Annotated in this window: 48 protein-coding genes (2 of these 48 cut by a window edge); 27 read left to right on the top strand and 21 right to left on the bottom strand. The window is 44.4% G+C overall.

Annotation, left to right across the window (positions count from 1 at the left end; translation table 11 throughout):
- A protein-coding gene (dgt, locus tag B0E43_RS19040) for a dGTP triphosphohydrolase (RefSeq protein ID WP_077352710.1) crosses the window boundary here: on the top strand, window positions 1-482 show its end. It extends 862 nt beyond the left edge of the window; only the last 482 of its 1344 coding nucleotides appear in the window; its start codon lies off the left edge, out of view; the stop codon is at window positions 480-482.
- A 63-nt stretch (window positions 483-545) separates the two neighbouring features.
- On the opposite strand, the gene B0E43_RS19045 is transcribed toward dgt, so the two are convergent.
- Together B0E43_RS19045 and hflX are read right to left on the bottom strand one after the other, a co-directional pair.
- On the bottom strand, window positions 546-749 hold the full coding sequence (locus B0E43_RS19045; protein WP_077352712.1) for a hypothetical protein: 204 nt from the start codon (window positions 747-749) through the stop codon (window positions 546-548).
- A gap of 166 nt (window positions 750-915) precedes the next feature.
- On the bottom strand, window positions 916-2181 hold the full coding sequence (hflX, locus tag B0E43_RS19050; protein WP_077352714.1) for a GTPase HflX: 1266 nt from the start codon (window positions 2179-2181) through the stop codon (window positions 916-918).
- Window positions 2182-2385: 204 nt separating this feature from the next.
- Between hflX and rfbC the strand changes: the two genes are divergently transcribed.
- The 8 genes from rfbC to B0E43_RS19090 all read left to right on the top strand — a co-directional run bounded on the left by rfbC (window position 2386) and on the right by B0E43_RS19090 (window position 9456).
- Window positions 2386-2940, top strand: coding sequence for a dTDP-4-dehydrorhamnose 3,5-epimerase (gene rfbC / locus B0E43_RS19055; RefSeq protein WP_077352716.1), 555 nt, complete (start codon window positions 2386-2388; stop codon window positions 2938-2940).
- Window positions 2940-3689 (top strand): tyrosine-protein phosphatase, encoded by a 750-nt coding sequence (locus B0E43_RS19060; protein ID WP_077352718.1) that lies wholly within the window; start codon window positions 2940-2942, stop codon window positions 3687-3689. Before rfbC ends, B0E43_RS19060 begins: the two co-directional genes overlap by 1 nt.
- 10 nt (window positions 3690-3699) lie before the next feature.
- Window positions 3700-4659: an NAD-dependent epimerase/dehydratase family protein gene (locus B0E43_RS19065; protein ID WP_077352720.1), complete on the top strand. Its 960-nt coding sequence runs from the start codon at window positions 3700-3702 to the stop codon at window positions 4657-4659.
- A gap of 160 nt (window positions 4660-4819) precedes the next feature.
- On the top strand, window positions 4820-6241 hold the full coding sequence (locus B0E43_RS19070; RefSeq protein WP_077352722.1) for a tetratricopeptide repeat protein: 1422 nt from the start codon (window positions 4820-4822) through the stop codon (window positions 6239-6241).
- Window positions 6242-6251: 10 nt separating this feature from the next.
- Complete coding sequence (locus B0E43_RS19075) at window positions 6252-7022, top strand: phosphosulfolactate synthase (protein ID WP_077352724.1); 771 nt, start codon at window positions 6252-6254, stop codon at window positions 7020-7022.
- 52 nt (window positions 7023-7074) lie between these two features.
- Entirely contained in the window at window positions 7075-8007 is a 933-nt protein-coding gene (locus B0E43_RS19080; protein WP_077352726.1) for a DUF368 domain-containing protein, read from the top strand.
- A complete protein-coding gene (locus tag B0E43_RS19085) occupies window positions 8007-8744 on the top strand; it encodes a shikimate dehydrogenase (RefSeq protein ID WP_077352728.1) in 738 nt (245 codons plus the stop codon). Before B0E43_RS19080 ends, B0E43_RS19085 begins: the two co-directional genes overlap by 1 nt.
- A 130-nt stretch (window positions 8745-8874) precedes the next feature.
- A complete protein-coding gene (locus tag B0E43_RS19090) occupies window positions 8875-9456 on the top strand; it encodes a DNA-3-methyladenine glycosylase I (RefSeq protein WP_077352730.1) in 582 nt (193 codons plus the stop codon).
- Here the strand turns inward: B0E43_RS19090 and B0E43_RS19095 are convergent.
- The 3 genes from B0E43_RS19095 to B0E43_RS19105 all read right to left on the bottom strand — a co-directional run bounded on the left by B0E43_RS19095 (window position 9453) and on the right by B0E43_RS19105 (window position 13527).
- The gene (locus B0E43_RS19095; protein WP_077352732.1) at window positions 9453-10973 is read right to left on the bottom strand and encodes a sodium:proton antiporter; all 1521 of its coding nucleotides are present in this window, start codon (window positions 10971-10973) and stop codon (window positions 9453-9455) included. The two genes, B0E43_RS19090 and B0E43_RS19095, sit on opposite strands and share 4 nt — an antisense overlap.
- Window positions 10974-11152: 179 nt before the next feature.
- The gene (locus tag B0E43_RS19100) at window positions 11153-12379 is read right to left on the bottom strand and encodes a Glu/Leu/Phe/Val dehydrogenase dimerization domain-containing protein (protein WP_077352734.1); all 1227 of its coding nucleotides are present in this window, start codon (window positions 12377-12379) and stop codon (window positions 11153-11155) included.
- Window positions 12380-12453: 74 nt separating this feature from the next.
- Window positions 12454-13527, bottom strand: a complete 1074-nt coding sequence (locus B0E43_RS19105) for an anhydro-N-acetylmuramic acid kinase (RefSeq protein WP_077352736.1) — start codon at window positions 13525-13527, stop codon at window positions 12454-12456.
- A gap of 92 nt (window positions 13528-13619) precedes the next feature.
- Between B0E43_RS19105 and B0E43_RS19110 the strand changes: the two genes are divergently transcribed.
- From B0E43_RS19110 to B0E43_RS19160, 11 genes are all read left to right on the top strand, one after another.
- A complete protein-coding gene (locus B0E43_RS19110; RefSeq protein WP_077352738.1) occupies window positions 13620-14336 on the top strand; it encodes a type III pantothenate kinase in 717 nt (238 codons plus the stop codon).
- The gene (locus tag B0E43_RS19115) at window positions 14326-15609 is read left to right on the top strand and encodes a hypothetical protein (protein ID WP_077352740.1); all 1284 of its coding nucleotides are present in this window, start codon (window positions 14326-14328) and stop codon (window positions 15607-15609) included. Before B0E43_RS19110 ends, B0E43_RS19115 begins: the two co-directional genes overlap by 11 nt.
- 92 nt (window positions 15610-15701) lie before the next feature.
- Window positions 15702-17003 (top strand): lipopolysaccharide assembly protein LapB, encoded by a 1302-nt coding sequence (locus B0E43_RS19120; RefSeq protein WP_077352742.1) that lies wholly within the window; start codon window positions 15702-15704, stop codon window positions 17001-17003.
- 89 nt (window positions 17004-17092) lie between these two features.
- On the top strand, window positions 17093-17635 hold the full coding sequence (lptC, locus tag B0E43_RS19125; RefSeq protein ID WP_077352744.1) for an LPS export ABC transporter periplasmic protein LptC: 543 nt from the start codon (window positions 17093-17095) through the stop codon (window positions 17633-17635).
- A 17-nt stretch (window positions 17636-17652) separates the two neighbouring features.
- Window positions 17653-17865 (top strand): hypothetical protein, encoded by a 213-nt coding sequence (locus tag B0E43_RS19130; RefSeq protein WP_077352746.1) that lies wholly within the window; start codon window positions 17653-17655, stop codon window positions 17863-17865.
- 2 nt (window positions 17866-17867) lie between these two features.
- A complete protein-coding gene (locus tag B0E43_RS19135) occupies window positions 17868-19151 on the top strand; it encodes a hemolysin family protein (protein WP_077352748.1) in 1284 nt (427 codons plus the stop codon).
- A gap of 84 nt (window positions 19152-19235) precedes the next feature.
- Entirely contained in the window at window positions 19236-21344 is a 2109-nt protein-coding gene (locus tag B0E43_RS19140; protein WP_077352750.1) for a SurA N-terminal domain-containing protein, read from the top strand.
- An 87-nt stretch (window positions 21345-21431) separates the two neighbouring features.
- Window positions 21432-21698: a DUF493 domain-containing protein gene (locus B0E43_RS19145; RefSeq protein WP_077352752.1), complete on the top strand. Its 267-nt coding sequence runs from the start codon at window positions 21432-21434 to the stop codon at window positions 21696-21698.
- Window positions 21699-21711: 13 nt separating this feature from the next.
- A complete protein-coding gene (locus B0E43_RS19150) occupies window positions 21712-21945 on the top strand; it encodes a 4a-hydroxytetrahydrobiopterin dehydratase (protein WP_077352754.1) in 234 nt (77 codons plus the stop codon).
- Window positions 21942-22688 (top strand): 16S rRNA (cytidine(1402)-2'-O)-methyltransferase, encoded by a 747-nt coding sequence (rsmI, locus tag B0E43_RS19155; protein WP_077352756.1) that lies wholly within the window; start codon window positions 21942-21944, stop codon window positions 22686-22688. Before B0E43_RS19150 ends, rsmI begins: the two co-directional genes overlap by 4 nt.
- Window positions 22689-22818: 130 nt before the next feature.
- The gene (locus B0E43_RS19160) at window positions 22819-23622 is read left to right on the top strand and encodes an inositol monophosphatase family protein (protein ID WP_077352758.1); all 804 of its coding nucleotides are present in this window, start codon (window positions 22819-22821) and stop codon (window positions 23620-23622) included.
- On the opposite strand, the gene B0E43_RS19165 is transcribed toward B0E43_RS19160, so the two are convergent.
- Window positions 23623-24531 (bottom strand): AEC family transporter, encoded by a 909-nt coding sequence (locus B0E43_RS19165; RefSeq protein ID WP_077352760.1) that lies wholly within the window; start codon window positions 24529-24531, stop codon window positions 23623-23625. It lies immediately after the preceding gene.
- Window positions 24532-24636: 105 nt separating this feature from the next.
- Between B0E43_RS19165 and B0E43_RS19170 the strand changes: the two genes are divergently transcribed.
- Entirely contained in the window at window positions 24637-24864 is a 228-nt protein-coding gene (locus B0E43_RS19170; RefSeq protein ID WP_077352762.1) for a hypothetical protein, read from the top strand.
- Here the strand turns inward: B0E43_RS19170 and B0E43_RS19175 are convergent.
- A complete protein-coding gene (locus tag B0E43_RS19175; RefSeq protein ID WP_077352764.1) occupies window positions 24861-25235 on the bottom strand; it encodes a UDP-glucuronosyltransferase in 375 nt (124 codons plus the stop codon). The genes B0E43_RS19170 and B0E43_RS19175 overlap by 4 nt on opposite strands.
- Before the next feature lie 309 nt (window positions 25236-25544).
- On the opposite strand from B0E43_RS19175, the gene glyA reads away from it, so the two are divergent.
- The 5 genes from glyA to B0E43_RS19200 all read left to right on the top strand — a co-directional run bounded on the left by glyA (window position 25545) and on the right by B0E43_RS19200 (window position 30465).
- The gene (gene glyA, locus B0E43_RS19180; RefSeq protein ID WP_077352907.1) at window positions 25545-26813 is read left to right on the top strand and encodes a serine hydroxymethyltransferase; all 1269 of its coding nucleotides are present in this window, start codon (window positions 25545-25547) and stop codon (window positions 26811-26813) included.
- A 16-nt stretch (window positions 26814-26829) separates the two neighbouring features.
- Window positions 26830-27684 (top strand): twin-arginine translocase subunit TatC, encoded by an 855-nt coding sequence (gene tatC / locus B0E43_RS19185; RefSeq protein WP_077352766.1) that lies wholly within the window; start codon window positions 26830-26832, stop codon window positions 27682-27684.
- A gap of 5 nt (window positions 27685-27689) precedes the next feature.
- Window positions 27690-28127, top strand: a complete 438-nt coding sequence (gene rpiB, locus B0E43_RS19190) for a ribose 5-phosphate isomerase B (protein WP_077352768.1) — start codon at window positions 27690-27692, stop codon at window positions 28125-28127.
- A gap of 199 nt (window positions 28128-28326) precedes the next feature.
- Window positions 28327-29730, top strand: a complete 1404-nt coding sequence (locus B0E43_RS19195) for an alkaline phosphatase PhoX (protein WP_077352770.1) — start codon at window positions 28327-28329, stop codon at window positions 29728-29730.
- A 276-nt stretch (window positions 29731-30006) separates the two neighbouring features.
- The gene (locus B0E43_RS19200; RefSeq protein ID WP_077352772.1) at window positions 30007-30465 is read left to right on the top strand and encodes a hypothetical protein; all 459 of its coding nucleotides are present in this window, start codon (window positions 30007-30009) and stop codon (window positions 30463-30465) included.
- A 206-nt stretch (window positions 30466-30671) separates the two neighbouring features.
- Here the strand turns inward: B0E43_RS19200 and B0E43_RS19205 are convergent, their stop codons facing one another.
- From B0E43_RS19205 to B0E43_RS19220, 4 genes are all read right to left on the bottom strand, one after another.
- The gene (locus tag B0E43_RS19205) at window positions 30672-32144 is read right to left on the bottom strand and encodes a hypothetical protein (RefSeq protein ID WP_077352774.1); all 1473 of its coding nucleotides are present in this window, start codon (window positions 32142-32144) and stop codon (window positions 30672-30674) included.
- 406 nt (window positions 32145-32550) lie between these two features.
- The gene (locus B0E43_RS19210; protein ID WP_077352776.1) at window positions 32551-34353 is read right to left on the bottom strand and encodes a HAMP domain-containing histidine kinase; all 1803 of its coding nucleotides are present in this window, start codon (window positions 34351-34353) and stop codon (window positions 32551-32553) included.
- Window positions 34354-34360: 7 nt separating this feature from the next.
- Window positions 34361-35479 carry a histidine kinase gene (locus B0E43_RS19215; protein ID WP_077352778.1) on the bottom strand — a complete coding sequence of 373 codons (1119 nt, stop codon included), beginning with the start codon at window positions 35477-35479 and terminating at the stop codon, window positions 34361-34363.
- A 355-nt stretch (window positions 35480-35834) separates the two neighbouring features.
- Entirely contained in the window at window positions 35835-37202 is a 1368-nt protein-coding gene (locus B0E43_RS19220; protein WP_077352780.1) for a sigma-54 dependent transcriptional regulator, read from the bottom strand.
- A gap of 285 nt (window positions 37203-37487) precedes the next feature.
- Here B0E43_RS19220 and B0E43_RS19225 point away from each other — a divergent pair, with 285 nt between their 5' ends.
- The gene (locus tag B0E43_RS19225; RefSeq protein ID WP_077352782.1) at window positions 37488-38570 is read left to right on the top strand and encodes an AI-2E family transporter; all 1083 of its coding nucleotides are present in this window, start codon (window positions 37488-37490) and stop codon (window positions 38568-38570) included.
- On the opposite strand, the gene B0E43_RS19230 is transcribed toward B0E43_RS19225, so the two are convergent.
- From B0E43_RS19230 to B0E43_RS19275, 10 genes are all read right to left on the bottom strand, one after another.
- Entirely contained in the window at window positions 38567-39796 is a 1230-nt protein-coding gene (locus B0E43_RS19230; protein ID WP_077352784.1) for an MFS transporter, read from the bottom strand. The genes B0E43_RS19225 and B0E43_RS19230 overlap by 4 nt on opposite strands.
- 24 nt (window positions 39797-39820) lie before the next feature.
- Window positions 39821-41461 carry an L-serine ammonia-lyase gene (locus B0E43_RS19235; protein WP_077352786.1) on the bottom strand — a complete coding sequence of 547 codons (1641 nt, stop codon included), beginning with the start codon at window positions 41459-41461 and terminating at the stop codon, window positions 39821-39823.
- Window positions 41462-41643: 182 nt separating this feature from the next.
- Window positions 41644-41976: a hypothetical protein gene (locus B0E43_RS19240; protein ID WP_077352788.1), complete on the bottom strand. Its 333-nt coding sequence runs from the start codon at window positions 41974-41976 to the stop codon at window positions 41644-41646.
- A 42-nt stretch (window positions 41977-42018) separates the two neighbouring features.
- Window positions 42019-43653: a S8 family peptidase gene (locus B0E43_RS19245; RefSeq protein WP_077352790.1), complete on the bottom strand. Its 1635-nt coding sequence runs from the start codon at window positions 43651-43653 to the stop codon at window positions 42019-42021.
- A 63-nt stretch (window positions 43654-43716) separates the two neighbouring features.
- Window positions 43717-47697, bottom strand: coding sequence for a DUF4157 domain-containing protein (locus B0E43_RS19250; protein ID WP_077352792.1), 3981 nt, complete (start codon window positions 47695-47697; stop codon window positions 43717-43719).
- 9 nt (window positions 47698-47706) lie between these two features.
- The gene (locus tag B0E43_RS19255) at window positions 47707-47892 is read right to left on the bottom strand and encodes a hypothetical protein (RefSeq protein ID WP_077352794.1); all 186 of its coding nucleotides are present in this window, start codon (window positions 47890-47892) and stop codon (window positions 47707-47709) included.
- Between the two features lie 11 nt (window positions 47893-47903).
- Window positions 47904-49253 carry an ATP-binding protein gene (locus B0E43_RS19260; protein WP_077352796.1) on the bottom strand — a complete coding sequence of 450 codons (1350 nt, stop codon included), beginning with the start codon at window positions 49251-49253 and terminating at the stop codon, window positions 47904-47906.
- Window positions 49247-50794, bottom strand: a complete 1548-nt coding sequence (locus B0E43_RS19265) for a contractile injection system tape measure protein (RefSeq protein WP_077352798.1) — start codon at window positions 50792-50794, stop codon at window positions 49247-49249. The genes B0E43_RS19260 and B0E43_RS19265 overlap by 7 nt, the downstream gene beginning before the upstream one ends.
- Window positions 50794-54159: a carboxypeptidase-like regulatory domain-containing protein gene (locus tag B0E43_RS19270; RefSeq protein WP_077352800.1), complete on the bottom strand. Its 3366-nt coding sequence runs from the start codon at window positions 54157-54159 to the stop codon at window positions 50794-50796. Before B0E43_RS19270 ends, B0E43_RS19265 begins: the two co-directional genes overlap by 1 nt.
- Window positions 54160-54171: 12 nt before the next feature.
- On the bottom strand, window positions 54172-57671 hold the 3' portion of the coding sequence (locus tag B0E43_RS19275; protein ID WP_139352827.1) for a hypothetical protein. The gene runs 652 nt beyond the window's last position; only the last 3500 of its 4152 coding nucleotides appear in the window; the start codon falls outside the window, past its right edge — the gene reads right to left on this strand; it ends in the stop codon at window positions 54172-54174.

The raw sequence follows: 57671 nt of genomic DNA on the forward strand, positions 1-57671 counted from the left end.
CCCACACCCAAAATCTGGGTATTTTGAGAGCTATGGCGATCGGACAGTTGGTCGGAGAAACAGTAGAGGTATTTGCCCAATATGAGGAAAGCATGCGAAAGGGGAATTTTGACAAAGCCTTGACTGACATTATTCCTTCAGCAAAGACTTTGGCAGCGATTTCTTCCGCTTCTGTTAGAAAAATTTACCGATCCAAAGTCGTTTTGGAGAAGGAGGCTGCAGGGTTCCAGGTTTTAGAAGGATTGCTTTCAGTGTTTTCCCAAGCACTTTATCACCAGTTTTATTATCCTGAATTATTTTCCGGTCAGGACAAAAGCATTTTGAGATTATTGCCGGAGGACTTTCCTCTCAAAGGTTGGGGAGCCGAAGTCAATCCCTATCCTTTGCTCAGAAGTCTGGTGGATTTTATTTCCGGAATGACGGATAAGTATGCGCTAAATCTCTACAGAAGAGTTAAGGGAATTTCTTTCCCGGGCGGGTGATCAAAAAAGGCATAAAAAAGCCGGTGAGGATTATCCTTCACCGGCGATTTTTTGAAATTTCAATTACTTTGCTGCGGTGGTATCCGTAGCTGTGGTGTCTACTGCTGTGGTGTCAGCAGGAATTTCTTCAATTACAGGGGCAACTTCTTCTACAGGAGTTTCTTCCACTACCTCTTCTTTTTTAGCTCCACAAGAAGCCAAAGTAGCGACTGCAAATCCTACGGCGATTGCCATCACGGTAACTGATTTGAAAGTTTTTGAGATCATAATTATGATTGGTTAGGTTGATAGCTTTTTCCACCAAAATGAGTGAAAGGCTGAATAAAATTAAATAATTTGATTCAAAAACAAACTTGTTTTGAATTTTTATTCAGGTTTATTGAAAATATTGAATTCAATTAAATCCCTTTTTGTCTATGAAAGGATTTGGAATTCAGTCGAAGCTTTCTTTTTCACTCCAATCAATCACTTCATTTTCGAGGTAGTGCGGGTAGATTTTCCGATGCTGTTTTTTGACTTCTGTGAGAAGTGCATCCCGGAATTCTTCTACATTTTCAGCAGATGCCGCAGCCATAAACACAGGTTTGATTCCGGTTTTCTTTTCATAAGCATCACTGAGGGCTTTGAAGTCTACATAGCGGGTCTCCTGAAGCTCGTGTTCGCTGATGTGCAGGGATTCTTCTTCGGAAGGCATCTGATCTACCAGATCAATTTTGTTGAAAACCAGCAAAACAGGCTTGTCTCCTGCCTTGATTTCATTCAAAGTCTGCGTGACTACCCCAATGTGGTCTTCAAATGCGTGGTGGGAAATATCCACCACATGGACCAACAGGTCCGCCTCGCGGATTTCATCCAGAGTGGATTTGAATGACTCGATCAAGTGAGTGGGTAGTTTGCGGATGAATCCAACCGTGTCCGAAAGCAGAAACGGAATTGTATCCAAAACGACTTTTCTGACCGTGGAATCGACGGTGGCGAAAAGCTTGTTTTCTGCCAAAATATCTGTTTTGGTGACCAGGTTCATCAAGGTACTTTTGCCCACATTGGTGTATCCGACCAGAGCTACCCGGACGATTCCTTTTCGGCTTTTCCTTTGGGTAATTCCTTGTTTTTCGATGTCCAGAAGTTTCTCCTTCAATAAGGTGATTTTAGCACGAATGTCCCGTTTATCAGTTTCGATTTCTTTTTCACCGGCACCACCCCTGGTACCTGTGCCACCACGCTGGCGTTCCAAGTGGGTCCACATATTGGTCAAGCGAGGCAATAAATATTGAAATCTGGCCAACTCTACCTGGGTTTTGGCTTGGGCAGTCTGAGCTCTTTGGAGGAAAATATCCAAAATCAGCAGCGATCTGTCGTAGATTTTTACTTTGATCTCATTTTCCAGATTTCGCATTTGTGAAGGACTCAGGTCGTCATCAAATATGACCATGTCCACTTCGAAATGCTCCACATAGGATTTAATGTCCTCGAGCTTTCCGGATCCCACAAAAGTACGGATGTCCGGTTTTTCCATGCGTTGGGTGAACCTGTAAACTGTTTTTGCACCCAGCGTTTCCGCCAAAAAGGCAAGTTCATCCAGATGTTCTTCCACCTCTTGTTCACTTTGCTGCTGGCGGATCAGTGTGACCAAAATGGCAGTTTCCATTTTGGGTGCGGTATCGTGAAGTTTTTGGAGTTTCCTTGAAAATTTACTCATAACGGGTTCTATTCGCTTAAATAAAGGTCTATTTCGGGTAAATGGTTCATCCAAAGGGATTGGAGAAAAACCAAGTCTATTAGCTTAGGATTTGAATTTCAGCTTCCAGTAAGCAAATTTGGGCATAATTCCTTAGAATAGATTAGGATAGTCTCTGCGGGTGTGGTTATTTTACCGCTTAAAGCCGTAGAATTTATCCCCAAAATGGCAGAATTGCGTCGCACTCCGATTTCAGGTCTTCTTGAGATTTTTCCCAAAATATTTCCAGACAGTAGAGGTTATTTCTTCGAATCCTTCCGGCAAGATTGGTTGGAAAAGGAAGGCATTGAAGTGGACTGGATTCAGGATAATCAATCTTTTTCCCAAAGAGGCACGGTCCGCGGACTACATTTTCAGAAATCCCCTTTCGCCCAGGCCAAACTTGTGCGAGTGATCACAGGAAAAGTATTGGACGTGGCTGTCGACCTTAGAAAGGGCTCCCCGACCTATGGAAAGCATTTTTCCACAGTCTTGGATGGTGAAAGAAACAATTTGCTTTATGTTCCTACTGGTTTTGCCCATGGTTTTTCGGTTTTGGAAGATGCTGTTTTCGTGTATAAGTGTTCTAATTATTACAACAAGCCTGCCGAGGGCGGGATCCTTTGGAATGACCCAAAACTAGGGATCGACTGGCTGGTTGAGGAACCGATTATTTCGGATAAGGATAAACAATGGGTAACCCTGGATGAATTTACTACTCAAAGCGGAGGAGGTTTGTGATGGGATGGTTTGACGTTTTCAAAAAAAAGCCATCTGAACCTGTCCCACTTGACTTGTCATGGCTGAAGGTGGACATGCATTCCCATTTGATTCCTGGAATAGACGATGGCTCCAAATCCATGGAAGAATCACTGGAATTGGTGAAAAGGTTGGCTGACTTTGGTCTGAAAAAAATCATCACCACTCCTCACATCATGTCTGAATATTACCGCAATACGCCGGAAATTATCGGGATGGGACTTGAAGATCTACGTAAAGCGGTCAAAAACGAAGGAATAACCTTAGAAATTGAAGCGGCGGCAGAATATTACATGGATGAGATATTTCTCGAAAAAGTGAAATCCGGCGAAAGGATGCTCACTTTTGGAGAGGATTATATTCTTGTGGAAACGGGTTTTATCAATAAACCCCAAATGCTCCTTGATATTATTTTTCACCTGGAAATGGCGGGATACAAGCCAATTCTCGCCCATCCGGAGCGATACCAATATCTGATCGGGGACAAAAAACTTCAGGAAGAACTGATTGACAGAAAGCTTCTTTTCCAAGTGAATTTGCTGTCCTTTACGGGATTCTATTCCAGACAGGTCAAGGATTTTGGGGAAATGCTGGTTGAGCGAGGAGTTGTCGCACTGCTTGGTACAGATTGCCACAACGCCAGATATCTGGATATGCTGGAGACCCTGCCCAAGTACCAAAAAATCTACGAGAAAATTCAAAACCTCGATCTAATCAACACCCGACTGTAATATCCGGCCTATGAATATTCTGATTACAGGAATAACCGGTCTGTTCGGAAGTCAATTGGCGAAGGAATTTAGTCAGTTGGGGAAAATCCATGGTCTGAAAAAAGAGCATTCAAAGTTGGATCTTCTCAGGGATGCCAATTATGAGATTCAATGGCATAAGGGAGAACTTTCTGATGTGGAATCTCTGCTGGAGGCTCTCCAGGGCATTGACCTCGTAGTTCATTCAGCAGGGCTCGTATCTTTTTCTTCCAGAGACAAAGAAAAACTCCACCAGACAAATACAGTTGGTACAGCCAACTTGGTCAATGCTATGCTAAGTGCCGGAGTGACCAAACTTGTCCACGTAAGCTCGGTGGCTGCCATTGGCAGAAGTCCCGAGCTGAGTGTGATCAATGAGGAATTTAAATGGGTCGAATCGCCTCTGAATACGGATTATGCAATTTCAAAGTATTGGGCCGAGCTCGAAGCTTGGCGGGGAGAGCAGGAGGGCCTCGACCTGATAGTGGTGAATCCATCTGTGCTTTTGGGCAAGGCAACATATGGTAAAAGCAGCACGGCGATTTATTCCTATGTCTTGGAAGGAAACAAATACTTCCCGAAAGGGGATCTGAATTTCATAGATGTCCGTGATGCGGCAATTATTACCAGAGCTTTGGTGGAAAATCAAGCCTGGGGTGATCGGTATATTTTGAACAGCTGCAGCCTTTCTTATCGTGAATTTTTCACGGAAATGGCTTCAGTTTTTGAAAAAAAGCCTCCAAAAATTCCGGTAAGCAACTGGCAGATATCCCTGGGCTCAATAATATTTTCTCTCCTTAGGACATTGGGACTAAGCAAAAGTCCGCTCACAAAAAAGACCGCGATGCTGGCACAACAGGCTATTCGGTTCGACAATTCCAAAATCCAAGAACTTCTCGATTACCGGTATACCTCCCTTAGAGAAAGTCTGGAATGGGCCAAAATTCCCTGAATCAAACTTATTATTCTAAGCCAGCGTTTAGTCAAAAGGTAAACCCAGAATTTTTCACCATTTCCTGGCAAAAAAAATTTCCAGAAATGGAAAAATTAATAAAAGCAAATATTGAGTTACCTGTAATATTGGTATCTTAAATAAACCATAACACCATCGAATGACCGGAGATCACGATCACGACTGGGAAGAGGATAAAAAGCTCGTGGAGCGATTTGAAAATTCCCTGAAATCAAACCTCGACCTCTATTTCGAAGAAGAAGAACTGGAAGATATTATCCGGTTTTACTTCGATCAGCAAAAGTTCCTCAAAGCACTAAGAGCTTCAGAATTTGCCTTGGAAAAGTTTCCTTTTTCAGTGGAGATCCGCTTGCTCAAAGCTCAATGTCTTATCTTCAATGATGAGCTGGATGAGGGTTTGGGTATTTTGGAAAATCTGAACAACCTCTCGCCAAACAATGAGGATATCGTATTGGCCCTGGCCAACGCCCAGATTCTGGCAGGGAACCATCAGGAAGGAATTGAACTGCTGGAAAATTATTTGCCGATGGCGGAAGACAAAGCAGAAGTTTTTTATTCCCTGGGAAATCTCTACCGCGCCAAGGGTGACAATGCCAAAGCCAGTGACTATTTCAAAGAGGCGGTAAAAAACCGGATCAACCACGAAGATGCATTGTTTCAACTGGCAATGATCACGGAGGAAGAAGGCTCCTTTGACGAAATCCTGGAGTTTTATCAGGAATTCATTGATCAAGATCCTTATTCAGCCGGTGCATGGTACAATCTAGGAGTGGTCTATAATCGACTCGGGCGATTTGAAGATGCGATTTCAGCCTATGAATATGCCTTGATCATTGATGATGCTTTTGCCTCGGCATATTTCAACATGGGAAACTCCCTGATGAATACCCACCAATATGAAGCGGCATTGGAGGCTTACCAAAACACGATCAACTGTGAAGGTGTAAATGCCGAAAACTGCTGCTATATGGGTGCGGCCTATGAGAAATTGGGCAAGATAGACGAGGCTTTCAAATATTTTAAGAAATCAGCAAAGCTGGATGAAGAATACGATGATGCCTGGTTTGGACTGGGAATGTGTATGCTGAAAAAGGAAAAGTTTTTCGAAGCGATCCACTATTTCAAAAAAGCGCTCAATCTCAATAAGGACAATGCAAATTACTGGGTGGGACTTGCAGATGCTGAATTCAATCTGGGAAATATGCAGGCAGCCTCGGAAGCTTATGAGGAAGCAATCAATCTTGAACCCGGCATTATGGAGACTTATGTCAATCTCTCTGTGATTTACTTTGAGCAAAACCGATTTGAAGAAGCCATTGATGTCGTACGGGAAGGGATAGAAGAAGCCCCTGAAGAACCTGAGCTATATTATCGCATGGTTGTTTACCTCGTGAAGATGGGCAAATACAAGGAGGCGTTTTCTTATTTGGAAAATGCATTAACTTTGGACTTTGATAGGCATACCATCTTGTACGAATTGATGCCGGAGCTGAAACAACAAAAGGCCATCTACAAGATCATCGCCCAATACCGGGATGACCATCCCAGCTCTAAACTTTAAAACCTGGCAAATGAATTATGTGCTGAAGAATATTCCTGTACGGACTGAGAAGCCACGTACCACGGGATTTACTATGGCTATGGACAAAGGTCTTAGCCTTCGGGAAACCGAAGATTTTGTAGATAGCTGCTCAGATTATGTTGACATCGTCAAGCTGGGTTGGGCTACTTCTTATGTTACCAAACATCTCAATGAAAAGTTAGCTGTTTACAAGGCAGCCGGAATCCCGGTTTATTTGGGAGGGACACTTTTTGAAGCCTTTATTGTCAGGGGACAATTTGAAGACTACCGAAGAGTACTTGACAAGTATGAATTGGAATTTGCCGAGGTTTCCGATGGATCGATTTCATTGAATCACGACAAAAAGTGTGAATACATCTCCACCCTTGCCCAGCAGGTGACGGTTCTTTCCGAAGTGGGTTCTAAAGATGCCGCCAAAATCATCCCTCCTTATAAGTGGATCGAGCAAATGCAAACAGAACTCGCTGCAGGGGCTTGGAAAGTAATCGGAGAAGCACGCGAAGGAGGAAATGTCGGCTTGTTTCGAGATTCAGGTGAGGTACGTCAAGGACTGGTTGAAGAAATTTTAACTCAGGTACCTGAGGAAAGAATCATCTGGGAAGCACCTCAGAAATCCCAGCAAGTTTGGTTTATCAAACTGCTCGGTGCCAATGTCAATCTCGGAAATATCAGCCCTTCAGAGGTTATTCCTTTGGAAACAATCCGCTTGGGACTCAGAGGGGATACCTTCGATCATTTCCTGGGAGAAATCAAGCTTTAATAAAATCCTAACTTTAGCAGGCTGATCGATTCATCGGTCAGCCTTTTTCTTTATGAATTCAATCAAAAAATACGCCCTGACCTACCTCAAAGGAATGGCAATGGGAGCCGCAGATATAGTTCCGGGTGTATCGGGAGGATCAATTGCCCTGATAGCCGGTATTTACCAGGAGCTGCTCAACAGTATTAATTCATTTTCACTGGAGAATCTCAAGCTTTTGGGAAAATTCGAAGTGAAATCATTTTACAAAGCAGTCAATGGATCTTTTTTGCTCAGTCTGCTTTTGGGAATTCTGACCAGTATTTTTGCGCTATCAAACCTGATCACTTACCTGATGAGTGACCACCCTATTCCCTTATGGTCCTTTTTTACTGGGCTGATATTGATCAGTGCATTTTTGATTTTGAAAGAAATCAAAAGGTGGCATCTGGGGGTGATTTTGGCTGTTTTGATAGGTACTGGAATTGCCTATTGGGTGACCAATTTGCCACCCACGACCACACCCAATGCGATTTGGTTCACTTTTGTGTCAGGGGCTATTGCCATCTGTGCGATGATTCTTCCGGGAATCAGCGGAAGCTTTATTCTCCTGATCATGGGCCAATATGAACCGATCCTGCAGGCTGTAAATGAGCGCAATTTCCTGAAGCTGTTTGTTTTTGCTGCCGGGTGTGCAGTGGGTATTCTTTCGTTCAGCAGAGTTGTTTCTTGGCTTTTAAGGAAATACCACTCTGCTACTATTGGGTTACTTTCAGGCTTTATGCTGGGTTCGGTCAATGAGCTTTGGCCTTGGAAAATAGTCACAGCTTGGAGAACTTCTTCAGATGGAGAACAAAAACCCTTTTTGGATGAAAATATTTTACCGGGAGATTATTTGGAACTGGTTGGCAAGGAGCCGCTGATTCTTTCGGCATTTTTGGCATTTGCCTTCGGCATCTTCTTGGTTCTCTTTATCGAATGGTTGGCTGCTAAGCTTTTGAAATGATGAGAAAATTCGGCTTGATCGGGTATCCCCTGACCCATTCTTTCTCCAAGAAATACTTTTCAGCAAAGTTTGAAAAAGAGTCTATCTGGGATTGTCAGTTTGACCTTTATGAAATTCCCCAAATCGGAGACTTTGAAAAGGTTTTGGCTGAAAATCCCGATCTGGAAGGAATGTCTGTGACGATCCCCTATAAGCAGGAAGTAATTCCATTTCTGGACGAACTTGATCTAGCCTGTGCTGAAATCGGCGCTGTAAATTGCATCCAAATCCGTGACGGAAAGCGAAGGGGGTTTAATACAGATTACATCGGGTTTAAAAATTCTCTGACAAGTTGGCTCGGAGATATCCTTCCCAATGCGTTGGTGTTGGGAACTGGTGGGGCATCCAAGGCTGTAAAAGTTGCGTTGCGTGATTTGGGAGTGGAATTTCTCGCTGTGTCGAGGAGTAAAGGCGAAAATCAGATTTCTTATTCTGAATTGGCAAATGAGCCGGATTTTCTAAAAAAATACCGTCTGATCATCAACACTACTCCACTTGGAACTTTCCCGAAAACCGAGGAAATGCCTGAGATTCCGGTAGAAATGCTCAATGAATCCCATCGCGTTTATGACCTGGTTTACAATCCGGCAGAGACAATGCTGATGAAAGCCTGCTTGGAAAAAGGAGGAAAAGCAAAAAACGGCATGGACATGCTGGTACTCCAAGCCGAAGCAGCTTGGACGATCTGGAATTCTTAAATTAATTCTATGAAATCGAGGAGGACTAATCATCTGGACCGAAAAGTCCTTGCCTTCAGAAATATGACAATTATCTTCTATTGATCTATTGCTCATTGCTTCCTGATGGAATATTTGTGATTTTTCAGCTATGGAAAAATCTCCCGAAATCGTCCGTTGCCCCTGGTGTCTGGGCTTTCCCGAATATGTCGCCTACCACGACACCGAATGGGGAGTGCCCGTCTATGACGACCGGATTCACTTCGAATTTTTAATCTTGGAAAGCGCTCAGGCAGGTTTGAGCTGGGCTACTATTTTGAAGAAAAGAGAAGGATACCGGAAAGCATTTGCTGATTTTGACTACAAGATCGTTGCGGAATTTCCGGAAAGCTATGTCCAGGAATTACTTCAAGATCCTGGAATCATCCGAAATACACTAAAAATTAAAGCCGCCATCAACAATGCCCGCTGCTTTATGGAAGTGCAGCAGGAATTTGGGTCTTTCTCAAATTACATCTGGGGATTTGTTGGGGGAAAACCCATCCAGAAATCGCTGCGAACATTGGGTGAAGCTAAGGCAACAACTCCCGAATCCGATCTTTTAGCCAAGGATCTCAAGAAGCGTGGCTTCAAATTTCTAGGCAGCACGACCATCTATGCCCACATGCAGGCCACGGGTTTGGTCAACGACCACTTGGTGGAGTGCTTCAGACATGAGCAGGTAAAACTTTAGACAAAAGCAAAGAACACCAGCCAAACCAGAAACAAAATCGGAAGGAGGATGGGTAGTGTAAACCGGATGATGTAGCCAAAGAAGGAAGGCATTTTTACGCCACTTTGCTCAGCGATGGATTTTACCATGAAGTTTGGACCGTTTCCGATATAAGTCATTGCACCAAAGAAAACCGAGGCTATGGCTATGGCTGCCAGCTGGAAAGTAGTGTCCGTATCGTTCATCGAGTTGTCGGCAAACTCTCTCACCTCCGCAATACTGTTGATATTGGCTCCCTCAGAAGCCATGGCAGCAGCCAGGAAGTTGAGGTAGGTCGGAGCATTGTCCAAAACCGCCGATAGTGTCCCGGTTCCCCAGTAAAGGGTATTTACGGTGATCATTTCGGCACCTTCCGGAGATTTTGCAAAATTGCCGACCAGTTCCAATGCCGGCATCATGGTGCCAAAAATCCCAACGAAAATAAAGGCTACCTCACGGATGGGTTCAAAATTGAATTCATTTCCCTTGATGGCTCTTTTGTCGGCAAATTTGTATGAAAAGAAGGCCACCGAAAGCATAATGATTTCTCTCAGAAAGGAAAATTTTTGACCGTCATAAACGATGGCAGGCACGCCTTCAATCACATTTGGATCCAGAAACACCGCAGCAATAATGATCGCTAACCAACCAAAGTTTTTTACACCGATAAGGGTAAACTTATTCGTATAGATGATTTCTTCCGTGTATTCATCTTCATTAGCCTTTCCGAATTTCCTGTCCAGGAAGTAAAATACCAAGGCTAGAAGTGCCAAGGCTAATGCCCAAGCAGGCCAGTTGTGTTCAATAGTCCAGAAGAAAGGCACTCCTTTCAAGAATCCCAAAAACAGTGGCGGGTCTCCGATTGGAGTCAAAGAACCTCCGACATTGCTGACCATCAGAATAAAGAAAACCACATGGTAAGCCTGGATGTTTCCTTTGTTCAATCGGATAAATGGCCGGATCAAAAGCATGGAAGCGCCGGTAGTACCAATTAGGTTGGAGACAACTGCCCCAATCAAAAGCAAGGATACATTTGCCAATGGGGTCGCTTTCTTATCTATTTCGATCAAAATACCCCCTGACGCAACAAATAAGCAGGTCAATAAGGAGATAAACTGGATATACTCTGCAAGGGCATGCACCGGTGCATGGACATTGTCCAATACAAACAGGTAATAAAGTACGACTAATAGAGAAAAACCGATGGCTACTTTTGGATAATTGTGATGCCAGAAGTGCTCATAAAACAGCGGTCCTGTTGCAATCATCAAAAGCAATGTGACAAAAGGAATAACCAACCATGCCGGAGCGGAATGATGGACTTCTTCATCGGCATGGATTTCTGCAATTGCTGGATCTACCTGACCTTGGTCAGAGTCAGCTTGAGCAATTAATTCTACCGAAGTATCTGCAGAAAATGCATAGGAATCAGTCGGTCCAATTAAGCCAAAAAATAATATTCCGAAAAATATGGATAGACTTATAAGATATTTCTTCATTTGGTCGATTTGAAATCTTGGGTTTGCTTTCCGGAAATTTAGGCAAATTATAATCTGGTCAATGGGATGAAAGCAGTTCACTAAACTACTGATTTTGATGGATACTGTCCAACTACTACAAGTACTAGAACCGGAATTCATGAAAAATTAACTCAGGACTTGAATCTTCTGGTATCCTTTTACACGAGTTGTGTCAAAGCTATTTTAAAGGAGATTTGAGCCAGTTTGGTTTTTTCAGGATTTTCTGAAAAGGTCCTTTTCATCGCTTTTTTGATAGTTTTAGAAACATCCGAGAAAATCGCCTGATCTGTAACTTCTGCTCCGTCACTCATCAGGTAAGCAAATACCCGAGCCATGCCACAGTTGGCAATAAAATCGGGAATCACAGCGATTTTTTCGTCTGCCCAGACACCGGTCGGTCCGAAGAAAATTTCGGAATCAGCAAAGGGCACGTTTGCCCCACAGGAGATTACCTCCAAACCGGACGCAACCATTCTGGATACCTGATCCTGGGTAATCAGTCGGGAGGCCGCTGCCGGTATGAAGATTTCACTTTTAAGATTCCAAATCCTACTGTTGATTTCATCATAGGGAATCAGATTTTCTGCCACAAGTTTGTTGCCCTCTCTTTTCAAGAACAGCTCCCGGATTTCATCCAGATCAAACCCATCTTCCTTGATCAATCCTCCGTCCCGGTCGATAATTCCGACGATTTTCACTCCTTCCACTGCCAAAAAACAGGCCGCAGCGGCACCGACATTTCCCCAGCCTTGGATGATAGCCCGCTTTTCCCGGATGTCACCGCCCCAGATCGAATAGAAATGACATACCGCCTCGGCGACGCCATAGCCTGTAATCATATCTGCCACAGTGTATTTTTTTGATCCGTTGGGGGTGAATTTGGGATCTTCCAGCACTTTGGAAACCCCTTGTCTAAGTTGACCGATCTTTCGGATTTTTTGGGGCTCATTGGCATGAAAATGCCCGTTGACGATGCCTTCTTGGGGATGCCAAAGGCCATAGGCTTCTGTGATCGGGATTACCTCATGAATTTCGTCCACATTCAGGTCTCCGCCGGTTCCGTAATAATTTTTGAGAAGGGGCATTACTGCCTTGTACCATCGCTCCAGGACTCCGGCTTTTCTAGGATCTGCCGGGTCAAAATTGATCCCGGATTTGGCTCCTCCAATTGCAGGGCCGGACACAGTGAATTTGACTTCCATTGTTTTGGCTAGGGACTCCACTTCTCTTTTGTCCAGGCCTTTTCGCATGCGGGTTCCGCCTCCGGCAGCTCCACCCCGAAGGGAATTGATCACTACCCAGCCTTCGGCTTCGGTTTCTGAATCACTCCACTCGAATACGATTTCCGGTTTTTTGTTTTCAAATTTCTCTAGAAGGTCCTGCATTTTATTTTGGGTTTATATTGGGCCCAAAAATAGAAAAATTACGATTCAGTACTCAGCTAGCTTGAGATGACCTGTCAGCCAAAGACTGTTCCTCCGCAATTGTCCCGTGAGGCTCCTGTCACTGATGCCAGGCAATTATTTTCCCCCCGGAGCCGCAAAACGCCCAAAAATGCAAAAATCAGGGCTTCCTTGAATTCAATCAATTCAGAATTGGCTTCAAAATGCCGCCATTTTCTTTCCAGATAATGATCCAGCCGCTCAACAAAATAGGCGTTATAAGCTCCTCCGCCTGTTATCAGGACCAGGGGAGATTCCTTTTGGGAAAAAGATCTGATCACATTGCCCATCTGAAAGGCATAATGCTCCACCAAGGTACTCAGGTTGTCTGCCGGACTTAGACGGAACTTATCGATCAATGGCAGAAAATCATTTTCCATGTCCTCTCTTCCCAGAGATTTTGCAGATTTCTCAGAATAAAAAGGCAATTCGTTCAGGGCTTCAAACATCGTAAGATTAATCTCCCCCGTGCGTGCGATTTCTCCTCCCTCATCATAAGATTTGCCCAATTTATTGGCTTCTCGGTTGAGTAGGAGATTAAAAGGACTACAGTCGAAAGCTATCCGGTTGCCGTCTTTTTCCATGGAAATGTTGGCTATACCACCCAAATTGATGCAAAAGTCAATATTTGGAAAAAGCAACTTATCCCCGATGGGAACCAATGGCGCCCCCTGTCCCCCAAGTTGAACATCCAACATCCGGAAATCATTGATGACACGCTCACCCGAAGCTGCATAAAGTGCCCAACCGTTTCCGATTTGCAGACTTAGACCTTTTTTGGGCTGGTGAAAAATGGTGTGTCCATGGGAAGCCACTGCCATCGGTTTAATTTCAAATTCCTTGCAAAAATCCCTGACTTGCTCACCCATCCATTTTCCAAAATCCACATCCAGTTGGGATAGTTCAAGCCCGGATTTCAGATGAGCCTCCGAGAGTTTTTTCCCCAAATCCTGAGGAAATGGGAAAGTTTTTGCCAGGACAATTTCAAAACTCCATTCCATCTGATGTTCAAAATGGACATAGGCCAAATCAAGTCCATCGCCTGAAGTTCCGGACATCAATCCGATCAAACTGTATTTTTCCTGACTCATGGGTTAAAGATTGTTAAGTGGAGAAGCTGATCAAAGATAAAATTAATGCCAGGAAAAGTCCCTTTTTTAATAATGTCTAATTTGCACGACTTATGAGGAATCTGGTCATAGACATTGGTAATACCAGGATTAAGTCGGCAATTTTTGAAAAGAATGAACTGATCGGTGATCATTCCTTTGAGGAAATGGATTCGGCCCTTTCTTTCTGGAAAACCATGGAATTTGAATCCTGTCTGGTCAGTTCGGTCAGATATTCCCAAGAGGAATTGGCTGTAGCCATTCCATTCCGGTTCCACTTTCTCACCCATAGCATGCAATTGCCTCTGGTGAACGGCTATGCCACTCCAAAAACCCTGGGCTTGGATCGCATCGCTGCGGCGATAGGAGCTTGGCATTTGGCGGGAAAAAAACCGGTCCTTGCCATAGATCTGGGAAGTTGTATTACTTTCGAGTTCGTGGATGAGCTAGCGGTCTATAGAGGCGGGGCTATCAGTCCAGGGTTGAAAATGCGCTCCCAGGCGATGAATTCCTTTACAGCACGGCTTCCCATAGTAGAAATAACCCAAAAACCCTCCAATCCTACCGGTGATTCAACAGTTTCCTGTATGCAGGCCGGAATCTGGTATGGAGTCGAATATGAAATGGTAGGCCAAATCGAAGCCTATCGTCTTAAAATTCCTGAAATTAAGGTTTATATCTGCGGGGGTGATTCTCAATCTTTTGAATCATTGGCAAAAGACCACATATTTGTAGTCCCAAATTTAGTCCTGCATGGATTGAATTGTATACTAAACCACAATGTCGAGTAAAAACTGGTTGAAATCGGTGGGTGCGCTTTGCGCCCTTTTATTAATTACAGAGGTAAGTGCACAGACCAGCTCCTCTACTTATAGTGCTTTGGGCATCGGAGAGTTCAATTACTCCGGCCTCACTCAAAACCAAGGAATGGCCGGATCAGGGATCAGTTACGCTACTGGATGGCATGCGAATAATGTCAACCCGGCCCTTACCACCCGCAATACCATTTTTAACTTTCAGGCAGCCTTGAATTACAAAAAGATCAATGTGGACAATGGTACCGAAACCTCCAAAGTGGATGGTGGCGGCCTTTCTTACATTGCACTTTCTTTCCCAGTCAAATCTGGCAAATTCACTTCCGGAATGGGTTTGGGACAAATTACCAGCGTCAACTATAGGCTAAGGATCGAAAGTGAAGTAACCAATTCGGATCTGAAGGCAAACAATTTCCTACGGGGTGACGGCGGGATTTCTGAAGCCTACCTCAACTTTGGGTATCTTCTTGCTAAAAACCTCAGTATCGGCTTTCACGGATCTTATCTATTCGGATCCACCATCCGGTCAAACCAATTGCTCATTTCGGACGAGGAAGGGGTTACCATCGGTAGCCCATCGGAATATTATGAAAGATTGACTGTCTCCGATGTCGGTTTTAAGACCGGTATTCATTACATGGTCAAGGCTTCTGACAAAGGAAATATTCACTTTGGTGCCATTTATCAGAAATTAGGCAACGTTAATGGAACCGGATTTGCAAAACTGGCGGGGATTGGCCAAGCTAGCGACCCGGAATCAGACGGAGACCTTATAGCCAATGACGTGAAGGGAAGTATCTACATCCCAGATCGGTTTGGATTTGGTTTGACATATGAGAAAATGAATAAATTTGCTCTTGGGCTTGAGGGACAGTTTCAGGATTTTACCCAATACGAGAACTTTTTTGGCGAGCAGCTTGATCTTCAGGCTTCCAGAAAAGTGGGATTGGGATTCCAGATTGTACCAGACTATCTCAACTTTGACAACTTGCTCCTAAGAGGTACCTATCGATTTGGAATAGAATGGATGCAAACTCCCTATTACCTGAATCAAACCAATATCGATGATATTGGTTTTACATTGGGAGCTTCAATTCCGGTAAATCAGTTGTCACTGATCAATATGGCCTTTAAAGCAGGAAGAAGAGGAACCTTGGACAATGGGCTGATCAAAGAAAACTATGTAAATTTCACTCTTGGTTTCTCACTCAACGACAACAGCTGGTTCTACAAGAGAGTATTTGAATAACAAATTTTAAGATTAAGAAACAAAACAAGGCGCAATACTTGCATTAACTAATCGGAATCAAACCAAAGCAATCGAAATAAACCTTACTGAATATGAAAATTAAATCAACACTTCTTGGATTGGGAGCCTTGCTGCTCTCAGGGTTGGTTCAGGCACAGGATGGCTGGAACTGGCCAGCTGACGCTGCACAGGAAGCAAAGGCAAGAGAATTGAATGCGGCCTATGTGGACTACATGAAGTCCGAGCAGTTTGTGGAGGCTACCAAACCTTTGAACTGGCTATTGGTAAACACGCCTGAACTGAACGAGTCACTTTATATCAATGGGGTATCCGTTTACAAAGGCGCTGCAGACAAGACAGCCGATGCGACTCAAAAATTAGTCTACCAAGACAGTGTCATGGCGATCTATGAGAAAAGAGGTGCGCTTTTCAACAATGCCCCAAAGTGGATCGAAAACAAAGCGTATTTCGGTTATCAGTTTTTCAAAGGCGACAAAACCAGAATTCCCGGCGTAATCGCTGACTTTGAAAAAGCAATCGAACTCAACGGAACGATCAACCACCAGTTGGTCGCGGCATATTTCGATTTGGTATACCGCAACAATGCCTACAACAAAGCCTACACCCCTGAGCAAGTTCTCGCAATCTATGACAAGGCCAACTCACTTCTCGACAAAGCAGCGGCTGAAGGCAAGGACGTGACTTCCTCTAAATCGACTTTGGAGACTATTTTGGTAAACATGGAGTTGATTGATTGTGACTTTATCGAAAATACCATGGGTCCCAAACTGGCAGCTGATCCAACAAATGAGGAGCTTGCTAGCCAGATCTTCAAGTATTCTGTACAGTATAAGTGTTATTCTTCCAATTCTTTCCTTGCTGCTTTGGAGCTTATTGACTCTAAGAACCCAACTTTTGCCACTTCTCAGGTGAGAGCCATGAGGTATATGTCTGCAGGTGATTTCGAAAAGGCTCAGCCGGTATTGGAGAAAGCCTTGACTTTGGCCGAAAACAATACTCAAAAAGCAGAAATTCACATGGAATTGGCCAAAGTTCACACTCAGGCAGGAAGAAAAGCTCAGGCTAGAACTTTCGCTAAAGAAGCAGCAGGTTTGGATCCGGCATTGACTGCATCGGCCTATGGACTGATCGGTGACTTGTATATGTCCTCCTTCAACGATTGCCGAGGCGGTGATAGCCGTGCAAAAGATTACTCCGTATTCATTGCGGCATACAATGCTTACCAGAGAGCTGGAGATTCCAAAGGAATGGGAAGCGCAAGATCCAGATTTCCTTCTAAAGAAGAGCTGTTTACTGAAGGTCTTCAGGTGGGATCCTCTATCAGCACTGGCTGTTGGGTAGGTGAGAGTGTTACCTTGGCGACAAGGGATTAATTTTCTTAAGACTTATTAAAAAGGCAGTCCATCGGGCTGCCTTTTTTCGTTTGCTCGGTTTAATTCCTATCAACTATCTTTGAACCAAAATGAAGAATCCATTTTACATACTCTTGATTCTTTTAGGATCATTTTTCTTTTCCTGCAGGGAAAGTGTCGATCCTGAAGCCCTCAAAGTCTACGATGGACCCATCAATTCCGCGACAAAAATCTTCATCATTCACAGCGATTCTGCCATCGTGCGTTCCGAAATTACTGCTGCACGCCAACTTGAATTTCAGAATGGCAATCTTGAATTTCCTGAGGGGATTGAAATCAAGTTCTTCACCGAAGATGGAATCCTGGAAACTACCATGGTTGCTGATCGCGGTTATTTTTTGAAAAATGACAATCTCTACCGTGGTGAAGGAAATGTCCAAATTAAAAACCTCTTAAAAGACCAAAGACTTCAAACTGAGGAAATCTTTTGGAACCAAGCCCAAAAGAAGATTTATACAGAAAAGTTTGTGACTATTCAGGAAAAACAGACGCTTTTCAACGGTACTGGAATGGAAGCAGATGACAGTTTTTCCAATTATAAACTAAAGAAGGTAAGAGATAGTCGGACCCTATTGCCTGGCGAAGGCATTTAAAATCTAAGAATAATCACATGAAATTAGGAGATGTTTTGATCCTTTCCTTGGCTTTAGCCCTGGGCGTAATCGGGATCCATCAGAGTCTTACTGCAGGGATCGAAAATTCCTACTTCTTGTTTATGTTAGCCGTGGGTTTGTTATTTTGGTTTCAACTTAGGCGAAACAAAGCCATTGACGAAGCTGAAAAATCACCTCCAACCAAACCCAAAAAGAAGAAAAAACCCTAAAGATGGATTCCAATTATTTGTTTTATGTCATTGTAACCCTGGTTTTTTCAGCGCTGTTTTCAGGGATGGAGATCGCCTATATCTCTTCCAATAAGCTTCAAATCGAGCTTCAGAACAAACAGGGATTATTGACCGGCAAGATTCTCAGTAAATTTGTCCAAAAACCGGGTCAATTTATTGGCACGACCCTGATCGGAAATACCATCATGCTGGTGCTATATGGTACGTTCATGGCCTTTCTGTTGGATCAGCCCTTGAGAGACCTTCTGCCGGAGCCTATGAATAATGAGGCCGTAATTTTGGTTTCACAGACTGTCATATCTACTTTTTTAGTATTGATTACAGGAGAGTTTCTTCCCAAAAGCTTTTTCATGTTGAATCCCAACAACATGCTGACCATTTTTGCGCTTCCGTTTTTTGGGATATACTACCTGATGTATCCAATCGTATGGCTGATTGTCAGTCTTTCCAGGTTATTTATCACCAAAATCCTCCGATTGGATTATAATGAGGAAAAACCAGCATTTACAATAACAGATCTCAACTCCTTCATCAAAGAGCATTTTCGGCAGGCAAATGTCAACCAGAAAAAAATGGAAATTGATTCCAAGATTTTTGACAATGCCATCGAGTTCAAAACCGTAAGAATCCGGGAATGTATGATTCCCAGAACAGACATTGTGGCTGTTGAGGTGGAGGACAGCATTGCTGACCTGAAGGCCGTGTTTCAGGAAAGCGGCCACTCCAAAGTTATTGTCTATCGGGAGACCATCGATGAGGTGATTGGGTATTGCCACCAACTGGAGCTTTTCCGAAAGCCCAAAACGATTGAGGAAATTCTGACACCCATCATCATCGCCCCTGAATCAGCCTTGGCAAATGAAGTTTTGATTCAGTTCATCCAAGAGAGAAAAAGTCTCGCCTTGGTGGTGGATGAGTTTGGAGGGACGAGTGGGATTGTTTCTATGGAAGATATTATTGAGGAAATATTCGGAGAAATCGATGATGAATATGACAATGACGATTTGGTCGAGCAAAAAATTTCCGAAGATGAATATCTGCTGAGTGCCCGCCACGAAATCGATTACCTCAACGACAAATACGGATGGGATTTGCCCTATGGGGACTTTGAGACCCTATCAGGACTGATTTTGTCCCTGACCGAAAACCTCCCCAACAAGGGTGAACACGTGAGTTTTGGGAAATATACCTTCACCATAATGTCCAAAGAAGCACACCGGATTGAGACTGTTCGACTGAAAATCAACGAATCAGAGAATTTCTAGGTCTGACTTTGTTCTGGGGGAAATTTTGAATTTCGCCCCCAATGCTATTATTTTGCGACACTTCTAAAAAGCGTAGTATCAATAATGGCGTTAATTAAGCAAATAAGACAGCGGACAGGTCTCGCAATCGGTGTAATTGCCGGCGGGTTGATTTTATTCCTCCTAGGTGGGGACCTCTTGAGTCCAAACTCCTCCCTTCTCAATTCCAATCAAAATATCGTTGGGGAAATTGCAGGTGAGGAAATCACGCTTGAAGAATATTCCCTGAAAGTGGAAGAATTCAAAGCAATGTTTCAACAAAGAAGCGGTCGTGTTGCCTCCGAACCAGAAATGGTATCAGTAAGAGAGCAAGCCTGGCAGGCCTTGATCGTGGAGAGAGTATTTGATGAGGAATATGAAAAGCTCGGCTTGACCGTCTCCAATGAAGAATTGGTCGATATGGTTCAGGGAAAAAATATCGTTCCTGAGCTGAGAGCGCAGTTGGTAAATCCACAGACAGGTCAGTTTGACAAGAATCAGCTGATTTCTTTCCTTCAGACCTTGGAGACTGCAGATCCTGCACAGCAGGCAGCTTGGGCTCAGCAAGAGCAATTGTTTGCACAATCCAGATTGAGAATCAAATACGACAATCTTCTGGCTACTTCTGAGTATGCCACTACTGCTGAGGCAAAACTGGAGCACAAAGCTGCAAACACTATCGCAGATGCCTCAATTCTTTACATTCCTTATTATGTAATTCCTGATGGGGATGTTAAAATTGAAGACAGTGAGCTTTCAGCTTATCTGAGCAAAAACCAGGAAAAATTCAAAGTTGGAAATACTGCAAACCTGGAATATGTTTCTTTCAGCATTTTGCCTAGCGGACAGGATTCTGCGGAAGTGATCTCCAGAATCAATGAATTGACAGAGGGACTTAGAACTTCTGTTAGCGATTCTGTTTTCGTCAGTCAGAATTCTGAGGTTCAGTCTCCGTTTTTCACCTTTGGTCCAGGCGACCAGTTGCCGACTAGCCTAACCACAAATGTGGGTGAAGTAGTAGAAGGTCAGACTTATGGCCCATTCGTTACCGCAAATTCCAGCTATGTTACTTACAAAGTCTCTGACCAATACGAAGGCACTCCAAAAATGAGAGCTTCTCATATCCTCTTCAGTACTGAAGGAATGGATGATGCGGGAAAAGCTGCAGTAAAAACTCAAGCAGAAACTGTATTGGCTGACATCAAAGCCAACGGAAACTTTGCAGCTGCTGCAGCCCAGTACGGACAGGACGGCACCGCTCAAAATGGCGGAGACTTGGGCTGGTTTGCCAAAGCAGATTTCGTAGAGCCATTTGCCAATGCTACCTACGCTGCAAATTCAACCGGACTTTTGCCTAATGTGGTTGAAACGGAATATGGTTACCACATCATCGAGGTAACAGAACTTCCAAATTCAACTTATACCAAGCTTTCCGTTTTGGAACTTGAATTGGTGGCATCAGACGCAACCAGAAATGACGCCTTCAGAAATGCAGATGCTTTTGCTGCAGAAAGTGGAAACAGAAATGAGTTTACTGAGAATGCAACCGAAAAGGGCTTTAGAATTCTTCAGGCAAATAATGTAGATGCAACTTCCAGAAACCTTAACAACCTTCAGAATGCCCGGGAAGTAATCATTTGGGCTTTTGGTGAAGGTTCTGTTGGGGAAGTTTCAGAAGTGTATGAGCTGAACAATTCCTATGTGGTGGCTACTTTGGTCAGCAGAAAAGAGGAAGGCGAGGCAAAACTGGAAGACGTAAGAGAGCAAGTTGAGCAGCAGGTTCGCAATGATAAAAAAGCAGCCATGATCTCTGAGAAATTGGCAGGTAAGACCACCTTGGAAGAAATGAAGGCAGTCTTTGCAGATGCAGCTATCAACGAAATCCCTGATTTGAGATTAAACGCTTCTGTGATCCCTGGAATTGGATTTGCTCCTAAGGCAATCGGATCGATCTTCGGACTTCAGGCTTCAGGACAAATCACCAAGCCGGTGCAGGAAGATATCGGAGTAGTCGTAGCAAGATTGAACAACCTGACTCCGGGCACTGAAATCGGAGATTATACCTCTTACCAAGCTCAGTTGAGCATGTCCGGCTCTCAGAGAATGACCTACCAGATCATGATGGCTCTTCAGGATTTGGCTGATGTCAAAGACTACAGATACAAATACTATTAAAAAATACTTTCTCAAAAAGGAACCCATGTCGAAAGACGTGGGTTTTTTTTTGATTTAAACTCTGAATAGAAAGAAGTAAGTTTACTTATGGAAAAGAAGTTTGATAAAGCTGCATTCAAAGAAAAGCTGGAGTCGGCAGGCCAGTTTCCTATGCTTTATATGTTCAAATTCATTGTGCCTATGGGAAGGGAAAATGAAATCAGTATCTTATTTCCAAAAAATGAAATTGTTCTCAAGCCGAGTTCGGGTGGAAAATATATCAGCACGACTATTCAGGTAATGATGGACAGTGCGGATCAGATTATCGAAATTTACGAGCAGGCTTCTGAAATAGAAGGTGTGATCTCATTTTAATTCCTCAAATGACATGTGGGTAGAAGAAAACAACAGACTCAAAAAGACCTTCAAATTTTCAGATTTTCAGGAGGCATTTGCATTTATGACTCGGGTGGCCTTTTTGGCTGAAAAGCACAACCACCATCCGAATTGGTCTAATGTGTACAATACAGTAGAAATCGAATTGACGACCCATGACGCGGGAAATACAGTCACCGAAAGGGATCATAAAATGGCCAGAGCAATTGATAAAATAGTGGCATGAGTGAATCACCAATCAGTCTTTTTCTGGTTCCTACGCCTATCGGTAATCTCAAAGACATTACGCTCCGGGCAATTGAAATTCTGAAGACGGTCGATGTCATCCTTGCCGAAGATACACGGACCAGCGGGATTTTGCTGAAGCACCTGGAGATTACCAGACCGCTACAGAGTTACCATATTTTCAATGAGCACAAAGCTGTGGAAAAGTTGGTCGACCGGATGAAAATGGGGGAAGTTTTTGCGCTGATCAGTGATGCCGGAACACCCGCAATCTCCGATCCGGGTTTTTTGCTCGTGAGAGAGGTCTTGGCTTCAGGATTGGAGGTTCAATGCCTTCCTGGCCCAACTGCATTTGTCCCTGCTTTGGTAAATAGTGGATTGCCAAATGACCGATTTGTTTTCGAAGGCTTTTTGCCTCACAAAAAGGGAAGAAAGACCCGGATTGATTCCCTTGTGGAAGAAGTCAGGACGCTCATTTTCTACGAATCTCCACACCGACTGATCAAGACGTTGGATCAATTGTCAGAAGCATTCGGCTCCGACCGCCAGGCTTGTGTCTCACGGGAATTGTCAAAGTTGCATGAGGAAAATGTCAGGGGTACACTTGCCGAGCTGATCTCTTACTACGAGACTAATCTCCTAAAGGGAGAAATCGTCCTGGTGGTGGCTGGAAAGCCCGAAAAGAAAGAGACCCGGGAGGAAAGGCAGGCATCGAGGAAGGAAAAATGGAACACCTCAGACTAGAGGTTCTTTTGCCTCGTACTTCTAATTTCGTAATTCGTACTTTTTTAACCATTAACCATTAACCATTAACCATTAACCATTAACCATTAACCATTAACCATTAACCATTAACCATTAACATTACCTATCCATGCTTACCCCAGACCAACTGAGTGCGCTTTTAGAAGAAACCCAAGAAGTAGCAAAACAAGTGGGCTCCTTTATTCGAAAAGAAAGACAACATTTTGATGTAGAAAAAGTCGAACACAAAGGATTCAATGACTTAGTCTCCTACGTGGACAAAGAGGCCGAACGGCTGATCGTCGAAAAGCTGGAGAAGATTCTTCCCGAGGCCGGATTTATCACCGAGGAAGGAACCAATTCCACACAGGCTGAGATCTTCAACTGGGTAATTGATCCATTGGATGGGACCACTAATTTTATCCATGGAATTCCGGTTTATGCAGTAAGCATTGCTTTGATGGAAAGGGATGAGGTCATATTGGGTGTGGTGTATGAGGTCAATCGCCACGAATGTTTTTACGCAATGAAAGGTGGAGGGGCTTTTTGCAACGATACCAGAATTAAAGTAAGTGCCGCACCGGACCTTTCTGCTTCTTTGATAGCTACCGGATTTCCCTACTATAATTTTGAGTTGATCGACCGGTATCTCAATTCGATGAAGTCCCTGATGCAAAAAACGCACGGCCTAAGGAGATTGGGTTCTGCTGCTGTGGATCTTTGTTATGTCGCTTCGGGAAGGACAGAAGGGTTTTTTGAATACAACCTCAATTCCTATGATGTCGCTGCAGGAACTTTGATTGTGCAGGAAGCAGGGGGAATGGTCACTGACTTTGCCGGAGGAAAAGATTTTATTTTCGGAAGAAAAATCGTCGCCAGCAATGGGAATATCCATGGAGAATTTCTTGCCGTTCTGGATGAATTTTGGGGCTGATTATCCCAGCAGATAATACCAAATCACCAGACTGCCTGCTGATAATGGCATTCCTAAGCCAGAAAGTAGGGTAGCCAACTTGGGCTGCAGGCCAAATTGCATGGCAACGATCGATCCAGTGATCATGGGCGCCATGCCACTTTCCAAAACCGTGACTTTTAGATTCAAAGAATCTTGGGGAAGGAAGTTCCTGTAAATCAACCAAACTAACGCTGGTGCCAAAATGAGTCTATATCCCAGACCATACCAAAAAAACCGCGAAGCAAGCGAATCCATATCGACGGAAAATTTTAATCCGATGGCTAAAAGGGCCATTGGAGGCATGGTTTTTCCGATCAACTGAAGTATTGGAATAAGGAGTTCGGGAGTTTTTAAATCGAGAATACTCATGAACAAGGTTCCCACTAGAAAGCCAAAAGGAGGGAATTTGAGGATTTTCAATGGGACTTTTGCCAGGCTTTCACTGTGATTTCCATAAAGTGAACCCACCAGGATTGAAAGCGAGGAAACAATCAGAAATGAACCGCCCTGATCAATCAAGAGGGCTGTGGGTAATCCTTCCTTGCCATAAAGCCCTTCGATGACCGGGAATCCTAGGAAAGAAGTGTTAGCGAGTCCAGAAACAATAATCAGGCAACCGGTCGTGTTTTTGCCCCAGTTGAATTTTTTCCCCAGAAAACCAAACAAGATCCAGGATAGCAAAAAGGTAAACCAAGCAGATGAAATCGGTAGCAATAAACCCCAGGAAGGCTTGATCTCCGGAATATACAGGAGCGCCAATGCTGGAAGTACAATATTGATCAAGTAGGCCTGAACCCAACCAGTGGCAGTATTAATTTGAAATCCGGGGATTTTTTGAAGGATAAGTCCCAAAAAAAGACAGCCTGCGGCGATGATTACTCCTGTCATTCCCGAATATGTTGAAACTTATTTTTAATTAACATAAAAATAATTCTGCCCTATTGTATGGTCCTGAATATCAGCATACTTTTGTGTCGAAGCAAGACGATTCTTATGACTAAACTTATACCGATTTTTATTGAGGGTGAAAAATGGATCCAACTTTCACAGCTTACCGCCGACCAGGCCCGTACCCTCAAATCCTTCCTTCCGGTAAATTGCCTTAAGAAAATCCTTTTTCAGGGAATTGAGCTGAGTGATTGCCTTGATTTTGATACCTACGAATATTGGTTCAAAAGCCAGCAAATTTCGGGAAAGCGGCATGCCTTGTTGGATTTTTAATCCAAGCCGAAACTTTTTCTTTTTTCACTGAAAAACTTTTTTAGCTGGGGATAAAATTCACTTTCAGCCTCAGGAATTCCATCCAGCACCAGTTCGATATTTCCTTCCAACCCATCCTGATTGACTTGCATTCCCTCGATCAGGAAAATCATATCCTCAAAAGAGAGTGGCTCCCAGGTGGAGGAAGGATAAAGCAAATATTCATTCCCATAAAAATCCACCGCTTCAAACTGGATTTTCCCTTCCAGATGATGGGCATAAATGCTGATTTGTTCTCCCCAGGTACTTTCGGGATAGTGTAGCCGTACCAAGAGTCCAGAAGTGGATTCTTCACTGAAATAAGTCTTGGGTTGGAATTTGAAATCAAACATGTAGTAAAATTACGAAGTGCGGTCTGCCTATTTCCCAATAATTTGCAATAATAGGCGGAATTTTTCCGATTACCCCTCCATGACCCTATTTCAGGGTAAGTGGATTTGTACTCAATATTGTGGGCTTAAATATCAGGAAATCAATCTTTTTACCAGTCTCTTTTTATTTCCTCTACATCTTTAACATCTTACCACTTTCCATCTTCTTTTCCACATTGGATTATAAGGACTTTAGGGTTATTTTTGGGCTCGTTTTCCAAACGGCCGGATTGCTTCCGGTACTATTTCTTTGCTTTCAAACCCCTGATTATGAAAAGAGATTCGCTTGTTTTCGACCTCATTGCAAGAGAAGAAGACAGACAAAAAAGAGGCATCGAGCTGATCGCCTCCGAAAACTTCACAAGTAAACAAGTGATGGAAGCTGCCGGCAGCGTCCTGACAAACAAATATGCAGAAGGTCTACCAGGCAAGCGCTATTATGGCGGCTGCGAAGTGGTGGATGAAATCGAGCAAATCGCAATCGATCGGGCAAAAAGACTTTTTGGAGCCACTTGGGCCAATGTCCAGCCCCACTCCGGTGCTCAGGCAAATGCAGCTGTAATGCTCGCTTGCCTCAAGCCTGGCGATCCAATTTTGGGATTTGACCTTTCTCACGGTGGTCACCTTACTCACGGTTCTCCGGTGAATTTCTCAGGGAAACTTTACCAGGCAAATTTCTATGGAGTGGAGGAAGCCACGGGTATGATCGATTATGACAAAGTCGAAGAAAAGGCTTTGGCTGTAATGCCTAAAATGATCATCTGCGGAGCTTCTGCTTATTCCAGAGATTGGGATTACGAAAGACTGAGAGAGATCGCCGACGAAGTAGGAGCGATTTTGCTTGCAGACATTTCACACCCGTCGGGATTGATCGCACGAGGACTGTTGAATGATCCGCTGGAGCATTGCCATATTGTGACAACTACTACCCACAAGACCCTCAGAGGTCCAAGAGGTGGTTTGATTATGATGAGAGAGGATTTCGACAATCCTTGGGGCTTGACCACTCCAAAAGGAGAATTGAGAAAAATGTCTTCTCTATTGGATATGGGCGTTTTCCCAGGTACTCAAGGGGGACCTTTGGAGCATATCATTGCTGCAAAAGCGATTGCTTTTGAAGAAGCTCTTTCTGATGATTACATGCATTATGTGGTTCAGGTGAAAAAGAATGCATCCATTATGGCAGATGAGTTCGTAAGTCTTGGCTACCAGATTATTTCTGGAGGAACAGACAACCACCTGATGCTGATCGACCTTCGAAACAAAGACCTGACTGGAAAACTTGCCGAGGAAACGCTCGGAAAGGTGGACATCACGATCAATAAAAACATGGTTCCTTTCGACACCAAGTCACCTTTTGTGACCTCAGGTATGCGAATTGGGACTGCTGCAGTGACTACCCGCGGATTGAAAGAAGACGATATGCGAAAAATCGTTTCTTTGATCGACCGTGCTCTGCTCAACCATTCCGATGAGGCAGAACTTGCCAAAATCAAGGCTGAAGTCAATGCCTGGATGGTTCAATTTCCCTTGTACTAATTATTGAATTCCCACCGTGGCCCTAGATCAAATTCAAGAGGAAGAGGAAGGAATGTCGTTTTTGGACCATTTGGAAGCCTTGCGCTTTCATTTGCTCCGATCCATTGCGGCGATTCTAATTCTGACCATTATTGCCTTTTTGGCAAAAGATATCGTATTCGGAGTGATCATTCTTGGTCCTTCCAAGGTTGACTTCATTACCTACAGAGTGCTTTGTGATCTCGGGAATTACCTGGGAATATCAGCCCTTTGCATAGATGAGCTTCCGTTTACGATTCAAAGCAGACAAATGACTGGTCAGTTTTCTATGCACATGACCTCCAGTATAGTCGTTGGATTCGTAGTTGCTTTTCCTTATGTATTCTGGGAAATCTGGAGATTCATCAGTCCTGGATTGTATATCAAGGAGAAAAACGCAGCCCGAGGAGCAGTTTTCTTTGTTAGTTTCCTCTTTTTGTCGGGAGCGGCTTTTGGCTATTATGTTCTTTCTCCGCTATCGATAAACTTCCTCGCGAATTACCAGCTGGATCCAACCATCCTAAATGAATTTGACATTACCTCTTATGTGACGACATTGACGATGCTTGTACTGGCATCTGCGATCATGTTTCAGCTTCCGGTGGTGGTTTATTTCCTTGCCATGTCAGGCTTGGTAACTTCCAAAATGCTCAAGTCCTACAGAAGACATTCCATTGTGGTGATTTTGATTGTTTCGGCCATTATTACTCCGCCGGATGTCGTCTCACAACTTCTGATTGCAATGCCGATCTTGGTTTTGTATGAGGTAGGGATTATTATCGCCAAGCAATTGGAAAAGAAAAGAGCACTGGCTGAAGCCGAGTATAAAAAGAATCATCCTGAAGAAGATTAAAAGCCATGGGAAAGAAAATCGCAATCGGCGGTGATCATGCCGGATTTGAATACAAAGGGAAACTGATCGAGAAGCTTACTTCACTGGGCTTTGAGGTGAAAGATTTCGGTCCTTTTTCCACAGCTTCAGTTGACTATCCCGACTATGTGCATCCTTTGTGCACTTCCATTGAAAAAGGGGAATTTGAGTTGGGAATTGTGATTTGCGGCAGCGGCAACGGAGTGGCTATCACAGCCAACAAACATCAGGGAATCCGGGCAGCACTTTGTTGGAATGAAGACCTGGCAGCCTTGGCCCGGCAGCACAACAATGCCAATGTCATTGCTCTCCCTGCGCGCTTCATCTCTTACGAATATGCAGAACGGCTCTCGGAGATCTTCCTGACCACAGATTTTGAAGGAGGAAGACATCAAAATAGGGTCAATAAAATAGCCTGCAGCTAACAATACATTTCATTGGCCTCGGAGATTTCCGGGGCTTTTTTTGTTTGGTCAGATTGAAAAGACCCGAAATGCCTAGCCCTTTTGCCTCTATTTGGTGTATAAAGAAGTGGATACTGTGCAATACTTAATGCAATGACAAAACTGGTCTAACTGCCAAGTTTGGATTTGTATGTAGATTGGCTGGAAAATTTTTCAAAAAATGAATTCAAATAATTCGAGAAGAACATTCTTAAAACAAGGTGGACTGGTGGCTTTTGGTTTTATGGGTCTGTATCACTTTGTACAGCCTAAGGCCATGGCCGGAATATTGAAAAAGGGCAAAGGCTACGGGGATTTGCTCCCCGATCCCGATGGAATCCTTAACCTTCCAAAAGGCTTTTCCTACAAGATCATTTCCAAATCCGGGCAAATGATGAATGACGGATTCCTGGTGCCCGGCAATCCAGATGGTATGGGAACTTTTCCGGGGAAAAACGGGAGAATTATAATTGTCCGAAATCACGAGCTCAGTGCGGATAATTTCGACAAAGGACCATTCGGAGTAGGAAACAAGCTGTATGATAAAGTTGCCAAGCAGTCACTGTTTGATCAGGGCAAAGGAACCTTGCCTGGATTAGGAGGGACGACCACTTTGGTTTATAACCCTGCTACTGGAGAAGTAGAAAATGAATTTCTAAGCTTGGGAGGTACTTTACGAAACTGCGCCGGAGGGGTAACTCCCTGGGGTAGCTGGCTTACCTGTGAAGAAACTACCCTGAACGTAGGAGATCTGGAAGGTCAGCTGGAGCAGGATCACGGATACGTTTTTGAGGTTCCGGCTTCAGACAAGATTCATCTGGTCAATGCCAAGCCAATTAAAGAAATGGGAAGATTCAACCACGAAGCAGTGGCAGTGGATCCCAAGACGAGCATCGTTTATTTGACGGAGGACAGAGGCGATGGACTGTTTTACAGATTCATTCCGACGGTTCCGGGAAAATTACATAAGGGAGGTAAACTTCAAGCACTTGCCATAAAGGGAGAAAAGAGCCGGGATACCAGAAATTGGAAAGATCTTGCTGGGCCAAAATTTCCTAAAAATAAGGGCATAGCTGTCGAATGGATTGATCTGGAAGATATTGACGCTCCCAAAGACGACCTGAGACACCGTGGATTTGAAGCGGGGGCGGCGGTTTTTGCCAGAGGTGAAGGAATCTGGTTTGGAGAAGGGGAACTATACTTTGCCTGCACCAATGGAGGGGAAATCTCTTCGGGACAGGTATTTAAGTACACTCCCGGAGCCAAAGAAGGACAAAAGAATGAGGCTGTTTCATCCGGGAAACTTGAGCTTTTTGCCGAGCCTAACGATGTCGAGATTCTGAAGAGTTGCGACAACCTTGCGATCGCCCCTTGGGGTGATTTGATCTTGTGTGAAGATGATAAGCATCCCTTTGTAGTGGGAATTACCCCTACAGGAGAATATTATAAACTTGCCGAAAATGTGGGCTTTGCCTCAGAGTTTGCCGGAGGGGTATTTTCTCCGGATGGAAGCATCTTCTTTGTCAACATTCAGGGGGCCGGCCTGACCTTGGCGATCACCGGTCCTTGGGCTAAAAAGGGGTAAACAATTTTAAAGCTTCTCTTGCCTTGGTCTGTGTCCTCACAAACCACTAGCCTCGAGGTGCAGATGAACCATTTGCAATCCGTTTTTCATTGCGCGGGCATGAAATTCCTTTTCCAAAACGATGTTCCTCCGCCAGTGCAGAGATCTTCTTGGCTATTCTGAATCCCAGTTTTGAAAAGCTGGGCTATTAAAGTTTGACCCTTTCAGGGGTGATTTCGACTGAATTCTACGTTCAATTTTTCTTATTTTTAGGTATCCTATTTTTCCCAGTTAGCTATGAAAAAATTAAGTCTGGTGATTCTTGTCTGGATTGTTTTTATAACAAACAGCTCGTCTCAAAGCCAAGAAAAGCTTCTCTATGTCCTCGGCACCTCCGGAGCAGGGATCGTCTACAACACTTTCCAGTATCTGGATTTGTTGCACGAGGGACTTGTGGTAGAGTGTAACTCAGCTGAAATGGTTGCAAATGCCGCTGCAGCCCAAGTAGGCTTTCTGGAAGTAGTCGAAAAGAGCTACTTGGAGCTTAAAGACAGTGAAGATTTATCCGATCCTTCTGATCAATTGTATATTCAAAGGTTAGCCGAACTCATCACCTTGCTCAAAGAGCAAGCTATCCATCTCAATTCGATTTCGACTAATGGAGATGAAGAAAGCAAAGATGCCTATGCAAAAACAAAGGAGGCAGCTTGGGTCAGAATCAGTGATTTACTTCAACTGGATAGTCAAAAACCTTAGAAAGTCATTCAAAGGATTGGAAATATTCCAGCAAGTTTTTCCTCACTCTACTACTCCCAGCTAGGGTTCAATAACCTATTCAATTTTAGCCGACAATTCAAAAACAAATACCAGATCAATCCTAAGGATTATACAAAGCAGTATCATAATTGAAAACGTGGAATATGCCGACTTTTCATTCAAGGCAATACTTTATTTATTTTTTATCAAGGTTTTTGGATTAAAATCAAGCTTTTGTCCGCGATCAGTATTGGCCCGTCATATACCGGAATATCCAGGAAAGAATATTTGGTGCCTTCTTTCTTCCACTTGTCTGCGGGGATTTCAAATACCTCTCCTGAAATGATATCTACCACAACTGGTTCATTGAAATTGGCATTTGTAAAAGTGAAATTGCAGTTTTGCTTTTCAGTGGAGTTATTGGGAATGCTCTCATTTTTCCATATGGAATAGACATTCAGATTGCTTTCCTTGTGTCGGTATCCATAGACTGCAAAACCCAAATCTGTACTTTTGGTCATGGCAATGTCATCCGGGTTTGCAGGCACAAAGTTCCCATTGTGGGTTTGCTGGATATTTTGGATTCGTTCTAAGGAATGGTCAAAAATTGAAGCCACATTTTGGACACTGTGGTAGGCCAATTTTGGTCTGATCACACGTTTTGTCGAATCCGACATCAGCAATCCTTTTACGTTCAATAACCTGATCGGGCCACTTGTATAACCCATATCAATGATGGAAAATACACTTGATTCAATGTCATGTCCAAGGTCTCCCAACATCCTCCTTGTGTTCCATTTTGCCTGTGATAGTTCTGTCCAATCATAATTCCCAATTGCTCCCCTTCCAAAGCCATTCATTGAAGGTGCGCCATTTTCACCTTGCCTAAGAGGGATATCAGGGGCATATTTGGCTAAAACAGCTTTCAGTTGCCTCACCTTATCATAATGAAAATCAGGATTATAGACATAATCATGATACGTGAAATTAGCAAACAGTTGGATGGTACCTGCATCGTGTAAAGCTTTAAAAAATTCATCTGCATACGCAAGGTCTATATGGCCTAAAGCCAATCCTGAAACCTTTGAATCAGGCTGGATTTCTTTGATAATTTTGATTGTTCTGTTATGCAGTGCTGCAGCTTTTATGGGTGTATTGAATAGGTTGTCTCCGAAATTCGGTTCATTCCATATTTCATATTCCTTCACTTTTCCCATGTAGCGGTTGACCAAAGCGGCTACCCATTTATCCCAAGCTGCCAAAGCAACCTCTGATTCAGGAACTCCGGCTGCAAGATTGATACCTCCTCCACCTTCATAAATACTATTGCCATAAGAGAATTGAACCCACGGTTCCAAACCTCTCCCTACTGCATCATTGACAATATGGTCTAGCCAATCCCAATCGTATTGACCTTTAACTTTTTCTGTTTTTGCCCAACCTGCCTGAAGTCGAAGCCGCTTGATTCCCAAAGGATTGAGGTATTCCTTGTATTGATCATAATCAGTAAAATCCCTATCCAAAGTCTCACATCCTAGCAGCCAGTTTGAAGCACTGATTTCATTTGCGTTTCGGGGTTTTACATTTCCCAGCAAATTCAATTTGCTTTCGTCTTTTGTTTGCCCGAGTAGAACAAAAGATGAGATCAAGAATAGGGCGAGTGTTAAATAGCTTTTCATTTTTTTATCAGTGTCCTAATTTTTAGTTTACCTCCTTCACTTCCCCCCATACTCTTATGGTTTCTTCTCAGCCCCTCTGAAGTTCAATTGGACGCTGGGTGAAGTTTGCCTTCCCTGCTCCCCATAAATATCGGGACTGGCCCAAGGCTAAAATCATTCATGGAATGATTTCTTCACGCCTTGTCCAACCTTACTATCCCGATAGTTATCTGGATGCAATTGGCTTATATCCTTACAATCTGCTATCATACAGCAAAGCAAATTACAAATTTGTATTTATTAAGGGGTGTAGTTAGTACCTACTCCTAGTCCAAGGTTAAAGCTAATCAACCAAAAAAGAGAGCTCGATTTAGGGCTCTCTTTTTTGGTCGATGGGTCAAACAAATTATCCGACAGGAGGAGTTCGTTAAGCTATTTTGAAACTTAGCCAAAAAGTAGCCCCCTTTCCGAGGACAGAATTCACTCCGATGTTTCCTCCCATGGCTTCCATAAATTCTTTGGAAATCGCGAGTCCCAGGCCTGTTCCGTTTTCGGAGGATTGGTCAAGTTTGACAAAGTGCTCGAAAATCCGTTCCTGATTTTGGAAAGAAATTCCGGGCCCTTGGTCTGTAATCTCCACTTTCACCCGCCTGGATTCTTGTTTTGCAGTAATTGTAATTTGTGAATTGGCCGGGCTATATCTGATGGCATTGCTGATCAGATTATTGAAGATCCAGACGGATTTATGGTAGTCGCCGGTGATTGGAGGGAGGTTTTCCGGAATTTGCCTGTTAAGTTGAATATTTTTTTCCTTTAGAAACAGATCCAAACCCAGAATTGAATCTGAGAGTGAATCGGCTATAAAAAAGGGCTCAGTATTGATATTGATGTATCCTTGGTTGATTTGAGAAATGTCCAGGACCTCATTGACCATGCGTTTGATTCTTTCCTCGTTGGATTTAATGGTTTGGATGAGTTCCGATTGGTCATCAGTCAAGGTTCCAAATTTTGGGTTTTCCAACAGATTGGTACTTAGTTGGATCGCGGCAAGCGGGGTCTTGAGCTCATGGGAAAGAGTGGACATAAACTTCAGTTTGGCCTGGTCCTTTTCAGAAAACTCAGTGATATCGGTCAGGATCACCAGATGGCCCATCAGTGTTTTGGGGCCGTTTGGCTCATCTGATCCCGAGAGTTTGAGGATTTCTTTTTTGAAGATCCGCTCTTTTCCCCCTTTGACAATCCGAACTGGAGAAATTTGGGCTTCTTCGCCCTCCAAGTAGGGTACAAACAAATCCTCAGTGATATTATCTACCAGGTTGTTGATCCGCGCGATTTCCTGTATATGTTTTCCTTCCACTTGCTGACGATCCAGGTGAATAAGATCCAGCAAAAGCTCATTGCAGAGGATGATGTTCTTTTTTTCATCTGTAACGAGGATGGCTTCGTTCATCTCATTGACGATCATGGCCAGCCTTTTTTGTTCTCTGATCAGCTTGGAAAAGTTGGATTTCTCATACTCCTTCAACTTCACCACCATCTTCCGAATAGATTTGGCAAGATTTCCCAGCTCATCTTCCCCTTCAAAAGGGATTTGGACAGCATAGTTTCCCACGGATATTTCCTTGATGGATTTCGTGAAAAGCTTGATTGGATTTACAATGTAATTTGGCAAACCAAGGAAGAAAATCAGACCAAAGGTGATCCCCGATGCGCCGATGATAATCATGTACACGATCACCTGTTCGGACTTTTTCTTCGCATTTTCACTTTTGGTCAAAATAGTTTCCTCATTGAGCAGGAAAATCGTCTCAGTGAGGGTCTTGATCTTGTTGACAGAAACCCAGAGTTCATTCGAATCCCGGATCGGACCAGAAAATCCCCCGGAGATCAAACTCAAATAGTCTGCAACTTCGTCACCGAGGGTTTCTGTCAGGGTTTTTTCTCCGGTTTCGGTGATGTTGGCTTTTTGGGAATTGACCAGTGTAAGGAGTTCCTCCGATCTGCTCTCAAACTCCGCAACAGTCAATACCCCGCGCTCAAACTTGCCCTGGAGCTCGTCCACTTGCTTGTTGACTTTTCGCATGTAGTCAATGGAGCGGTAGTTGTCTTTGAGGATAATGGCCGTATAGTCTGCGACCAGATTGAGATAATATACTCCGATACCGGCTACCACAGCAATGATCCCTAGAAGGAAAAACTGGGAGATGTAGAGTTTGGCTTTGATTTTCATGGATTTGTCAGAAAACTATAATGAGGTCAATTTCTTTTCCCTGGATTTTTTTCAACAGGCTTTGGAGGTGGTTTTTTCTTAATACCATTCTCACAAGTCCAAAGGAGGGCTTTCCAATTACAATATTTGTGGCTTTAATTTGATCAGCCACTTTGCAGATTTGCTCAGGAATGTCATCCCCCTGTTTTCGGTAGATTTCCGCACCCAACTCAGCTGCCCATTTGAGGTTTTGAAGCAATTTTCGCTGTTGGGCCAAATTAATTCGGTTGGGATTTTCCCTGCTGCTTTGTACATAGACTACCGCCCACTTGGCATGATATCGCCCTGCAAGTCTGGAGGTCTTTCGGATAATTTTCTTCCCACCTTCATAGTTACTGCTGAGACAGGCCAAAAAAATCTCACGAGGCATTGTCGAAGTAGTGAAGGCGTTCAGGTCGATTTTTTTCTCTACCTGCAAAGCCACCTGCCTCAGAGCCAAATCTCTCAACTGAAGGATAGTCTCGGGTTTGAAGAAATTCTCCAAAGCTCTGACAATTTTATCCCCAGCGTAAATCTTGCCTTCTTTCAGGCGCTTGATTAGGTCATCCGATGGCAAATCGATGTTGACTACCTCATCTGCAAAGGACAGGATTTTGTCAGGAATACATTCATTGATTTTGACTTTAGTGAGTTTTTCTACGATGTCATTGATGCTTTCCAGATGTTGGACATTGAAGGCGGTGACCACATTGATTCCTGCATCCATCAATTCTACCACATCCTGCCAGCGCTTTTGATTTTTTGAACCGGGAATATTCGTATGGGCCAGTTCATCTACGATTACGACCTCAGGCCGAATTGTGAGAATTGTTTCTAGGTCCATTTCCTCCAGGTTTTTCCCTTTGTAAAAAATCTGTTTTCTGGGAATCAGCGGTAATCCCAACACCAGAGCTTCTGTTTCGGGGCGTTCATGGGTTTCGATCAGGCCGATTTTCACTTCCACTCCGGCCTGGAGCAATTCATGTGCTTCCTGAAGCATTCGGAAGCTTTTACCGACTCCGGCAATCATTCCGATATAGACTTTAAGACGGCCTTTTTTCCGTTTGAAGATCTGAGAAAGAAAGAAGTTTTCTACTTGTTCACTCATTGGTAGAGAAAGTAAGCTGGATCAGTTATATCAGAAAGCAACAGCAAGCGTACTGACCAATTTATAACTGAAGTGGATCGCTTAGTTAGTTGAAGTTAATTGATCTAAGGCAAGGTTGAGGGCTGAGTCAATGGCATGAAAAACAAAGCTGGTGATGTGAGAAGGGTGGTTGAAAGAATCTGAAGGATTTCCTTAATCGTTATGTTTTCATACTTCCAATACTACCAATGTGCCAATTGGAAGAAATTGATTAAAAGTAATTGGAAAAGGCTTAAAAACAGTGATTTAAATACTGTTTGAAAAAACGGGATGAAAAGGATTTTTCCAAAACCAATTCAAAATGGTAGGGACATTTTCATTTTGGAAAGGTGCTTGAATTTTTATCTGTAGCAGAAATATGGTATTCCTCCATCTTTCGGTAAAGTGTGGTTAATCCTATTCCGAGGAGCTCGGAGGTCTTGGTTTTGTTTCCACCGGTATGGGTCAGTGCTTTTTCGATATGGGTTTTTTCCAGGTCTTTCAGCGACCAGGATGGGGGATTAAGGCTTGATTTTTCATTCAAAAACTGCACAGGCAGCAGGTCAACTGTCAAGTTGTTTCCCTCCAATAAGATGACCGAGCGCTCTATGACATTTCGCAGTTCCCGGATATTTCCCTTCCAACGGTGTGCTTTCAGGGCTTCGGAATAGGCATTGGAAAGGCGTATTTCCCGTAATCCTTCTTTTTGAGCAAAAGTCATTGCAAAGTGATGGGCCAAAAGTGGGATGTCCGTTTTCCGCGAATCCAGGGATGGCAAGGTGATCTGAAACACCGCCAGGCGATAAAATAAGTCCTCCCTAAATTTCCCTTGGGCAACCTCTCCATCCAGATTTCGGTTCGTCGCTGCAATGATCCGAATGTCAACTTGGGATTCCTTTGTGTCTCCCTGTTTGATAAATCGCCCAGTTTCGATTACCCGAAGCAGTTTTGCCTGGAGGTCTCCCTGCAATTCCCCGATCTCATCCAAAAACACGGTTCCTTTGTGGGCTTCTTCCAGTATTCCCTTCTTGTCTTTGGTAGCGCCGGTAAAAGCCCCGGCTTTGTAGCCAAACAGCTCACTTTCCAGCAGATCCTTGCTAAAAGCACTGCAGTTGATGGCGATGAGAGGTTGGTTTTTACGGTTGCTCGAATCGTGGATGGCATTGGCAAAAACTTCTTTTCCCGTCCCCGATTCTCCGGTCAGGAGGACGGTGGTGTCTGTTCCGGCCACTTTTTTGGCCAAAGAAATTGCTTTCTTAATTTCCTCTGAATCTCCCAAAATAGTACCGAAACCTACTTGCTGCTGCAAGCGCTGCTCCAGGTGGCTGATCCGCCGTACCAATTCTGATTTTTCGAGGGCTTTGGCGATAGAGGGAATGAGTTTTTCGTTGTCATCTCCTTTAATCAGGTAGTCAAAGGCCCCGTTTTTCATGGCCTGAATCCCGTCCTGGATATTGCCAAAGGCGGTCATGCAGATGACTTCCAAATGAGGGAATTGCAGCTTTACCTTTCGGCAAAGCTCCACCCCTGATCCATCCGGTAGCCGGACATCCGACAGGATCAAATGGAACTCTTCTGAAGTTATTTTTTTCCATCCTTCGGCAATCCTTTCAGCGGTTTTCACCTGGTATCCTTCCAGTTCCAGCGTTTTTGCCAGAAGATTCCGGATGTCTTTCTCGTCGTCGATGATGAGGATCTTTGCCATGGTTGGAATAGATGGATTTCAAAATTAGAATAATCCTGTCCTTAATTAAATAAGGTTACCTCCTCTTGAGCTAGGAATCCTGTGCTTTTGGCATAGAGAAAGCGGGTCTTTTGCGGAAAATTGCAAAAATAGGTCTTGGTGGTTCCCCCTGATTTCCAGATTCTTTTTCACAATTCCATCCATGAAGAGGGCTTTTTGCTGCCTTTTGTGATAAATATCAGGTTTTCACCAATTAAATAGTATGGAATTATTGCCGTAAATTTTATCCATTCTATCCAAAAAAACATGAGCTCCAGCCCATCCCCCTCCTCTGCCTCGTCAGGAACCAACCAAGTTATCCACTATGCCATGCAGTTGCTGGCTTTGGCGATTTTGCTGGTTTGGTGTTTTAATATCCTGGAGCCTTTTATCATCCCGATGATTTGGGGAGCTGTTTTTGCCTCATCTTTTTTCCCTATTCATGAAAAGCTTACCCAGAAATATCGCTGGAAAAACGGGCTTTCTGCAACTTTCATTTCACTGGTTGCAATTCTGATTTTGATTGTACCGGCCGTTTTCTTTATGCTTGCCGGAGCGAGTGAAATAAAAGAGCTCGCCCAAAATATCCGCGACCATAACCTGGAAATTCCTGCTCCGAATGAAAATGTAAAAGCATGGCCAGTGATTGGGGAAAGACTTTTTGTTTTTTGGACAGAAGCTTCTACAAACTTGACTTTGACCCTCCAGGAACACCAAGATCAGCTGAAGCCGATATTGTTAAAGTTGATAGCCTTGCTCAAAAACACAGCTAGTGGGATTTTGTTGCTTTTGATTTCCATCATCATTAGCGGGGTCATGTTGGCCTTTGAAAAAGAGGAAAGTGATTTTGCCAAGAAATTATTTGTAAAACTGGCCGGAAAAAACGGTGAAAGTATGGCTGGAGTGGCCAAAAAAACCATTCAAAATGTAGTTAAAGGAATTCTTGGGGTTGCGGCTATTCAGACCACATTGGTGGGGATCGGGTTGTTGGTTGCAGGAATTCCCTTTGCTCCACTCTGGATCATCCTTTCTCTGATATTGGCAATAGTCCAGATTGGAATTCTTCCCATTTCTATTGGTGTGATTATCTATATCTGGAGTACAGCCGGTGGTCTAACAGCGATTCTCCTGACTATTTGGATGCTTGTGGTGGGATTGCTAGACAATGTGCTTAAACCGATTTTCCTGGGCAAAGGTGCCTCAGTACCGATGTTAGTTGTGTTTTTAGGCGCAATCGGCGGGTTTATCTATTCCGGATTTATCGGATTGTTTACCGGCGCGATCATCATGACTTTGGGATACCAGTTGGGAATAAGCTGGCTCAATTCAAAAAATGCGACCGAAGATTAAACTTTCCGAACAGCCGGTCCGGTTTCTTTGAGTATAAAGAAGGACAGTGCTACAGCTATGGCTACTCCATAAAGCAAGGGCTGGAAAGTAGTTTGATAGTCCGAAAGTGTAAAATCGGCACCTTCAGACACTTTGATTAAAAGCCAACCGAACATCGGACCCAACAAAGCGCTAAAGGTGAAATTCAGAAAATTGATCACACCCGTGGCGGTTCCGCTGTATTGCGCAGGATTCGCCTCTTTTATTACTGTATAGGGCAGCATCGCAGCACCTGAACCGATTCCCGCCACGAGTCCAAGCAAGTAAGGAGGGAAGAAATCCCTTGGACCAAAAAGAATCAATGCCAGACATCCCAAAAGGACCAGCCCACCTCCGATAATAACCGGTTTTCTTCTACCGATTTTGTCAGATATCCAACCCAAAAGTGGACAACCAATGATCCATCCGACAGGCACGCTTGCCGAACGCATGACTGCAGTTCCATATTCCAGTTCAAAGGAATCCTGTAAAAACCGGACCCCCCAAATCATGTCAAAAATGGTGGTTGGGATGAAAAGCAAGCCCGCAATGATCCCACAATAAATAGATTGGGGATTTTTGAAGACGGTTTTGAAAGCCGAAAGCGTGTTTTTGACAAAATTTCCCTCCTCGGCTTTCTTTTCCTCTTTTGGTAAAAGCAAAAAAAGTAGGACGCCAATTGCGATTCCAACAAAGCCCATAATTGTCCAGAAAGTGTTCCAGGCCAATCCATCACTGATGATTGGTCCCACTACAAATTGTCCCGCTGATCCACCAGCCATTCCAAACATCTGAGTGGCACCTATCAGTGTGGCGGCTTTTGTAGGAGAAAAATACCTGCTGGCAATATAGACTGCCCCAACCAAAGCGAATACTCCTCCGGCACCTTGCAAAAAGCGGCCGATATTGGCCATAGCTTCACTTCCGGATCCAAATAGCAAGGCCCCAATGCCCACGAGGAAGGCCCCGATCGGTACCATGATTTTTGGCCCAAAGCGATCCATGCTTGCTCCGGCCACTAAGCTGAAAGGGGAATATCCGTAATAAAACATCCCGACTATAGAAGCCACTCCTAATGCACTTAAACCAAATGCCTCCGAAAGTTGGGGGATCATCACCCCGGGAGCGGAGCGGAGTGAGTATTGATAAAAATAATAGACCGCCGTCAACAGCCACGCTGCGACAGCGATCTTTTGGTTTTTACTCATGAGTAGAAATAGTTAGGAAAAAATTTAACACAAGACGACCGAAACAGCCAATCCACCTTCTGAAGTCTCCTTGTATTTAGTATTCATTTCCTTGGCAGTCAGGGCCATTGCCGAGATGGTAGTGTCCAAATCTACCCGTCTTTCTTCAGGTACTTCTTCACTTGCAATGGTATAGGCTGTCCAAGCCTTTACCGCTCCATAAGCACAGCGTTCAATACATGGAATTTGAACATATCCGGCTACTGGATCACAGGTCATCCCCAGGTGATGCTCCAAGGCTGATTCGGCAGCATTGGATACCACTTTTGGACTTTCACCCATAGCTTGGGAAATCAAAGCAGCGCCCATAGAAGAGCCCACACCGACTTCTGCCTGGCAGCCTCCTTCCGCACCTGAAAGTGTCGCGTTGTGCTTGCAGAGATAGCCGATGACTGCAGCTGCCAGCAGGCCTTCGCGCACATTCTGCGTGGGTGTATTTACATCCCGCAGGGATTTGACAATGGCAGGAATGATCCCCGCAGAGCCCCCGGTAGGAGCTGTGACGATGATATGGCCTCTAGCGTTTTCTTCCGCCATCGCAAATCCGTAAGCCGCAATGGTTGCCACCGCTCTGCCTGCTGGACCTTTGTTTCCCTTTTGGATATTGTGGTACATTTCGGCAGCCTTGCTTTCCAGCTTGATCGGGCCGGGTAGCAATCCATCCACCTTCAGTCCAGCATCCACTCCTCTCACCATTACTTCAGAGACCTGGTCGATAAATTCCCAGATTTCCTGCTCACTTTTTCCCGAAATCGACATTTCATTTTCAAGGAAAAGCTTTGCCAGCGGGATTTTATCGTCAATCAGGTATTTTTTCAATTCCCGGGCATGCTCATAAGGATATTTAGGTTGGCCTTTATCAGGTGACTTGTAGCCTTTCCATTCGATGAAACCCCCTCCGACGGAATAATATTCCAATTCATAGATGGCTTGATCGCCGGCCATGAGCTTGCAGGTCATCGTATTTGGATGTGGAAAAGTGCCATCGGGTTTGTCGAAAATCACGTCCTTCAGCGAAACATCAAAACTTGCCGGACCGAGGTTCAACTTGTAGATTTTATTGGGGTCGGCAGCCAGGCCATCGAGAAATTCAGGAGGGCAGTCTGCAGGAGATTTGCCCAACAAACCTGCCAGTGAGGCACGATTGGTACCATGACCTTCACCTGTAGCACTCAGACTTCCAAAAAGGTGGACTTTGAGAGAGGTGGCACGCTTGAGTTCATCGGTGGGGAGCTTAGAAACCCGCTGGTAAAAATCGTAAGTAATCCGCATTGGACCCATAGTATGTGAACTTGATGGTCCGGGGCCCATTTTGTAGAATTCATCCAAAACTGTCAGGATTGGCCCTTCCTTCTGAGAAACAGCGAGGTTTGGAGACACAAATCCATTGTGGAGGTTCATATCTGCCATCATTTTAGCAGATTTGACACTTGCCCTGGTATCCACACCGGTTCCAAAAAATGCAGCAGCAGAGCCAAGGAGGAGAGATTTACCAAAATTTCTTCTGGAAACTTGAGGAAGTGGATCAATCGGTGTGACTAGAGATCCACAACTTCCGCAACTGTGGGTTTTGCAGGTTCCGCAAATGGAAGAAAGGTCAATCTGGGATTCATTTGGGTTTTTCATGGCTAAAAAGGGTAAGGTCCTAATAAAATTTTGACAGATGGGCAAATGACCCAAGCTGTAACTAAAAATTAGCATGAAATGCCCGCAAGGATTCTGATAAAAATCAGGTTTGTAAAATTTTCTTTGATTTGAGTTTGGTGAAAAAAGAAAAAAACCCGGAGTAGATGTCCGGGCTTCATTTGTCAGTTGAATTCGTCCTTTTGTTTGTTTTGGAGTTTGATTTCCTCCAATTCTTTTTTGAGATCCTCCATGGCCTCCTCGAGAGATTCTTGTCCTGAATTAATCGACTCTTGGATTTCGGCTTTGCTCAAGCCTTCTTTTTCCAATTCCTTCATCAACTTTTTAAATTCCCGTTCGGCTTTTTTGGAGTTGATTTTTTCCCCGTTGATGACGAGTTCATCATCGGTGGTGATCTCGATTTTTATCCCATTGGCCTTTTTGGTAGTCTCTATGGTGCAGGAATCCAAAAAGAAAATGGCCATCAAACTTATGCAGGGGATCAGATATTTTTTCATAGGAATACTTTCAAGGGAAAATTGAAAAGGATTTTCAGCATTTTAAAGAGTTGCTTCTCCTCTGGAAACTTGGTCAGCCAAAATGATGGCATTGTAGAGGTTGGCCATTTTGCCTGTTTTTGAAATTTCCGACAGGGATTTTTCGACTCCTTCAGGCCCTCCGACCAAAACCTTCACCTGAGATCCGATTCCGGATTGCATGATGATCTGCTTGACCTGAACTGCTGATAGCTGGGGGTAATAAGATCTGATCAAGGCTGCCAGTCCGGCTACTGCTGGTGCTGCCATGGAGGTTCCTCCCTGATATTGGTAGTCATTGTTTGGCATGGTGGAAAATATCTCATCCCCCGGAGCAAATATGTCCACGTTTTCTTTTCCATAATTTGAAAATGAAGCAATCATGTCCGGGCCAAAGCTGGAAGTGAGCGCCCCCACAGTTATCACATTTTCTACGAATTCCGGGGAATTTTGAAGCTTGTGGTCATTGGGGAAATTTTTGTTCTCAGGATTATCCAAATCAGCCCCGTCATTTCCGGCAGCTTGAACAAACAGAACATCTTTGGAAGCAGCGTATTCCAGCGCTTCATAAACCCATTCTGCATTTGGAGAAAATCCCTTTCCAAAGCTGGCATTAATCACTTTTGCACCATTGTCCACTGCGTATCGTATGGCCAATGCCACGTCTTTATCATATTCATCCCCATCCGGTACCGTCCTTACGCTCATGATGGAGACATTTTTTGCAACCCCATCGACTCCTTTTTTATTCCCTCTGGTCGCTGCTATTATTCCTGAGACGTGTGTTCCGTGGCTTTCTTCAATGTTTCTAATGTTGGGATTTCCGTTTCCATACTTTTGGTCATTGAAGTCATAGGGATTGTCTCCCACCGGTTTTCTCCCGTCAAAGTTGACGTTCAGATGATAATCCAATTGGCCTTTGTAGTAGGTAATGCCGTCATTCAAATCTGCCAGTGCTGTTGGAATATCCTGACCCATTCCCATCACCTGCATCAAGACTCCGACAAGTTGTTCTTCCTGAGGGGATTTTGGTTGATATTTCTCAAGGTCAGCCAGGGAATAATATTCCTTGCCTAGTTGTTTTTGGATGTTTTGGTGGGCCATGCTCACAAACTGTTCGATTTGCTCCAGTTGGGGAAGGCCATCCTTTGCCTCCGGAAGTTTGGAATTCAATTCTGCTTTGGCGGCATTCTGGTAAGCTTCATCTCCGATTTTCAGGCGAATGATTCTGGCCAATTCCATTTGTTCGTGGTAGGATTCCCCAAGGAAATTATAGCCATGGATATCATCAATATAGCCGTTTCCGTCGTTGTCAATGCCATCTCCAGGTTTTTCTCCGGGATTTACCCAGAGAACATCCTTGATATCTTCATGATTTAGGTCGATTCCGGAGTCTATCACACCGACAATGACAGGTTGGCCTTTTCGCTTTTTCAATAGCTCATCATAGGCCCGATCCACACTCATTCCTGGAACTGTATCCTGGACTAAATCCAGATGACCCCAACGTTTGGCTTCAGATTCAGACAGATCTGAGACTCTAGGGGAAATATTCGTGTAAGAAATCGGAGGAGCGGTAATAACAGCTGAGGTGCTGCAACCCATCACCAGAAGCCCGATGCTCAGGCCCGCCAGTGATTTAGAAAGGGGTTTAATCATCCCTAAAGGTAAGAACCTGAATTGATAAGCTGGAAATTTGGAGTGTTAAAAAGGGTGAACAGGTTAACTTCTAATGCGAACCATCGGCTCTGCCCTTAGTAATTCTACAGTCACGTTGCCAATCCCAGGGGCAGCTTCCAATTCAGAATAGCTGTTTATTCGTTTGGTAGGTTTGTTTTCTCTGTAATTAACAATAGCCTGAGCCCTTGTTGGACCGACGCCTTTGATCCTCTGAATTGCTTTTACATCTGCAGTATTCAGGTTAACCATGAAGTTTAATTTACCAGTGCCAAAGCCAGGAATTGAGGTTTTTGCATGGGGAATGGAGGCAGGGATGTTCCAGTTGCTCGGTTGGGTAGCAGTAGGTTCCCATTTGTTGTTTTTGTACTCTAATTCAGCGAGAGAGAATTTTAGGTTTTCAGCCACGTAGGCATCAGGATCAGAGTAAATACCAGCATCCAGGTTTTTCCCATATTCGACTTCCACCTCATATTTGACCACTTTTCCTTCATCCAAAATATGTTGTTTGGCAAACTTTTCGAATTTGGAGTTCATATCAGAGTTGGTCTGCTTGGCGATTGGAGTCAGATTCCAGGGCACATTTCCTGGACCATGAAGTTTGTGATTTAGTAAGTGACCTTCTACAATGTAGTCTGGGTAGTTAAGTTTCAGAAGAGCTCCAAGTCCTGTGGTATAGGTTGGTTGACTGCCCGCCAATCCTCCCGGATCAAGACTTAATGGAGAGACCAAGAGATGTTTTCCCATTTCCATCCCTGCGCCGGTGACTTTGTCTTGTTTGACAACTGTTGTTTTTGGAATCGGCGGTCCTCCGATGGCATTCAGAATTGCTACAATTTTCTCAAATTCCTGCATGATGATTTGGCCTTTCTCTACTCCTTGACCCTCTCGGTTTGCATCTATTTTTGTGGAAGAAGTTTGAAGTTCCGCGACCTTGTCGTCAGGGATTGTTTTCCCATTCCAGGATTTGGCTGTGATGATCTGATTTATTGTTTTAGGATCACCACTAGCGATAATCAGCTTAGCCTGAGGACTTGCATTTTCAAAATATGCTTCATGTTTTTCTCCGTTTGGTAAGGTAAATGGCTTTCTGAATCCCAGCCATCCCAATACTTTATTCACGGCGCTTTTGCCAGCATTCAATATGGCGCCACCAACAGACAGTGCTTTATCGATCAACCAGTCTATTGCTCCATTGACTTTTTCACGCAGCCCGGCGATCATCTCTGCTATCCGGGTTCCCAAGCCTCTCAATCCAACCTGATTAGCCAAAAATCCAATCGCCACCGGAACCGCTCTTGCCAAAGCAGCTTCCAGGAAATTTGCCGCATCAGCAATGTTCCCTCTTGCGATATTTGCAACTCCTGCTACGAAGGAATTGACAATTTCCAGCATTTCGCGGAGCTTTTCTATAAAGGTTTGAACAGCCTTGTAGAATGCAATGAAGCTGTTCACCACTGCCATGATCCCCGTCGGATCCAGCATGGAAAGTAGTTTTACAGTCACCTGCTCCACGATTCGGGTCATGATCCAGTTTTGGATTTGCCCAAGTACCATCGTCCAAAGATTGCTCAACTGCTCCTGCACATATTCCCAAATCGCGACCGGTCCTCTCTCCCAGACATCTTTAATAAAAGTCCAGATGCCCGAAAGCGTTTCGATCGCCCCTTTGATTTGAGCTACGCGCTCAGGGCCGATCTTCAGCGCAAGTCGTTCCCATACATTCTCGATGGTCAGTCCCAGCACATCCAGAACAAATCCCAAAATCGACTTGAAACTCAAATCGGCAGGGGGATTGATCCCGGCTGTCGCCAATTCTCCAAAGAGCCAGTCTCTCAAACCTCCCAAAAGATGAGTGACGATATTGTCAAAAAACTGAACAAAACCCTGTTTTACGGCCGCCAGGAGATTTCGGAGGAAGCCGATCGGATCCCGCTTAATTTCTTCAAAGGCTGACCTGGCATTGGCAATGATCTGGTTGACTGTGTCGATAGGGAAGTTCATCACGACGAGCAGCACTTCGATCAAAATCTGAACGATGGTGACCACGAAGGCAAACAAACGCTGAATCGGTTCGGCCAGAGTCTGCACGATTCGGACAAACGCATCTATTGGATGGAAGACATCAGCGATGGTAAAGCTATTCCAAAGGTCCAGGAACAATCCGGTGACATACGCCCAGGAAAAATTCAAGGTTGCAACGGCGGCATCGATTCGGGAGACAGTCTGCTCAATGGCACCGGTTTCCTTCATCTGCTGGAATTGCTCCTCGCCTCCAGGCATCAGACCCATAAATCCACGAATGACGTTTTCGGTAGTTCTCGGGACTTCTTCTCCTGTAAATGGATCTTTTCCAAGGATCACGGTCACCAAATGGAACCCTTGCTGCTCTCGTGCATAGGCCGAAAGCTGGGCCAAAAGCGCCTCTTTGATAAACGTCAGGACTTGGATAGCAACATTTGCAGCAAAGGTGAAAACCCGGGTAGTGAACGGTGTAAAAATGGCAATCGTGCGGTTGAAGGCCGCAACCGGATCCCTTAGGTCTTCCAGTGAAAAAGCATTCCAAGCCTCTTCAAACAAGCCTCTGACTTCTGTAAAACTGAAATTAAGCGCAGCAAGTTCTGCATCAATCCAATCGGCAGTTTTCTGGATTGTTCCCTCTGCCTGCATTCGTTCGAGTTCCTGTTCTTTCCCTATCAAAAGGAGGAAAGCCTCGATCTTTTCAGCAGTCGTCGAGGCAACCTCTTCGCCAGTCAGGGGGTCATACCCGAGCAGTTTGGTCAAAAGAGGATAACCCGGGAATGCATCCGCCAAAAGCTTTAACCCTGCCATTAAAGCCTCCTTGATCAGGGTAAAAATCTGGTCCTTAACTCTCCCTGCAAAGGTGACCACATCCCGGTAGAGCTGTCCAAAGGTTCTGTCAAGCACTTCTATATTAGCATCCCAGCCCGAAAGTAGACTCACCTCATCCCAGGCCTGTTGCAAGGTATTTTCAATCCTTTGAGTATTTAGGTTGAGTGATTCCATTTCAGTCTCGACCCAAGTAAAGGCAGCCTCCACGATGCCCAATTCGACCAGTTTATTGAAAAGCATCGTTCCAAAAACTGGTATCAGACCCAGCAAGCCGCCAAGCAAATTTGTCCCGTTTCGCTCCACTGCTTCACCCAAAAGCGGATTGTATCCGACGATGACACAAAGGAGCGAATACCCCGGTATGTAGCTCGCGAACTCAGCCAATCCTTCTCGAACTGCCCAGGGTAGCCGCTGAACTTGAGGTTGGGTGTGGGAGATCTGAGTATCAGGGGATCTTCTCACCGCAGCACCCTGCTGGACTGTGTGGGTTAATTCATGTGCCAGAAGGTGCTTTCCTTCAGAGGATTCAGGTTGATATTTTCCTTCGTTGAAATAGATGTCACTGCCATGGGTGAAGGCCTGGGCACCAAGTGCGGAACTCATGGAAGCAGCCTGCGGCCCGGTGTGAACTTTTACTCCGGAAAAATCCGCACCGATTTTACTTCCCATATCCTGCTGAACTGGGGGAGGAAGGGCGGCACCAGATCCTGAACTTTGTTGGATTTGAGTGGAAAGTTGGGGTGAGACAGTCGCTTCACCACCGCCTAAAAGTTGAACGGACTCTTCATCTACACTGCTCAGCTTGACTTCCTCTTCCTCAGAAAGCCTGACAAATGAACTTTGATCAGAGAAAAGCTGAACTTCCTCCTCCTCAGTGCTCATTTGGATTTCTTCCTCTTCACTCAGACGGATCATAGAAATCCCCGCTGAAAGTGGACTCATCTGAACCTCCTCTTCCTCAACGGACTGCATTTGTAATCCCCCGGGACTGGCTGACATGAGAGGAGAGGCGGGAGTCGAAGGCATCATCATCACCTGGTCAGCGACGGACTCGGCTTCCTGCTCGTATTTGTCGTTGGGCTTGCCAACTTTGAGTGCTGGCTGAATCACAGCTTTCCCCGGCCCGGCAGGCCGGGTTTTGGGAAATGCGATCTTTTCAGCTAATGCACCCATTTTTTTGTTTTAGGATTTGATCGGATTCATCACTTCTCCGGGTTCCAAGGCTTTCATTCCATTTCGTTCTTGCTCCACAGGACTCATTTTTTCGGCCTTTTCAGGTTTTTTGGAGTTCTTTTCCTTGTCTACTACCACGATTACAGGTTCTTTTTCCTCATCTTGGTCTGGCTTTCTTCTGACTTTCTTTCGCATAGTCCAAGGGATTAAATTGTTCGACCCACTTTTTGAAATTCTCTTCTGATTCCTTCCCGGATGTCTTCCAACCGGATGATTTTATCCTCGTTTTCCAATGCCATCAGCAAGCTGTGCTGGATCACATTGATGATTCCCCCTCCGCTCAGTTCGTGGGAAGCGGCTATCGAGGCCAAATCCACCTTGGACTCCAATTTTGCCTGTTCGGGAAAGCCTTTTTTCCATAGAAGCAATCGCTCGTCCGCTTGAGGCACGGGGAAAAATATACTTGCCTGAAACCGCCGCATGAAGGCTTCATCCAAATTGTTCTTGAGGTTAGTAGCCAAAATCACCAAACCATCATAGTCCTCAATCCGCTGCAGAAGGTAGGATACTTCCTGGTTGGCGTATCGATCATGGGCATCGTTGACAGTTGTTCGCTTTCCAAAAAGTGCATCAGCTTCGTCGAAAAAAAGAATCCAGCCCTGCTTTTCGGCCCGGTCAAATACCTTGGATAGGTTTTTTTCGGTCTCGCCGATATACTTGGAAACCAGCCTGGAAAGGTCAATCCGATAGACATCCAAGTCCATTTTTTTCCCAAGAAGGGCCGCAGTCAGAGTTTTTCCGGTGCCTGGAGGACCAAAAAACAAGGCTTTGTAGCCGGGCTTCAAGATCCTTGACATTTCCCATTCTTTCATCAAAAAATCTCTGTGTTTCAGCCATACTTCCAATTCCCGGAGCTGAATCCAGGTTTCCTCCGGCAGGACCAAATCTTCCCAATCCAAAGGTGTTTGAAGGCGCTGGGCTGGAAATTCCGAACTGAAAGCAGGTTTTTGGACTTTTCCGGTGGTGATCTGGTCCAGAATTTCTCTGGAAATGATCAATGCTCCGTTGAGAAAGGATTCTTCGGCTTCGACTTCACTCAGTCGGAGAATATTTTCTTTAAAAAGGATTCCATGGGCATCAAGTAGATTTTGGTACTGGAACCGCTTCTTGAGCTCATTTCCGGCAAGAATAAAAAGCACCGTTTCGCCCGTTGGGATAAAGCCGTTGTGGGATTTTCCCTTTCTCCCTCCAAACTCGGTGTAGATCTGTTGGGTCAGCTGATTGCGGCTCATAAACATGTCCAACAGCTGTGGGCGGATATGAGGAACTGCTGCTAAGATCAACAAAAAGCGCTCTTCCGGACCCAAATGAAGTTTTCGGACTAAGTCTGCATAGGTGGAATCGAAGCCACTCAGGTCTGGAGCGGGAATTTGCAAGAGCTCAGCAGGCCCAGATCCCGGATTGGCATTGAGAGCGGATCTGGCTTTGAGGATTTGCTGCAGCCAATCAAGCTCAAGCTGAATCGTTTGGGCGTTATCGTGAGCTTTGCTTACCATTCTGTAAATAGGGTTTCGTTCATCCAGGGGAGTTTGATGATGCTTATTGTCCAGGGCAATCTGTTGAGGAGGATGTCAATTGAAATCCTTGGAATATGAAGTTGGTAGCCCTTGTCTGCGCGTCTTAGACTTCCTTCTCTCGGGAAAAAGCCCTTGGCCATGGAAAGTCCAGAGGTGCTTTTCAAGGCAGTCCAATGGCTGACCATAGAGTCCAGCAGGTTTTTGATTTCTTCTTTTTCGGTTTCTGTAGGAGAAAAACTGACTGCTATAGGCTCGGAAGGCTCCATTCCACAGAGAATTTTATTCAGCAATAAATCGGATTCTTCATATTCAAATGAGTCGTTCACAAGTGCCTGCAGTAAAAGCACCGCCCTGTTTTGGGATTCTGGAGATACAAATTGTTTTTTTTCGACCAATCCCAATCCTTTGAAAAAAAAGGGTAAAAAAGGGGCGGTCAAAACCAATCCGGAGTTTGAGATGAGAATAGTTTCATCCAAGGTCAATTTTTCTGACGGCAAAGTTTGGGTTGCTTTTTTAATCGAATCAGAGGTTGAAGATTTTGATTCGACTGAGTTGGCGTTCACCAAATCCAGGAATTTGACTTTTGCCAGTTGTTGAGATTTTGCCTGAGTTTCAGAATTCGGGCTTGCCTTTTTGAAACTTGGAGTTTGGGTCCATTTTGCCCAGACATTTTCCAAAACTTGTTTTGCCGAAATGGTTCTAAAAGAGGCCGGAATAAGTTCAGCCAATAAGGCCGAATAAGCTTCAGGAGCAATTTTGGATGTAGTGGATTTATTAAGATGGACCTTGAACCATTTCGAAATCGGGTGAGAAAGTTTCGATTCTGAAAATAGAAAAGCTTCCAAAATGTGTCCCTCTAACTTTTGGTCGAGTTCAATTTTCAGATAAGTCTCCGGAGAAAGTGACGAAAGCAAACTTTCACTTAAGGCTAAACTTTCCTTCAGTTTTTCCGGAAAAGCGAAGGAAATCAGTTTCAGGATTTCATCCCATTTTAGATGTTGCTCTAGCCTAAAAAGCATGACCGGAGTAATGGATTCTGATTGTAGCCATGCCAAAAGCTCCCGACTTTTTTCCTCCAAAAGCTTTTGAATCAAGCTTCTGATTCCTTCTTTTTTGGAATGGGAGGCCCACCAGGGTTTGCGTCCATTTCGAAGTAGATAATCCAGTATTTCCAAGGACTTTCTTTCATCCTGTGGAAAAAGGAATTCTGATTTTTCTTGCGTTGGACGTGAGATTTGGTTTCCCCGAATCTGTTTTAAAAGCTGGGTTTTCAGTGCTTCTTTCAATTTTTGGCGAAATAAATCAGGAGATAAATTTTCCCGGATTTTCCCCAAATCAATCTCTACCCGATCCAGCCGAATCCACTTGCCATCGGTGTCCAATTCATCCAAAACCTCCAACATGACTGGCACCCATACTTGCTGGAATCGGTCGTTCCATAGATTCATAGCCGCTTTTGCCCTCCCTTCGTCGTAGTAGCGCAGGTCCAAAATTTGCCTATGAATCAGATGAGTTCCCATTAGCTTCCGAGAATTCTACCTATCAAAATCGTCTTTGGATCTGAACTTCTGATAGGGATATTTTTTGTTTCAGCGATTATTTTCAGCGTGTCATTTTTCAGTTTGCTTAGCTCCTCAGGCTTAATGGAGATTTCGGCTTTGTCCTCTGTCGCCAGTTTGACGAGTTCATCTCGGGTCAGATTAGCGGTGGCCTCTGTGGTCATCCCTTTTGCAATAAGGATTTCTGAAATCACGAGCGTATCCAATGTAGCCGGTCTCACACCGACCACCACTACCTCACCGACTGAAATAGGTGTCATGACAATAGTGACAGTACTTTCATTGCATATCGGCTGGATAACCTGCCGGAATCCAAGAAGTGAAATAACCAAGTTCACTCCGGGGTTTGGAAATGAAATCACAAAGGTTCCGTCAACGTTGGTCTGTGTTGCAATTGTGGTTCCCTGCACCATCACGGTGGCACCAGGAAGGGTTTTCCCGGTGACATCCCGGATACTTCCCACGACTCTTTTGGAAGTACATTCGGTAGGTGGAGGAGTTTCGATTACTCCGCAATTTGACTTTTGATGCTCAAGGATCATTTCTTCCATCTGGTCGCGGGTCGCATTTTCCATATTCATTCCCAGACAGCTGAGAAGTTGTTTTCGCTCTTCCACTTCTTCCAGTACTGACGAATTGAGTTCTTCTGAGGTGAATCCTTTGGTTTCAGCAAGGCTCTTCAGTAGTTCTTGGACCTTCTGTTCAAAACCCAAATTCTCATGGTTGATTTCTCTACCAGTAAGAGTGGCCGCCACATTCTTTTCTCCCCAACAAGTCAGGATTTCTGCCGTGTAGCAAGTCTTTGTATCTGGATTTTTTACCCAAATCGTAACCCTTCCCTCATCGGCAAGACCCGATTCCTCGTCAAAAAGTAGATAGTTAAATGAATCATCTCCGAAGTAATCTTTGGGAGGAGTGTATATGAAGGCCGGATTTTCACCGTCTGGCTGGACTTCGCCTCCTTTTGCAGACTTGTCTGCGGATGGTTTTACTTGGTACTTTCGCTCGGTCGCCAGCTGATCATTGATCATTACTTCAATGCGGATCTGTTTATTTCTTACAGTGATTGCAAAATCCGGTCGTGCAAAAGGAGGCAAAAGCTCCCATTTTTCATCTCCACAGGCATCATTACATTCACAGGTACAAGCAGATCCGACCAGACTAAAATCTCCTATTACTTTGCCCGTGCTCTGAAGAAAAAGAAGGAAAAAAGTTCCCCCCCGGTAGACTCCGGCTTCATGAATGAGTCCGGGATTTTTTCCCAGATAGGTAGAAAATTTCCTTGAATTTTTAAGTTTTGCTACCCGGTGGAGGTAGCTGAGATAGAGCCGCTGGATTTTAGTGAAATAAAACAAATCCAGGATCCGATATAAAATCGGGGAAACCCGAGCCAACAGCCCATTGTAGAGTTCAAGATTTTTGTCGGTATCTTCTTCAGAGAAATCAATTTGATCCAAAAGTTTCGCTTGGATCACTAAAATATCCACAAGGGTCTGTAGAATTTTTTTATAACCGTCCTGGAAATTTTTCCAGTCCAAATCCTCCAGGCAAGAGGTATTTGAAGCAACCCAACTTTCGAATAGCTCAAAGTATTTCATGACTTGCTCTTCGACTTCTTTGTCAAAAAGCTCCTCTTTTTCGCCATATTTCTTATTCATTTCCCGGAGGAAATTGATGATTTCCTTGATATCCCGGATCAATCCGATCAGCTGAAGTCGATGGTGTGAATATTCTTCCTGTAAGTCATTCCATCCGCAATTCTTTTCATCCAGAATTCCCCCTGTATCCAAATGCAATGATTCTAGATGAATCGGCAAGTTGAAATCTTTGATCAATTTCTCCACAGCAGCTTTAGCCTGGGCAATCTCCTGATCCAAATGACCTTCAATTCTCAAAAATGGATAGGCTTCTAAATCGTGAGTTAGGGGAGATTCCAAAAATGTCCCGGCTGGATTTGGCACATCGGGCTGGTTATCATAGCTGAGTACTTCTTTTCGGTCAGCCGACCAGAGGTTTTTGGTACCCGGATCATTCCATGTTTTTTCAAAGGAATGCCAGCTTCCAATCGTTCCTTTGCTCTTGAGATTATAGTAGTAGGGAATACTTCTTTGTCCCAAAACCCCCAGTTTTTCCTTACTCGGAGTGATTTTGACCGGAAATTGGGCAGGTTTTGGAGTGCTTAAAATATCCAATTCCAAAGTTTCGATCATCAGCACTAGTCTCCTGTAGCGCTGCGCAGTTGTTTCTTTGAGCAGCTTTTGTTCGTTGAAAATCGGCGGCTGGACAAATCCATGACGGTATTTGTAAAACTCTTCCGCATTCTCAGTTTCCGGCTTTGCTTTTCCCAGCATAAGATGAAGCGGAAAAAGGGATGGATCTGACGGGCAGGAATACCAAAGCGAAAGACCTGCTTCCACAAATTCCTCCCAAGCCAAAGCCAGTTCTTTGAAAAAGTCCCAGAGGTATTGGACGCCTTTAATATTTGCGGCAGGTGCAGTGAGGCTAGCCTGAAGTTGGGCGATTTTGGAGGTGATCGCTGCCTGATCAAAAGGGTTGGCAAAACCAAAACTTTTACCCAAAATGGGTTCAAAAACCGAATATCCTTTTTTCAATTGCTCCCAAAATTCCGGCTTGACAGTCTCCAGAATGGTGTTTTGGTAGTGCTTTACAAAAGCATCCAGCTGATTTGATTCGGGTTTCGAAGGATCAAAAAGAGGTTTTTTCAATTTGAAAGTCTTCAAATCGGGAGCACCTGAGAATGATCCGGAGACATTTGCGGATCGGGTCAGGATCAGATCGAGGTCAGTTTTGTTGACGAGTAATCTTCTGAGTGAAAAAACCCGGTCCTTTCCCTTGTCATCACAGGCATTGCCTAAACAGGACTTGAGATCCCGGTCGAAGATTTCCAGGAAAAGCAGGACATATTTTTCGTTCAGAAAAGTGGCAGGGTTGTTCAGTTTTTTGACTTCAGCATCATCTTCTGGTTTTTCGGAAAGCATCTCCCAGAGCTGCACATCCTGTAAGGGAAAACCAAAAGGCTTGTAGGTGACTGTTTCCGGCAGCGTGTAGGAGCGGTAGTGTGTCGCTGAAAAGTCTGTCCCAATCTGAATCAGAAACCCTTCTGAGGTAATTCCAAGACCCTTGGAAATTTTCAATCCTTCGGCCAGAGGCTGGATCTGGAGCCCGCAGACTATTCCAATCCCGATCAGTTTGGATCGGGTGAGCCTGTTTTGCTGATCCAGATAGGCGCTGAGCTGATTGAGCTGGTCGCTGGTGAGGACCTGGCTGCCTTCGAAAATCGGATAAGTTGGAATAATCTGGCTCATAGGATTGTGGGTTTAAAATTCTCCCAAGGATGAAAAATTGAGGATAATGGCATCAGCCAACGTGTCGTCTTCGGCGCAATCGTGGAGGGTGCCGGAGGGATAGACATTGCGGACTTTTTCCAGAATCTCGATCAGTTGAGAAAGGGCTGATGAAAGTAGTTTTGGATGCTGAGGGTTTTTGAGCGATTCGAGCAGCCAGGTTTTCCAGGCTTGTTCCAGCTCCTCCATGTGCTCTGGGCTGATCCAACAAATCGTCAAAAAGACGTGAGCGGGAGCCTCAGTTTTAAGTTTGGTTTCCAGGAATCTCCTGAAATCCCTGTTGATAAATCTGCCTGCCCAAAATGGAAGCAGTACATGAGCGATGCAGGTATAAGGATCGTCAAGCGTACATTCACATTCTTCCTGAAAATGCGGATCAAGTAATCGGTCTTCAATCAGTTCAGTGACTAAGACATCGGATTCATTAACAAACTTGAATTTTCCCTTATGTCTTGGCCGCAAGAGAATATGCTCAATCAGGTGTGTCCCTTCGTGGCCGAAAAATTCTTTCAGGACGAATGCCTGCATTTTTTCAATGGCCTTGAGCTCCTCGCCTCCATGAATATAAAATTCATTTCCGCTTACAGAAAGTACTTCAAAGCTTCGGGAAAGCAGGATTTCTCCGCCGATTAAGTCTTCTCTGGGTTTTGATTGGGTAGTGATAACAGTGTCGCCATCTATCAGTTCAAGCTTGAAAACCGAATAAGTAATCAAAAAATCCTCCCCGTTAAGCTGGGTACTTATCGTGATTTCCTTCGAATGGGCAAGGACAGTCAGATGGTCGCCGGCCACTGTCAGTTCGTGTTTTTCGATCTCAGCATCGAGGATTTCCAACAAATTTTCGAAGAGGATAAGGTCCCCTTTTGTTGGATTCAGGTCGGCAGTAAGTTTGATTTTTGAACCTTCTGCATCTGATGTGGCCAAGGTCAGAGGTTCCGGAGCAAAGCCGCTTTGAATCAACCAACAATTTCCCCATGTCCCGTCAAGAAGCTGGGCGGCCAGCGCGGCGTTGAAATCAGTTTCTGTGCTTTTGGCCAATAATCCACCCCGGATTGGATCAATCACCGAGAAATGGTAGGGAGATTCCGAATCAGGGTCTACCTGATAACCGCTTGGCCGATATGCCGCAGCAATCATATCCCAAATGTGTTCTTTGATTCGTGTTTCGGCCAAACCTTCAAGTTCTTCTTCAGAAACGGCATCGGGGACTTCCTGCTCAATTTGCCCAAAAAGAACAGGGCTACCTGTACCAAAAGGAGCATCAAAAAACTCAAAATCGATCACATACTTTGGAGGAGCCGGGGCCATCGTAGCTGTGATGGTGTATTCGTACCAGTTCTTCAGCCCCAGACTTAGGTTCTTCCGGTTTGCCCGGGAGTTTTCCACAAATTCCTTTCTGAAAATTTCCTGGATTTCTTCTAGTGCGAGTTCTGCGTCTCCTCCTGGAGCAAGTGAAGCGAAATCTTTTTTGACGCTTTCCCCCAGGATTTCTCCCTCAAAAACCAATTCCAAAATCAGACTTCCAGGTGATCCCGAAATCCCCCAATTCCCTGGATCGGACGCGATCAGGAGGATTTTCTCCAAAGCCAACTTGGCAGTTTCCAGTGAGCCAAACCCTTCGAAAATCTCGAATAGAGGCTGATCTGCTGAGTCCAAAACAACCACCGTCCAAACGCCCCCGCTTTCTGAAATGTAAAAATGATGGCTGAAAATCAGCCATTCGGCGGTTTTATGATGGATTCCATAGAGTCCAGCAACCCGGTTTTCAAGGCCGGAAAGATTGGCGATATGGTAAAATTCATCCGGAATGGCATAGTCAAATCCCTGTCCCCGCTCTGCGCTGAGTTGTGGATAATTATTGAGAAAACGGAGCTTGTCCTCGATCAGTCTTTCCTTTCCTTTTTGCGGACTTAACCGAACTGTAAGCATTCCGTAATCCGTCAACTGCTCCGCAAAACGCCCCAAAAGATGGTTCAGGAACTGATTTCTTCTCTCCAGGTAAACTTCTTTTGGTTCGGTGAGGGAGTTCAGAATATCCTGAAGGCCTATCAGATCTTTCCATAAGTCAGCAGCATCTGGAACAAGAGATTCCAGATTTTGGGAAAAGTAAGTCTGGGTGATTTTCGGATTTCCAAAGGGATCTTTTTCAAGAGAAATAGAAAACAGGTCACGGACATTGGCGAGTTGAGCCAAATAGTTGGCCAGCAATTGCTCAAAAACAATCAGGTAGGCCTTCAGCTGCTTCACCTGAAATTCCTGAGGCCGGCTTTCTCCCTGGGGAAGCATGCCTTCTTCGCCTACTCCATAGACCAAAGGGAAGTCATTTTGGATCGAATAGTAATCTCCAGAATCTGTGAATTCACCCGTGATTTCATCAAAATCCAGTTGGGGATATCTGTTTTTTTGGGGCCGCTTGGCATCCTGGATTTCATCCAAAAGGTCCTCGACTTCTTCTCGGTTGGCTTTGAACGGAAGGCCTTCTTTGTAATAAACCAGCTTGCTCAATTCCGAATTAAGGCGAGGCACGTAGTTTTGCTCAAATGCCAGATCAAGGCACCATCTGACGCTTTTGGATGGGATTTTTCCCTCCGGGTCATCCTGCGGCAAATTGGCGATCTGAATACTTTTTACAGCCAAAACCCCTTGGATATCCATGATCAGATGGATCAAATCCGAGACGTGGATTTTGGATTTTCGGTCGGCTTTTGCCAATTCATCGCCATCGATAAAGCCGTGTTTAAGAAGTGGCCCCTCAAATATTTCCTCGGTTGGCATACATTGCTCCGCATCCCAATCCCCGAAATAGACGCTGTCATCCTCACGGATCAGCGGGCTTATGAAATTGGGTGAAAGAAGGATTTCCGCCAATCCAGGCTCCTTGGGGGCGACTTTGATTTCAAGAATCTGATAAGTTCCGGCATTGTTGCCCGACCCAATGATGCTCAGTGTGGAACCCGCCTTCGGAAAAGAATCCGGATCGAGTTCCATCCAGATTTTTGCGGGATTTTGTTGAATTCTGGTCACCGGAAGGGTGCCGGATTTGCAGCGGTTGAGCATTTCATCCAGCGAGTAAAAATTGACCTGAGGCGAAAGAAAATCCCCGATCGTTGAAAAAATCCGAGCCTCGGTTAGTTCTACATCCGCTTCCGGACTTAGCTCAATGTCAGCACAGACCAGAATTTCCTCCACCCGGAGTGCATGGAATTCCACAAAATCCTCGCAAAGGTTTCGGTTGGCATTCAGGGTTCTTTTGACATCAGCCAGGATTTCCCTGATTTTTGCGATTTTGATCAGGTAGAAGGCAAGAATCCCATTCGGATCATTGAATACAAAATTGTTGACCAAGGTATTCAGCTCTGCGATTCCCTCAATTTCCTCCAATCCGGAAGGAGTCAATTCGGTGCCGCTGAGCTGAATGTAATTGGTTGGGGAAAGTTTGTAGGTCAGTTCAAAACCCGATGGCATGTTTTGGA

The sequence above is a fragment of the Algoriphagus sp. A40 genome (assembly GCF_002002735.1).
GTDB lineage: Bacteria > Bacteroidota > Bacteroidia > Cytophagales > Cyclobacteriaceae > Algoriphagus.

Bases quoted from the DNA above. Each gene is read 5' to 3' on its own strand.
- B0E43_RS19045 (WP_077352712.1), bottom strand. From the start codon at position 749: ATGATCTCAAAAACTTTCAAATCAGTTACCGTGATGGCAATCGCCGTA.
- hflX (WP_077352714.1), bottom strand. From the start codon at position 2,181: ATGAGTAAATTTTCAAGGAAACTCCAAAAACTTCACGATACCGCACCC.
- rfbC (WP_077352716.1), top strand. From the start codon at position 2,386: ATGGCAGAATTGCGTCGCACTCCGATTTCAGGTCTTCTTGAGATTTTT.
- B0E43_RS19060 (WP_077352718.1), top strand. From the start codon at position 2,940: ATGGGATGGTTTGACGTTTTCAAAAAAAAGCCATCTGAACCTGTCCCA.
- B0E43_RS19065 (WP_077352720.1), top strand. From the start codon at position 3,700: ATGAATATTCTGATTACAGGAATAACCGGTCTGTTCGGAAGTCAATTG.
- B0E43_RS19070 (WP_077352722.1), top strand. From the start codon at position 4,820: ATGACCGGAGATCACGATCACGACTGGGAAGAGGATAAAAAGCTCGTG.
- B0E43_RS19075 (WP_077352724.1), top strand. From the start codon at position 6,252: ATGAATTATGTGCTGAAGAATATTCCTGTACGGACTGAGAAGCCACGT.
- B0E43_RS19080 (WP_077352726.1), top strand. From the start codon at position 7,075: ATGAATTCAATCAAAAAATACGCCCTGACCTACCTCAAAGGAATGGCA.
- B0E43_RS19085 (WP_077352728.1), top strand. From the start codon at position 8,007: ATGAGAAAATTCGGCTTGATCGGGTATCCCCTGACCCATTCTTTCTCC.
- B0E43_RS19090 (WP_077352730.1), top strand. From the start codon at position 8,875: ATGGAAAAATCTCCCGAAATCGTCCGTTGCCCCTGGTGTCTGGGCTTT.
- B0E43_RS19095 (WP_077352732.1), bottom strand. From the start codon at position 10,973: ATGAAGAAATATCTTATAAGTCTATCCATATTTTTCGGAATATTATTT.
- B0E43_RS19100 (WP_077352734.1), bottom strand. From the start codon at position 12,379: ATGCAGGACCTTCTAGAGAAATTTGAAAACAAAAAACCGGAAATCGTA.
- B0E43_RS19105 (WP_077352736.1), bottom strand. From the start codon at position 13,527: ATGAGTCAGGAAAAATACAGTTTGATCGGATTGATGTCCGGAACTTCA.
- B0E43_RS19110 (WP_077352738.1), top strand. From the start codon at position 13,620: ATGAGGAATCTGGTCATAGACATTGGTAATACCAGGATTAAGTCGGCA.
- B0E43_RS19115 (WP_077352740.1), top strand. From the start codon at position 14,326: ATGTCGAGTAAAAACTGGTTGAAATCGGTGGGTGCGCTTTGCGCCCTT.
- B0E43_RS19120 (WP_077352742.1), top strand. From the start codon at position 15,702: ATGAAAATTAAATCAACACTTCTTGGATTGGGAGCCTTGCTGCTCTCA.
- lptC (WP_077352744.1), top strand. From the start codon at position 17,093: ATGAAGAATCCATTTTACATACTCTTGATTCTTTTAGGATCATTTTTC.
- B0E43_RS19130 (WP_077352746.1), top strand. From the start codon at position 17,653: ATGAAATTAGGAGATGTTTTGATCCTTTCCTTGGCTTTAGCCCTGGGC.
- B0E43_RS19135 (WP_077352748.1), top strand. From the start codon at position 17,868: ATGGATTCCAATTATTTGTTTTATGTCATTGTAACCCTGGTTTTTTCA.
- B0E43_RS19140 (WP_077352750.1), top strand. From the start codon at position 19,236: ATGGCGTTAATTAAGCAAATAAGACAGCGGACAGGTCTCGCAATCGGT.
- B0E43_RS19145 (WP_077352752.1), top strand. From the start codon at position 21,432: ATGGAAAAGAAGTTTGATAAAGCTGCATTCAAAGAAAAGCTGGAGTCG.
- B0E43_RS19150 (WP_077352754.1), top strand. From the start codon at position 21,712: ATGTGGGTAGAAGAAAACAACAGACTCAAAAAGACCTTCAAATTTTCA.
- rsmI (WP_077352756.1), top strand. From the start codon at position 21,942: ATGAGTGAATCACCAATCAGTCTTTTTCTGGTTCCTACGCCTATCGGT.
- B0E43_RS19160 (WP_077352758.1), top strand. From the start codon at position 22,819: ATGCTTACCCCAGACCAACTGAGTGCGCTTTTAGAAGAAACCCAAGAA.
- B0E43_RS19165 (WP_077352760.1), bottom strand. From the start codon at position 24,531: ATGACAGGAGTAATCATCGCCGCAGGCTGTCTTTTTTTGGGACTTATC.
- B0E43_RS19170 (WP_077352762.1), top strand. From the start codon at position 24,637: ATGACTAAACTTATACCGATTTTTATTGAGGGTGAAAAATGGATCCAA.
- B0E43_RS19175 (WP_077352764.1), bottom strand. From the start codon at position 25,235: ATGTTTGATTTCAAATTCCAACCCAAGACTTATTTCAGTGAAGAATCC.
- glyA (WP_077352907.1), top strand. From the start codon at position 25,545: ATGAAAAGAGATTCGCTTGTTTTCGACCTCATTGCAAGAGAAGAAGAC.
- rpiB (WP_077352768.1), top strand. From the start codon at position 27,690: ATGGGAAAGAAAATCGCAATCGGCGGTGATCATGCCGGATTTGAATAC.
- B0E43_RS19195 (WP_077352770.1), top strand. From the start codon at position 28,327: ATGAATTCAAATAATTCGAGAAGAACATTCTTAAAACAAGGTGGACTG.
- B0E43_RS19200 (WP_077352772.1), top strand. From the start codon at position 30,007: ATGAAAAAATTAAGTCTGGTGATTCTTGTCTGGATTGTTTTTATAACA.
- B0E43_RS19205 (WP_077352774.1), bottom strand. From the start codon at position 32,144: ATGAAAAGCTATTTAACACTCGCCCTATTCTTGATCTCATCTTTTGTT.
- B0E43_RS19210 (WP_077352776.1), bottom strand. From the start codon at position 34,353: ATGAAAATCAAAGCCAAACTCTACATCTCCCAGTTTTTCCTTCTAGGG.
- B0E43_RS19215 (WP_077352778.1), bottom strand. From the start codon at position 35,479: ATGAGTGAACAAGTAGAAAACTTCTTTCTTTCTCAGATCTTCAAACGG.
- B0E43_RS19220 (WP_077352780.1), bottom strand. From the start codon at position 37,202: ATGGCAAAGATCCTCATCATCGACGACGAGAAAGACATCCGGAATCTT.
- B0E43_RS19225 (WP_077352782.1), top strand. From the start codon at position 37,488: ATGAGCTCCAGCCCATCCCCCTCCTCTGCCTCGTCAGGAACCAACCAA.
- B0E43_RS19230 (WP_077352784.1), bottom strand. From the start codon at position 39,796: ATGAGTAAAAACCAAAAGATCGCTGTCGCAGCGTGGCTGTTGACGGCG.
- B0E43_RS19235 (WP_077352786.1), bottom strand. From the start codon at position 41,461: ATGAAAAACCCAAATGAATCCCAGATTGACCTTTCTTCCATTTGCGGA.
- B0E43_RS19240 (WP_077352788.1), bottom strand. From the start codon at position 41,976: ATGAAAAAATATCTGATCCCCTGCATAAGTTTGATGGCCATTTTCTTT.
- B0E43_RS19245 (WP_077352790.1), bottom strand. From the start codon at position 43,653: ATGATTAAACCCCTTTCTAAATCACTGGCGGGCCTGAGCATCGGGCTT.
- B0E43_RS19250 (WP_077352792.1), bottom strand. From the start codon at position 47,697: ATGGGTGCATTAGCTGAAAAGATCGCATTTCCCAAAACCCGGCCTGCC.
- B0E43_RS19255 (WP_077352794.1), bottom strand. From the start codon at position 47,892: ATGCGAAAGAAAGTCAGAAGAAAGCCAGACCAAGATGAGGAAAAAGAA.
- B0E43_RS19260 (WP_077352796.1), bottom strand. From the start codon at position 49,253: ATGGTAAGCAAAGCTCACGATAACGCCCAAACGATTCAGCTTGAGCTT.
- B0E43_RS19265 (WP_077352798.1), bottom strand. From the start codon at position 50,794: ATGGGAACTCATCTGATTCATAGGCAAATTTTGGACCTGCGCTACTAC.
- B0E43_RS19270 (WP_077352800.1), bottom strand. From the start codon at position 54,159: ATGAGCCAGATTATTCCAACTTATCCGATTTTCGAAGGCAGCCAGGTC.